Origin of the sequence: Amphritea atlantica (assembly GCF_018860855.1) — a bacterium.
Taxonomy (GTDB): domain Bacteria; phylum Pseudomonadota; class Gammaproteobacteria; order Pseudomonadales; family Balneatricaceae; genus Amphritea; species Amphritea atlantica_A.
Window position 1 is genome coordinate 57,672 of sequence record NZ_JAHKQE010000012.1, and the last position, 55,220, is coordinate 112,891.

Sequence of the window (55,220 nt, forward strand, 5' to 3'; positions counted from 1 at the left end):
ACCACCATCATAGACGGTATAACCCTCAGGCAGGGATAGTTCGTCACGCACGGTTTTAATCGCGATTAAGGCCTCGCCGAGCGTCATATTCGGCGCCAGGGAGGCGGATATCTCAACGATACGCATCTGGTTATCCCGCTGAATACTGGCCGGCGATTCAATCAGTTGAATGTTGGCAACATCGGAAAGGTGTACAGGGGGCGCTGCACCGTTGCCGGGGAACAGCAGTAAGGTCTCCATCGATTGAGGGGTATTGAAATGCTGCTCTGCTAGACGCAGACGGATATCGTAGGCGTGATCGTCGGTAATGTATTCGCTGATGACTTTGCCCTGCAGTGCGATCTGGGTGGCCTCTATAAGATCGGCCAGATCGATGCCGAGCTGATTCGCACGTACTCGGTCTAGACTGATCGAGAGTTCGTTCAGACGGTCTTCTGCCGAGTGACTCAGGTTACGCAGTTGGGGCAGTGACTTGAGTTCGGCGGTTAACTCATCCGCCAGACTAATCAGCGTTTTATTATCCGGTCCCTGTAAGCGCAGACTGATATCTTCGCTACCGCTGTTGGTACGGATGCCGCGGATGCCGCGTTGGGTCATTCTCACGGTGAACCCAGCCAGTTGTAGGGCCGCTATTTGCCGCTGTAGCTTCTCTATCCACTGATGGCTCGATAGCTGGCGTTCAGCTACCGACTTGAGTTGTACCACCACGGTTGAGCGGTTGGATTGCTCCCGTTGTGAGCGGCCAAACACCGAGCCACCGACTAGGGTAAACACCGTTTCAGTTTCGGGTTGCTGGGCAAAAAGCGCTTCCAGTTGACTGACCTTGGCGTCCATTTCGCTCAGGGATATACCGGTATCGGCGGTGATTCTGATGGTGATCCGGCCATCATCGAGCGGCGGTAGAAAGATCTGTTTACCACTGGTGAAAACCGGCATGGAGAGGAGCAGCGCCAGAATAAAAGCGAACAGGGTGAGCAGGCGGTGCTGTAAAAAACGTTTGAGGATGGCGCTATAAACTCGTTGTAGGCCTTTCACCGCTCGGTCGGTCAACTGACGAATGCCGCCACTTCGAGAAGGCTTGGTCGCGGCGGCGAGTGCTGGCACGAGGGTCAGGGCGATCACCATCGAGGCAAAAATAGCCGCTGAGATGGTGATAATCAGTTCTTGAAATAGCAGTCCAGTTAATCCGCCAATAAACAAAAATGGCAAAATGGCACAGAGGTTGGTTGAGGTTGAGGCGATAATCGCACTATTAACCTCGGTGGCGGCATTGTTGGCCGCCGCGAGTGGGTGTTCATGATTCTGCTGATGGCGGCTGATATTTTCTAGCATCACAATGGTGTTATCCACCAACATCCCGATACCTAATGCTAAGCCACCGAGGGTCATAATATTGAGGGTGAGTCCGCCGAGCCCCATCAATACACAGGTAAACATAATGGCAATCGGGATCGCACTACCGATTATCAGCGTATGGCGCAGATTTCCCAGAAACAGATAGACCACCGCCATCGCCAGTAATGCCCCACTGATAGCCGCAGTGGTGGCGTTATTGAGGGATTGTTTGACATAGATTGATTGATCGGACACCTGGGTGACGCTGATATCGGCGGGAATGATCTGTTGTTGCGCTAGCCAGACCAGCCGTTCTTTGACCTGATCGGCGACATAGGTGGTGTTGGCGGCGGGCTGTTTTTGAATCGACAGCTTGATGCCCTGTACACCGTCGGCGCGGATCAGAATACGCTCGTCTTCGGTGCTGAACTCGACACTGGCGAGGTCTGCTAGGGTTAGGCTGGTATCGCCTCGGCGAGCAACGGGGAGTTGGCGTAGTTGTTCGAGTGAGATAAGCCGGCCACTGATGCGGCTATTGAGTTCATTGCCGGGCATCGTGATGCGCCCGGCCGCTTGATCGCCGTTACCCTCTGTCACCGCATCGGTCAGGGTGCTATAGCTGATATCGTAGGCGGCCATCCGTTGTTGATCCGGAATAATATGCACTTCGCGCACCACCCCGCCGCCCACTTCGGCAGCTGCCACACCAGGCAAATTGATCAACCATTTGGCGATCACATCATCGGCCCATTGGCGCAGTGCTGCACTATCGAGAATCTGAGAACTGATAACAAATTCCATCACCGGAATTTGTGAGGGGTCGAGCTTATAGATTACCGGTGAATCGATCGAGTCTGGTAGGTTGCGCCGCGCGCGATCGAGTCGGGTACTGGCATCCCGCAAGGCGACATCGATATCTTTGCCATATTCAAAGGCTAGATCGACCGTGGTGGTGCCCTGTGTGGTGGTCGATTGTACATGGATGGCATCTTCGGTAATCGCCAGTTGCTCTTCTAGTTTTCGGGTCACCCGATCTTCCATCACCGTGGGTGGAACGCCGCTGTCCAACACTCTGACACGAATCTCAGGGTAGATAATATTGGGTAATAGATCGACCGATAGACGGTTGAGAGCAAAGGAGCCGATCACGATCACTGACAAGGCCAGCATGATCACTCCAACGGGGTGGCGGATAGACCAGTTAGCCAGTCCTCTTGAGTGTCTCATGAGCGTCGGCCTCAGTCGCTGGTCCGGTTGACAACAGTGACCTGCATCCCCGGTTTAAGGTTGGTGAAGCCGCGGGTAATGACCCGTTCTCCTGGCTGAAGTCCGGCGAGAATTTCGATCTGTTCGCCGGTTTTGAGGCCTGTTTCGAGTGGTCGTATCTGAACCTTGTTATCACTGTCGGTGACGAAGACATAACTGCCGTTAGCGGATTGTCGCAGGCTACCAAAGGGTAACAACAGCACCTGTTGTCGGGCGATACTGAATTTTACTCGCGCAAACTGACCTGGGCGTGCGCCTTCCGGTGCAGGACTCAGGCTGATTTCAAGGGTGCCACTGCGAGTGGTAGGATCGATAGTCGGGTAGATGCGGCTGACAGTGCCAGACACGGCAAAGGGTTTGAGTTGATGACTGCTCTGTAGAGCATCGATCTGAATATCGACCGGCATTCCGATGGCGAGTTGATTGAGCAATAGTTCAGATACGTCAACTTTAAGTCTTAGGCTGCTGACATCGGCCACGGTTAGTAGGTGCGAAGACTGTTCTGCCAGATTACCCGGTTCGGTATGTCGGCCAGTGATGACGCCGTCTATGGGTGAGCGTATACGGGTGTAGCCTAGCCGAGTGGCGATGACTTTTTCATCGGCTTGGGCGACCGCTAGGTCGGTTTCGCGGCTGGTGAGTTCGGAGCGGGCGGTAAGATTACGCTTAATAAGCCCTTTGATGCGGGCTAATTCGGTTTCCGCCTGCTGGCGAACGGCTCGGGCCCGCTGTAACTGTGCGCTGAGTAGTTGATCATCCAATCTTACCAGTAGTTGATCGCGTTTTACCCGATCGCCTTCCCGAGGGAGAATTTCGTTAACGATACCCTCTTCTTGGGTATAGATGTTGATGGTCTGAAAGGCTTCAAGGCTACCGGTGCGGATGCGTTCTAGTTCAATATCCGCAGGGGCGGCCTGCATGACCTCAACCAAGTGCGGCTTAGCTTGACGTGCTTTCGCGCTAGGCTGTTGTTCGCACCCAGAGAGTAAGATGAGGGCTGTGCATAACAGGGTAACTATTTTGCCGGACATATAACGCCGCTGTCTGTGTGAATGATGAATAATATCTATACCACAGATAGATGAAATGTCGACAGCGGTTTCAGTTAAAACTGATATATAGGTTTTGCTACAGGTTTAGCGCTTTTTTGAATGTGTCGAGGAGCAAATCAAAAACCCCCGGCTTTACTTTTTTATGGTATTCCAGCCGTAATTGGTCCACTTCTTTTAATTGGCTCTGTAATTCAGCCAGATTGGTATCGGTGGCTGTTGGTAGGCTGCTAACCAAGCTTTGAACCTTATTGAGGCCTTCCAGTGATAGCTCTTTGCGTTCGGGTGAAAATTTATAGCTGCGTGCGGTTTCCAGCTGAGTTAAGAATTCGGCAATCTTGTCATTAAAAACGACGGGATCGCGGGCATCCATCGCCTGCTTATAATGGAGACGCATCTCTTTCATGGTGGGCTTGAGTGCCCCAGCGGTTGCGGAATTGATTAATAGAAGACTGAGTAACAGGGTTAAGATAGGTGCTTTACCGAACATTTTTAACAGCATATTAGCTTCCACAATCTTGATGACAACCCGCACACGTCGTACAGGGTTGTGGTTTAGATTTTTGTCGAGGGGTATGACTAATCATATCCGCGGTGTTGAGTAATTGGGTGACGGCTGCATTCAGCGGTATCGCGCCACTATTGAAACCGCCGATATCGCATAGATCGGCCCAACTGGAAATTTTAAGTGTCTTTGGGTGACGCACCTCAAAAATATCGCCAGTAGTTTCGCAGCGGTAGTCATAAGTCGGCATAATCTCTGTCCTTGTATTCTGCAGCCTTGTCAGAGCAGAACCTTACCATGGAATCCATACGCCGAGTTAATCAATCTATCTACTGTTGGTGTATCCGTGTTTATACTAAAGCCAAGGTGTTAATTATTGGAGTAGCTCATGAGTGAGCCCATTTGTTTGCAGCAGCGTCATTGTCTTCCCTATAAGGGAATGACTGTGTTGAATCGAGTAGAAGCGCAGCAGCGGTTAGTCCAGCTGGCATCTGGCTGGTCCGTCGATGATGAGGCGAACGTTATCCACAAACTGTTTCAGTTTAAAGATTTTCATCACACGATGGCCTTTGTAAATGCACTGGCGTGGATCGCCCATCGGGAAAATCATCATCCCGATCTCGAGGTGAGTTATGCCAGCTGCCGAGTACGTTTCACCACCCATGCTCTGGGCGGTTTATCTGAAAATGACTTTATTTGCGCGGCAATGATCGATGCGCTGGATGCTGAATAACCCGATGTTTACGCTATGTTCGGTTGGTATTCAGCCACGATTGAGCACAATGCCTGCTTAATCAAGAAGAGGGAGCGATGAACATGATAAGGCGATCATTCGTGGTCTTTCTGAGTGTGGGGTTAGCAAGCTGTGCCACGCTCGACAAAGAGGACTGTTTATCGGCGGATTGGCAACTGATTGGCTTTAATGATGGTGCGGCGGGTTATGAAACCAAGCGTTTAGAGCAACATCGAGATGCCTGTGCCGAATATGGAGTGGTGCCACAAATCGATGATTACCTGCAGGGCTATGACCGCGGAGTTATACGCTATTGCACCGCGGTTAATGGTTATGCCACCGCACGCGCTGGGCAGGTGTTCAATACCGTTTGTAGTGGTGATCTTCGTCCAGCGTTTGCGTATGGTTTTGAACTCGGTGTCGAGGCTCATCGGCAAGTAGAGCGGTTGGCCGATGCTGAAGAGCGATTAAAGGAGTTGAAAGCGGCGCAGCATGCCGATAAACACGCATTGAATCAAGCCCGAGACGCATTGCTGACGGATGAACACTCGTCCGGTAGGCGTGCGCGGTTACTCGATGATGTGCGAAGTTTGGATCGGGCCATCCATTTCCGAGCCTTACATATCATGCAGCAACAGCATGAAGTGGATAGGGAAGCGCGGTATCTAACCACGCTGGAAGTCGATCTGCGTTCACAGTTATGAGTTAAACTGTTTTGTTTAAAACAAAAAAAGCCCTGCGCAAGGGCAGGGCAAGAAGCCGTTTTAAAGGCGATGGTGAATAGCAATAAATCAATTTAACGGGGTTAACATAGGCCGGCTGGAGCCTGATTCAGCCGACCCGATTAACAAGATTAATCGATATTAGTCATCGTGACGGGGTTTTTTATCACCGTGACGTGGTTTGTCTGGACGCATTTCCAAGAACTTCTCTTGTTGTTCAGGTGTAAGAATCGCGAATAGCTCTTTTTTCTGCTGGGCGCGTGCCTCTATCATTTCAGCTGTATTTTCCTGGGCTTGGATGACTAGGCCCGCAACACGCTCATCATAATCAGGCGCGTTGACATCAAGATCTCTGAGCGCAGCATGCACCTCTTTTATCTGCTCACGCTGCTCTCTCATTTGATCGTGGCGATCTTTGAAGAGGGTTTTCATCTGCGCTTCTTGCTCTTCGCTAAGCCCCAGTTCTTTGGCCATATGGTGCAGGCGTTTGTCGGCATGCTTACCGTCTTCCATCTGTTCCTGTTTGCCGTGATGGCCTTCTTCACGATCACCGCAACGGTCTTTATCGTGAGCTGAAGCGATACCTGCGGTGAGTGCACCAGCACCAATAATAGCAGCGGTAATTCCTATAATGATTTGTTTGCGCATGATGTTTCTCCGAAAGCGTTGTTTGTTTTGATGGATACAGTATGTGCTACCCCCCTGCTAAGTTGGGTAAAGGCGGTGTAAAGTTTGGTAAAGGGTGTTTTAGACAGGTGTAATTACCCTGTGGCTTGATTACTCTGACACTATCGAGAAAGAGATCTATTTATGAGTGATAACGTGAAACTACTATTAGTCGATGATGATCAGGAACTTTGTGACCTGATGGGGCAGTATCTTCAGTCAGAAGGGTTCGAGGTCAGTTTTGCTCACAGTGCTGAGCAGGCATTACCTTTATTACAGCAAGATGGCGCTTATGATCTGCTGATTTTTGACATTATGATGCCGGGACAAACGGGCTTAGAGTTGTTACAACAGGTGCGGCCTCGGGTTAAAACGCCGGTGATCATGCTGACCGGGCGGGGTGATGATATCGATCGGATTATCGGTTTAGAAATGGGCGCCGATGATTATTTGGGTAAACCCTGTAACCCTCGTGAGTTGGTGGCCCGCATTAGGGCGGTGTTACGCCGCAGTGGTCAGACAGTCGGACCGGAAGAAACAGCTACCGTGTTGAGTCTACATAATATCGAGCTTGATCCGGGTAAACGGCGGGTGCAAGTGGCGGGTAATGAGATCGAGCTGACCAGTGCAGAGTTTAATGTACTGGCTGAATTGATGCAGTCGGTCGGCTCTATCGTGAGTAAGGATGAACTGACAGAGAAGGTGCTGCACCGTAAACTGACGGCTTATGATCGAGCGATTGATGTACATGTGAGTCGAGTGCGGCAAAAGCTGGCGGCGGTGATGCCGGGCAGTGAACTGATTAAAACCGTTCGTGGTGCCGGCTATATGCTGGTGAATGAGTAATGCATGATATCGCGTAAAGCGAAGCAAGGTAGGTAGATGGCGATTCGCTGGTATAAACGACTGTTTCTGAAAATATTTGTCACTGTTTGGGTCACCAGTTTTCTGGTTATCGCGTTGACGGCTTTTGTGATTGGGCATCTGTCCGAGAAAGAGCGAGACCGTGATGTACAGAGTGCTCGGGCGTTAGGTCAGGCTGAGCTGCTGATTGATCGCTATGAACGTAATGGCCGGCTGCCTTCTATGAAAGATTGGCGACGCTCTCACGACGATGAGGACCATAAGGATAAACGCTTTGCTCCAGCCCGAATTCAGATAAAGGATCTGCAAACGGGAAAGGTGATTTTTGGTCGTGATGATAACAAAAAAATGCGTAATCCTTTGGTGATGGATCTGATATCAGATAATAGCCGTAAATATCGGGTCGTAGTGGAAACACATATGCCGCCGCCTCTGGGGGATAAGCTGTTTGGTTTCTTCCTCTCGGTGCAGGTGGCGCTGTTAATGGTGGTGGCAGGCATCGCGGCATTACTGATCAGCTTAATGGTCGTGCGGCCTGTTAACCGCTTGCGTCAGTATACCCGCGACCTTTACAACGGCGATCTTAGCGCGCGAATCGATGATGGTTTAAGTCGTCGAGGGGATGAGATCGGTGAGTTAAGTCGTGAATTTAATCAGATGGCTGAATATGTCGAGCAAACACTGCAGTCCAATACCCATCTATTACAGGATGTATCCCATGAGTTACGGGCACCATTAGCAAGACTGCAGATGGCGGCAGGACTGGCAGGGCAGAAAATGTCAGATGCCGATCAGCAATATATTGATCGGATCAATCAAGAATGTGACCGTATCAACCGTTTGATCGATGAGATTCTTCGCTTATCCCGTTTAGAGCAGATGGAGGTTTCAGATCAACCTTTCGAGCTTGCGAGTGTGATTGATACGCTGGTGGAGGACTATCGCTTCAGTGCGCCGCATCATCCGATTCAATGGCGTCCTGTTAATTATCGGATAAAAGGTAACCCTGCGCTGCTTGAGAGGGCGCTGAGTAATATTTTGGGTAATGCGGTGAAACATACACCAGCAGGCACGGGAATTACCATTGCCGCGGAACTCACTGCGAACAAGGTATTAATCCGAGTGACAGATAAAGGCCAAGGATTGAATGCCGAGCAGTTAGCGCGCATGTTTAAGCCATTTGTCCGTTTTACAGGGCAGCAGAACGGTTATGGTCTTGGTTTGAGTATTGCCCAGCGGGCGGTGCAGCTACTAGGAGGCTCTTTATCAGCGAGTAGTCAGCCGGGCGAAGGGCTGACGTTATTACTGAGTTTCCCCAAGGTGTAAGCTCGGTCTGAGAGGGTTGATCTCGCTGGTGATGAGCTTTTACGAAGTTGTTAGCGGAATATCTTGAAGGATGGTGTCGATCGGCACTGGGCGGCTGATCGCATAGCCTTGTGCATAATCAACACCCATTGTCTTGAGACGAGCCATCATTGCGTCTGTTTCAACAAACTCGGCAATGGTTTCCATCCCCATAATATGACCGACTTCATTGATAGAGCGAACCATCGCTTCATCAATGGGGTCGATCAGAATATTACGTACAAACATACCGTCGATCTTCAGCAGATCGACCGGCAAATTTTTCAGATAAGCAAATGAGGATAAGCCACTACCGAAGTCATCGAGGGCAAAGCGACAACCGAGGTTTTTGAGTGAGCAGATAAACTTCTGGGCATTTTTGAGGTTGGCAATCGCCGCCGTTTCGGTGATTTCAAACTTAATCATCGCGGCGGGCACTTTGCTTTGTTGGATGCTGCAGATAATAAAGCTCAGCAGAGCGTCATCGCCTAGGGATTGCCCTGAGAGGTTGATTGCTAAGCTGGAAATGTGCTCAAGATTATCAATGTTTTTAGCCATCCATTGTAGGCTGTTACGGATGACCCATCGATCGATCTGCGGCGCGATATTATAGCGTTCGGCGGCTGGCAAAAAGGCATCAGGCCCGATGATTTCACCGGTGTCAGATAACAACCGCAGTAATATCTCGTAGCCTATTTTTTGCTCTTTTTGTAATGGCACAATCGGTTGGGCGTACAGTCTAAACGCGTTTTCATCGAGAGCACGATGGATCTCACTGGCCCACTGGATATAGCCTTTACGAATGAGTTGTTGTTCATCTTGATCATTGTAAATATGAATGCGATTACGACCGGCTTCTTTGGCTGTATAACAAGCGGTATCAACGTCTTGTAGAGCGCCTACGGCACTGCCGGTATGATGATCAATAGTGGCAAGGCCCGCACTGATTTCAACGGTAAAGTTATGATCTTCCCACTGGAATCGGAACTGTTTAAGGTCATTCATAATCACTTGGACGATATGTTCAGCCCGCGCTAGACTGGCGTTTTTTAACAACAGTAAAAACTCATCTCCCCCAGGACGGGCAAGTATGTCATGGCTGCGAAGCTTGTCCCTGATCAGGTTGCTGAGTTGACGCAACATATCATCCCCAGCCATATGGCCGCAGGTATCATTAATGATTTTAAATTGATCAATATCGATAAAACAGAGCACATGGTGGGAGTTATGTGTATGTGCATGTTCGATAGTCTGCGCTAACTCATTTTCGAATTGTTGGCGGTTTAGCAGGCCGGTTAGCGGGTCATGGGTTGTTTGAAAATCGATCTCGTCAGAGATTCGGCGAGCTTCGGTTACATCTTCCTGTAAGGCAACAAAGTGGGTGATTTCGCCAAAATTATTGGTGATCGGTGAGATAGTCTCTTCGGCCCAATACAGTTCTCCGCTTTTCTTTTTATTATGGAATACACCTTGCCACTCCTGTCCAGAGAGTAGTGTTTTCCACAGATCATGGTAAATCGCTTTGGAGGTTTCACCTGAATTGAGTAAGCGGGAACTTTTACCCATGACTTCATCGGCGGTATAGCCTGTTATATCGGTGAAACGGGGATTAACATATTCAATCTTGCCTTTAAGATCGGTTATCACGACAACATTGGGGCTTTGTTCGACTGCTCTGGATAGTTTTTTCAGCGTGTCGGTCGTCGCTTGCTGCTCGGATACATCATTGAATACTCCGATACCGCCATTAATAACGCCCATTTTATCCCGTAGAGGGACAAACTCTGCGATGAGGTACATCGAGCGATGACCCATAATCGAGATATAGGGGCCTTCGAAATAGCCGACATTGCCACGTAGGGATTCATTCAGTGCGGCGATAACGTCTTCATTGGTGAGCTTCTCAAGTAGGTTGATGCCAACGATGCTGGCGCTTGATGCTCCAATAATATCGGTAAAGCGCTGGTTGATCATTGAGATTACACCATGCTGGTCGTAATGGAAAAAACCAACCGGTGAATGTTCGATGATCGATGAGAGGAATGCTTTACTGCTGTGTAGCTCTTCAGTACGCTCGCGTACACTGATTTCAAGGTCTTTGGCCCAGCGTCGCTGCGCAGAGGAGAAGGTCCATAGAATCGGCAGCAGAAATAACAAAAAGATAACCGCAATGCCTATCTGTTGTATCAACCTTTGATTTAATTGTGTCTGAATCTGACTGATTTCAATGTCTGCTGCCGTTAGGTACTGCACGCCATCAGGCGAAGTCCGAGGAATAAAGACGCTGCGGAAGTGGCCCCAACTGTCCGTTATCTCAAGAAACTTCTGTTTTTGATCGACAAATACCTGATTTATCCTAGGATCAGCATCATCATAAGGCAGGAAATAATTGTATAGGTTTTTACCCGCCTGAAGTTCAGTGACGGTACTGCTAGAGCTAGTAAAAAAGATAGTGTCATCTTCTTTTATTAAGGTATAGACGTAGATGATGTCGCTGCTGCGGACAAAGCGAGAGAGCTTTAAGGTATTGTCGAGATCTGCTTCTGGCGTCACGTCGCCTGGCTGCATTTCCTGATGATGAAAGTGTTTTGGTAATATTAGCGGTGTTGCTACGGCGCTGCTGATCAACTCGTTATCAATTTGTTGATAGATGCGGTCATGTTCGCGCGAATAATCCCAGACAACATAGAGTACAACCCAGACAATATATATCAGGACGGCTAGGTATACTTTATTGCTGGTTTTAAAGGTCATGAGTGGAGTATAGATACTATTGCAACAAAAGTTTTAACCCAGCTGCCTGAAACGGGTATATTTTCAATAATGTGGCTGTTTTGCTGATTCCACCTAGGGTGGTTCTAGAGAGTATCGATAGGGCGGGGGTTATCGATGCTTTTGAGGCATGGTTGAGCTGGCGGTGCTGTTGTATGTTGCGATTGTTATCCACAAACCCCTAGGCATAACTGATACTGGCTTGAAATAATCATTCGGCCGTAGAAATAGAAAAGGCACTCAATGAGTGCCTTTTTTAACATTTTATGCTGCGATCTATAGCGCGTCAGTACCCGTCTCGCCGGTACGAATACGGATAGCTTGCTCTAGCGGCGTTACAAAAATTTTACCATCGCCAATCTTGCCGGTATTAGCGGTTGAGGCGATCGCTTCGATAACCTGGTCAACCAAGTCATCTGAAATAGCCGCTTCGATTTTAACTTTAGGTAGAAAATCTACAACGTACTCTGCGCCACGGTATAACTCGGTATGGCCTTTCTGACGTCCAAAGCCTTTTACTTCTGTGACGGTGACACCCTGAATGCCAATTTCTGACAGAGCTTCACGTACATCATCCAGTTTGAACGGTTTTATTACCGCACTTACCAGTTTCATCATTATTATCCTCGCTTGGATCTGTTGTGCTGACAGGGTATTCCTGCTGGCCTCAGACGGTTGGAGATCAATCTTGAGCCTAGTATACCCAGAATCAATAAGTTAATAAAACGTCAGAAGGGGAGCCGAAGCTCCCCTTATACCGTATTGTTTTTATTTTTGACCGTCGGTTTTACTTAGCAGAAGTAAATTCAGGGTAAGCTTCCATACCGCATTCAGCGATATCAACACCTTCGTATTCTTCTTCTTCAGTAACTCGCAGGCCGATAATCGCTTTGATGATGCCCCATACGATCAGGCTGGTACCGAATACCCAGACAAAGATAGTCGCGGCACCGATCAACTGACCACTGAAGCTTGAATCACCATTGGTGATAGGTACTAGCAGCAGACCCAATAGACCACAAACACCGTGAACAGAGATGGCACCTACAGGATCATCGATACGTAGTTTATCCAGAGTAATGATAGCGAAGACCACCAGTACACCACCGATTGCGCCGAACAGAGTTGCCTGCAGTGCAGTCGGGGTAGAAGGCTCAGCAGTAATGGCAACCAGACCGGCCAATGCGCCGTTCAGTAGCATGGTCAAATCTGCTTTACCGAACAGTAGGCGAGCGGTAATCAGTGCGGCAACAGCACCACCGGCAGCGGCGGTATTGGTGTTCAGGAATACCATGGCAACAGAGTGTGCACTTGAGATATCACCGAGTTTCAGAACTGAACCACCGTTGAATCCGAACCAGCCCATCCATAGGATGAACGTACCCAGTGTCGCCAATGGCAGGTTTGCACCAGGGATGGCAGAAACACCGTTAGCTGTATATTTGCCTTTACGGGCACCTAGCAGAAGAACACCCGCAAGCGCTGCAGCAGCACCGGCCATGTGAACGATACCAGAACCGGCAAAGTCAGAGAAACCAAGGTCGCCTAGGTTGTACATACCGAAAACGTCATCGCCGTTCCAAGTCCATGCACCTTCCATTGGGTAGATAATGCCGGTCATAACGACGGCAAAAGCAAGGAAAGCCCACAGTTTCATGCGCTCAGCAACTGCACCGGAGACAATAGACATCGCGGTAGCAACGAACACAACTTGGAAGAAGAAGTCAGACGCGCCGGAATAAACAGAACCACCGTCGAAGCCTTCTTCAGCAGAATCAAGCAATACTTGAGCAACATCAACTTCGCCGATGCCGCTTAGGAAGATACCGCCGCCGTACATTACTTCATAACCACATATCAGATACATGATCGATGCGATTGCAAACAAGGCAACGTTTTTAGTCAGGATCTCAGTGGTGTTTTTCGCACGCACCAGACCGGCTTCTAGCATGGCGAAACCTGCCGCCATCCACATAACTAATGCGCCGCACACCAAGAAATAAAAGGTGTCCATTGCATATTGTAATTCAAAAATTTGGTTTTCCATCACTTCCCCCTGAAGCCTATGCTTAGAGTTGTTTTCGGTTGTAAAAAGGTTGCTTACAGAGCGCTGTCGCCAGTTTCACCGGTACGAATCCGGATAACTTCTTCGACTGGCAATACGAAAATCTTGCCGTCTCCGATTTTGCCGGTTTGAGCCGTTTTGCTAATCGCTTCTACTACCTGATCAACGATGCCGTCCTCCACAGCAGCGTCGACCTTTACTTTAGGCAGAAAATCGACAACATATTCTGCTCCGCGGTAGAGTTCTGTATGGCCTTTCTGACGGCCGAAGCCTTTCACTTCGGTGACAGTGATACCCTGTACGCCGATGTCGGAAAGTGCTTCACGCACGTCATCCAGTTTGAATGGTTTAATAATTGCTGAGATGAGTTTCATGGGATCTGATCTCCACTAGTAAAACTGTTTTAAAGAGCTGCGCTGCTTATCAACGCAGGAATAAACGGTATGGCTCATACATAGCATTGGACGTGCCATTAAATTAAATTATCTTTAAAAACATATATTTATCGTTTTTCGGTGTGAAATTTTGCTTTTTGTAGAGAGGATCTGGCCCTCCGTTGATAAATAACTGGTGCACAATTGTTGTGCAGGCACCGCTTTGGTGCATAAACGTGAGTGTTGGAGATCAATAAAGGATGTGAATCGGCTAATTTTCCGTTTATTGTTATAGTGTTATGTAAATAGTCAGCCAATATAATTGGAAAGATGAGATATGATTAATCATAAAATACTTGAGGGTATCAGTGGCCAGATCGGGCAGTTATTTGAACAAACCCGTCAGCGTTCTGTTGAAACTGAGCTGCAACAACAGATTTATGTCCTATTACAGGGCGCTTTTAGTCGGATGGATCTGGTAACCCGAGAAGAGTTTGATGCTCAGAGTGCGGTATTAGGCCGAAGTCGAGCTAAACTGGAGCAGTTACAATTGGAGATTGAGCGGTTGGAACAGTTGGTTAATAAAGCCGATAGCTAAGCGAATCAATACACTGAGATCATCCGTTCAATCAAATCATTATCTTGCCGTTCAAGGAGTCCTTATGCATCTGCCTATGTATGCCTGCATCCTGCCAGATCTGAGTTATCAGTTCGCGACTCAGGAATACACGGGTATGTTGGGTTGGCAGGGGGAGTTAAGCGGCGTGCCACTGTCGCAAGTGCATGCTGAAGAGAGCTTGTTTGAGCTGCAACATGGCATGATGTTAGCTCGGTCTCAGGGGACGGCAACGTTATCATGGCAGCCCTTTGTTGAAGATAGCACCCTGTGGCTACAGTTGGAGATTTGCTGGAATCCAGTAGCGGGCCTGTTTATCGTCAATGCTATGCGTACAGCACAGGCTGCGGGACGGCAGTTGGCGCAACATCCAGAGCAAGGCTTGTTCGATTACACTCCTCAGGCGGTTATGTTGCTGGATGAGGATAACCGGATCTATCGAGTGAATGCGGGTTTTTCTGAGGTCAGTGGTTATGCCTTTGAAGATGTGGCCGGACAAGGGCCGGGTATCGTCACTAATCGTAATATTGCCGCAGAAATGTTCGATCATCTATGGCAGCAGTTGATGTTAAGAGGTTACTGGGAGGGAGAGCTGTGGAACCGTCACAAGGATGGTCATAGTTATCCTGCTTGGTATAGCCTGATGGCCCAACGGGATGAAAATGGCGAGATTGAAGGCTTTGTCGCACAGTTTTCAGATATTAGTAGCGCTTATGGTGATCCAAGCCGCTTTAATCATGCCAGCTATGATGTACTGACAGGTTTGCCGGACGAGCATATGTTGTTGGAGCAGCTAAATCAGCAGTTGCTACGTGATAGTTTGGGGCATCGAGGGCGAGGTCTTATCTTGCTGCAGTTACAGGCTGATGACGCTGATCGGGAGCAATTGACGGCAGCGATCGGTGCGCGACTGAGTGCTCAGGTGCGGGAGACCGATCTGTTGGCGGTGGATCAAGAGCAGAATTTCGTGTTTGTCTTGGACGACTGTCCAGATGAGATGGTGCTCGAGCAGTTTGCTGAGCGTATCTCTGACGTGTTGCTAGAGCGAGTCGATACAGCGGAGCAACCCTTGCTGGGTGACTATGCGATGGGAGGCGTGTTGGTCGAAGGCGGTAGTATTAGTGCGGAACTAATGCTTGATCGCGCGCGGTTGGTTTTGCGTACTCCGGATAGCCATAACGGTTTTCGTGTCTATGATATAGGGCTGGGAAGTGGTGCCGTTTTCAGCCGAGAAACCTTGGATCAGGGGGTATCCGAGGGATGGTTGCAGCTGAGGTTTAATCCGGTTTATTCATTGCAAGGGCATCACTTGGCGGCGGCAGAGGTATCGCTGGCGATGAATCATCCGACACAAGGGATTTTAACGCCGGCACAGTTTGTTCCTCAGTTATCCCGTTATGGCCTGTTGGATGACTACCATCAGCAACTTGAGCAGCAGTTGTTACCGTTAATTGCAGAGTGGAATCGTTTTGAGCAGTTTCAGAATCTGAGCCTTCGATTACAGGATGAAGAGCTATTTTCTGCAGAGGTTATTGCTCAGTTGATACGGCAGATGGTTAAAGCGGGAATTCCGCCCCAGCGATTGATGATCAATTTACATTATGATCAGTTACAGCTATTTCCCGACGAGATTGAAGAGTTTAAAGCGCTAGGTGTGCTGGTTTTACTGGACCCGCAGGGGCACAATCTTGAACGGCTTCCCCCTCAGTTGCTGCCTGATATGTTGCTCGTGAATGCGGGGTTGGTGGAGCAGCAGATGCGAGATAGTCGTTATATCCGTGAAGTTGAGAAGCTTATCTCAATCGCCCAAGGTAGTGAATTAGGGGTGATGGCTGAAGGGGTGCGCACCACGGGTCAGATGACGCGGCTCACTCAGCAGGGCTGTTTGCGGATGAGTGGTAAGTATGTCGGGTCGGAGTTAACCATGAAGCAATTGATTGAGCGATTAGAGTTGGAGCAATAGTGCCTCAATTTAGCGCGGTCAATACAGGCGAATAGACTATGCTTAACAGACGGGAATCAGACATTATTTAACAGATCCAAGGATGGATTATGGCATTAGCAATTGTACACACTCGGGCGCAACTGGGTATTCAATCGCCACTGGTGGCGGTGGAAGTTCATCTATCGGGCGGTCTGCCTAGTTTTTCCATCGTCGGAATGCCGGAAACCGGCGTAAAAGAGAGTCGGGAACGGGTACGTAGTTCACTGCTTAATTGTGGCTTTGAATTTCCCGCACGCCGCATTACCGTCAATCTAGCCCCCGCAGATCTCCCTAAAGAAGGAGGCCGCTACGATCTAGCGATTGCGGTGGGTATTCTTATCGCCAGTGGTCAGCTACCGCAGAACTGTGCTGATGATTATGAGTTTTTGGCTGAACTGGCGCTATCGGGGAGTTTGCGTGCCGTTGCGGGTGTTTTGCCGGTTGCACTGAATTGTCGCAATGCAGGGCGAAGCCTTTTTTTGGCAACAGACAACGTTCAGGAAGCAGGATTGGTGACGGGGCTGCGTTTGTTTGCCGCGGGGTCTCTGCTCGAGGTTAGTAATCACCTTGCGGGGGCTAATCTGTTATCGCCAGCAATGGTGTCTGATTGGCCGAGCAATGATGCTGTTGATGCGGATATGGCGGATGTTCGGGGGCAGTATCAAGCTAAGCGCGCGTTAGAAATTGCCGCCGGCGGAGGACATAATTTATTACTGTGTGGGCCGCCCGGCAGTGGTAAAAGTATGTTGGCGAGCCGCTTGCCCGGTATTCTACCGCCTCTGGTTGCCGATGAATTATTAGATGTTGCGGCTATCTATTCGATCGCTGGAGTGAAAGATAGCCGTCTGTATGCGGGTATTCGGCCTTTTAGAACGCCACATCATACCGCCTCGGCAGTTGCGCTGGTGGGTGGTGGCAGTAATCCACGCCCCGGTGAGATCTCATTAGCTCATCAAGGCGTGTTGTTTCTTGATGAGTTACCCGAATACAGCCGCCAAGTGTTAGAGGTGATGCGAGAACCACTCGAATCGGGTGTGATTAATATCTCCCGTGCCGCCTTGCAAGCCCGCTTTCCCGCTCGATTCCAGTTAGTTGCCGCTATGAATCCCTGTCCCTGTGGTTATCGGGGTGATCAGAGTGGACGATGTCGCTGTACGCCGGATCAGGTGCAGCGTTATCAAGCGCGTATATCGGGGCCACTGTTGGATCGGATTGACTTGCAGAGTTGGGTTCCGGGATTGACCCCCGAACAGTTGATGGGACCGGCTGAAAGTAGTGAATCTAGCGTTGATATCCGTGCGCGGGTGGTGCGTGCTCGAGATATTCAGCAGCAACGACAAGGCTGTATTAATGATCAACTGGATGTTAATGGGTTGGAGCAACATTGCCTGTTGGGTTCTGAGCAGGAACAGTTGCTAATGCAGGCGATGAGTCGCATGGGCTTATCTGCTCGGGCCACACATCGAGTGTTAAAGGTATCAAGAACCATTGCCGATCTGCAGGGCGAGGCTAATATTAGCAGTGCTGCGCTTCTTGAGGCTATAGGGTTGCGGCGCTCTCCTCTTTGAGTTGATAGCCATGTTCCAGTAGATATACAAACTCTTCGTAGGGGATAGGTTTGCTGTATAGGTACCCTTGAGCTTGATGGCAACCATAGCGGGTCAGGAAGTTAAGCTGCTGCTGGGTTTCAACCCCTTCGGCGATGATCTCTTTATTGAGGCTGTGGGCCAATCGAATCAGAGCTTTGACAATTTCGCGATCATCGGTGTTTTCCATCACGCCGGACACAAAGGATCGATCTATTTTTAGGCTACTGATTGGCAGCTTCTGCAGTAATGAGAATGAAGAGTAGCCGGTGCCAAAGTCATCCAGTGAGAAGTTGATGCCGAGGGTGTGTAACTCTTCGATGCCCTCTTGCACATGAACTTCATTGTTGAACAGTGCAGATTCGGTCAGTTCAAACTCGAGAATGGACGTATCGATCGTGTATTTATTGATCAGGCGTTGGATTGTCCGACAGAGATAACTGTCCTGAAACTGGCGGAAGGAAAGGTTAACGCTCAGTCTTTCGATAGTTAGACCGCTTGCTAGAATTCGCTGAAGGTCTTGTCCTGCTTGTTGAATCACCCAATAACCGATAGGCACGATTAGACCCGTACGTTCGGCGGTTGGTATAAAGGCATCGGGGTAGATTAGCCCTTTTTTGGGATGTCGCCAGCGAATTAAGCCCTCCGCGCCGATAATGTTACCGGTCATAATGTCCACGCGTGGCTGATAGAAGAGTTCAAATTCATTACGGCGGATGGCGTTAATCAGCTCCGGCTCGATGGCTATATGAGCTTGCTCAGTAGAGTGATCTTGCTGGTCGAAAATGATGTAGCTACAACAGCTTTTCTCTTTCGCCTTGATTCTAGCCAGTGTTGCCTGATTGATCAGGGTGTCGATTTCGCAGTGTTGCTTTGGGGCTAGGGCGACCCCTATGCTGCAGGGGAGAATGACTTCTAAATCTTGATAGGTATAAGGCTGTCTTAGGCTATGAATGATCTGTTTACAGAGTTCGGTGGTCTGTTGGGTAAGGCTTTTATGGCTAGATGCGCCTTGTAGCAGAATGAATTCATCGTTTCCCTGTCGGCAGATCAGACCGGGCGACAGCGTTGTTAGCCGCTGACTCATCTCTTTAACAACGATGTCACCGGCGGTATAGCCGTTAAGATTATTGAAGCGCCTGAAGCCATCCAGATCGACATTGATCAGTGCGAAATGTTTTACGGCTGAGGACTTTTTTGGTGATATAAGTTGCTCCCCTAGCTCTTTATAAAATTGCTGCCGGTTCATCATCCCCGTCAATGGGTCGAGCTGGTTAAGCCGTTCGATCTTGGTACGATATTGATAAACTTTGAGGTTATAGCGGAGCACTCTTTGCAGTATTTCATCGGTGCATTCGGCGGTAGATATAAAGTCGTTGGCTCGCCAAAGCATCGATTCATCAATACGATCGGTATCGATTTTATCGTCAAACAGAATGATCGGAATCATCGGGTATAATTGACGTAGATAGTGCAGCTCAGAGAGGGCGTTAGTATCGGTATAGCAGGTATGTAAGAAAATCAGCCGAAAATCAGCTTGTGCTAGCGCTTTAGACGCTTGATCAAAAGAGCATTGCCTGGGTTTACACTGATGTCGCTGCAACAGATCTACCATTCTAGAGGTATCAATTCCGCAACTGTCAATGATTAAACATTCTGGGTTGTTTGAAGCTACAGACAACATATCAAATACACTAGAGAGCAAACTACCATGTTCATTCCCTCCTATTTTCTACTGAAAAGACAATTCATTCCATGCGATAATTGTCCCCCTGTAAGCGACTAAAGAGTAACACGCAAATTTCCAGAGTTAAACGTTTGTTTGGATGTTTATTGCTTTAAAAACAATCAATTATCGTGTTTTTGGTGTTTTGTTTTAAAAGTTTAACGTAACGCTATCGGCCGCCTATAGGCAAAACTTTAGCCTTCAGAGTTAGTATTTATAATGTCGAGACTTAATCCGAAGCAGCGGGAAGCCGTAGATTACATCAGCGGGCCTCTTTTGGTGCTGGCTGGTGCAGGCTCAGGTAAGACCAGTGTGATCACCCGTAAGATTGCCTATCTGATAGAGACCTGTGGCATCAAAGCGCATAACATTGCCGCGGTTACCTTTACGAATAAAGCCTCCCGTGAAATGAAAGAGCGGGTTAATTCGTTAGTTAAGGGTAAAGCCACCCGAGGGTTAACAGTTTCAACGTTTCATAACCTAGGGCTCACCATTATTCGCAAAGAGCTTAAAACGCTGGGTTTTAAATCGGGCTTTTCACTGTTTGATGATCAAGATAGTAAAGCGTTGTTGAAAAGCTTGCTACTGCATCATGACGAAGAAACCGATCAGGTTGATTCCATTCAGCATACGATCTCAAATTGGAAGAACGATATGCTAGGGCCGGATCAGGCGTTGGCAAGCGCTGAAGGCCCTGCAGAAGTTCTCGCCGCCCGAGCCTATGAGGCTTATCAGAAGAGTCTTAAAGCTTATAATGCGGTGGATTTTGATGATCTGATTCTGTTGCCGGTGCAGCTGTTTATTCAGCATGCGGAGATTTTAGAGCGTTGGCAAAATAAGATTCGCTATCTGCTCGTTGATGAGTATCAAGATACCAACGTCACTCAATATTTACTGGTTAAAATGCTGGTGGGTACGCGAGGAATGCTCACCGTTGTGGGTGATGATGATCAGTCGATCTATTCATGGCGGGGTGCACGGCCCGAGAATCTGGTGCAGTTGCAGGAAGATTTTCCTTCGTTAAAAGTCGTCAAGTTGGAACAGAATTATCGTTCTACCGGCCGTATTCTAAAGGCGGCGAATACGGTTATTGCGAATAACCCCCACGTGTTTGATAAAACACTGTGGAGCGATATGGGGTTTGGTGATCCACTGCGGGTGGTGTTTACCCGCAATGAAGATGGCGAGTGTGAACGTATTGCCACTGAGATATTGGATCTGCACCTGCGTAAGCGATATCAATTTAAGGATTTCGCGATTCTGTACCGGGGTAACCACCAGGCCCGCTTGCTCGAACTGAAGCTGCAAAGCTATCAGGTGCCGTATAAGCTTAACGGCGGAACCTCTTTCTTTGGTCGCGCCGAGATTAAGGACATCATGTCCTATATGAAGGTGTTGGTGAATCCTGATGATGATAATGCGTTTCTGCGGATCATTAACCTACCGCGACGGGAAATTGGGCATACAACGCTGCAGGGCTTGGGTGAATATGCTACCGAGCGGCAGACCAGTTTGTTTAATGCGTGCAGTGAGTTAGGACTAGAGCAAATATTGAAGCCTGCTCAGGTTGAACGATTGCGCCGCTTTAAAAACTGGTTGGAAGGCATTTATCAGCAGTGCGAGCAGGGCGACCCTATCGATGCTGTGCGCAAGATGATAGAGGATATTGATTTTGCTGGCTGGATTGCACAGAACAGCTCCAGTGACACCGTGGCTGAACGGCGGATGCAGAATGTCTGGATATTGGTTGATTCTCTGCGCAATACACTGGAACGTTTGCAGGAGGATGACCCCGATGCCGGTATTCGCGAGGCGATCGCTCGGCTGATTCTGATGGACATTATGGAACGGCAAGAGGAGGAAGACGATTCTGACCGAGTCCAGTTGATGACGCTGCATGCCTCTAAAGGGTTGGAGTTTGATCATGTTTATCTGATGGGGATGGAAGAGGAGATTCTGCCTCATCGAAATAGTATCGAAAACGGTGATATTGAAGAGGAGCGGCGGCTCGCCTATGTGGGCATCACTCGGGCGAAAAAAACGCTGACGATGACGCTTGCTCGTAAACGTAAGCAGTTTGGTGAACTCATCGACTGTCAGCCGAGCCGCTTTCTAGATGAGTTACCCGAAGACGACCTAGAGTATGAGGGGCGGGGTGAAGTCTGCGAGGCAACCAATAAAGCTCGTGGAAACGCTACGTTGAGTGGTTTGCGTGGCTTATTAGATGATCTCTAGCGGTTAAATTCAAGCCATAAAAAAGGCCGCTTCAGCGGCCTTTTTTGATAGCGCTCAAATATTATTTTGCACTGTCGAGCATATATTGAACAGCGGCTTGGATTTCATCATCAGAACAGGCGGCGCAAGTACCGCGAGGAGGCATTGCATTAAAACCGTTCAGTGCGCTTTGCATCAGTGTTTCCATGCCTTTGGCGCCGCGATCAGTCCACTCGCTAGTACCAAACTTAGGTGCGCCCAATACGCCAGTAGAGTGACAAGCAGTACAGCTAGCGTTGTAAACGTCTGATCCGGAACGTGCACCAGCTGATGCTGAAGGCGCGGGAGCACTGGCACACTCATCGCCTTCGACGCAGACAGATCCAACTTTTTGGATACGCTCGATAATGGCGTCATTATCAGTGTTGGCCATTGTTGAAGTGGCCAGAAATCCCAGTACTACAGCAAACAGGGTAGAAATAGCTTTGGCAGCAAATTTACTCACAGTCACGACCTCATCATCGCTAATTTTAAAAACGGGTAGCTGCAGGGACGTCTCTAACGGACTGGTTACAGCGTTTATAAATACATTTCGGCCGGCATTATAGCGGTAATTACCCACAACGAAAATGGGTGTTGCTCTTATCAGGACTAAATAATTAGTAATAGGGCGCGAAAAAGGCCGAGAGATCGAATTAAATGGCCTTTTAGCTGGCGAGAATAGGGTTTTTAGTGTTTTATATAGATATGGACTTTTTTGCCTTTAACACTTGCTCCGCAGGACTGTAGAACAGTCAGTTGTCGCGTAACTTACAGACCGTAAAAAGGATTTATATGGTGACGGGTTTCGTCTTTTTGCAAGAGCGCTGTTTATCTACCGTTGTTTTATGCCGAAACGGTAGACTAGTTGGGATATTCTGATGTCTCAGCAATCCTCTGTTTCCGTCACCCGCCGGCTGCATCGCCTATTTGTCACTTCCGTGGCGGTTGTTTTGTTGATCACCGGCTTGGTTGTACTTAGTTTTGAGTTGTTCAACAATCGCAATTTCATGATTGACCGAGCCCATGTTTTCTCTGAGCTCGCCACCCCTCACTTGGCTAATGTTTTGATGGTCGACGCATCTCCGGTGTCGACTACATCATTATTGGATAGCTATTTTTCTGAGCCAAATTTATTAGGCGTTTACGTTTATCGAACGGATGGTTCGGAGTTTATTCGGGCGGTTAAAGACGGGCTTGAGGAACCTCTACCCAGCCCCTCCTTTCTGCTCCGAACGGGGTTAAAGGAAGGGCATCAGATTAGTTTTAATCTATTTGAGTACAGTGTGCCGATTAGATACAACGGCGAGTTGGTTGGTCAGCTTTATTTGCAATATGGATTGGCGGCTATCGAGCAGCAGATGCTGTTTTACCTATTGTTTGGTGTGGTTCTCTATTGTCTATCGTTACTAGGGGTGTCGCTACTGTCCAAACGGATACAGCGGAATATTTCGGAGCCAGTAGACGAGATACTGCGGGCTATGGAGCAGGTAACGGTTCAGAAAAACTACGCGCTAACCATTCCGGAAAAAGGTAAGCAGGGAGAGCTGTATGAGCTGATCCGCGGCTTTAATCGTATGTTGGAGCAGATCAACAAAAGTGCCTCGGAACTTCAATCGCATCAAGAAACGATTGAGCAACATGTCTATTTTGACCCGCTGACCGGGTTGGCGAATCGTCGTATGCTGATACAGCGCATGGAGCAAGAGGTATTGCGGGCGAAACGGTCGGGGCAGATAGGAGCGTTGGTCTATCTAGATTTGGATCATTTCAAAACGATTAATGATTCGCTGGGACATAATGTGGGTGATGCGGTGTTAAATAGCGTTGCCGCCCGGATACGTGCATCAGTCCGAAAGGGCGATACTCCCGCCCGATTGGGGGGTGATGAGTTTGTGGTGTTACTGCCTGATTTAGGTAAGGCAGAGTCATCTGCGACCCATAATGCCCTCAGTATTGCAGAAAAAATTCGTCAAGGCATCTCCTCTGCACACCAAATTGATGGACGGGATTTACATGTGACCCCAAGTATCGGGATCGCCCTGTTTGATGGGAAAAAGAATGAACTTGAAAATCTACTGATGCAAGCGGATTTGGCAATGTACCGGGCCAAAGAAGAGGGGCGTAATCAGGTGCGCTTTTTTCTTGAGCAGATGCAGGAACATGCTGATCAGCGTCAGCAGGTTGAAGAGAACCTGAGACAAGCGATCAAGGATGATAAGTTGTTTGTTTGTTATCAGCCGCTAGTGAAGAGTAATGGGCGTATTGTCGGTGCCGAAGCGTTGGTACGTTGGGCGGATGAGAAGCAGGGTTTAATCAATCCTTCAGCCTTTATACCGATTGCAGAGATGACCGATCTGATCTGCAGTGTGGGTCAATGGGTCTTGACCGATGTCTGCAAGCAGATGGCGGAATGGGAAAGGCAGGGTAAAAAATTGGTGGTCTCTATCAATATCAGCCCTCGCGAGTTTCAGCAGAACGACTTTGTTGAGCAGGTGCAGGATATTGTTCTAGGTACTGGCGTTAGGGCCGAGTATTTGGTGTTTGAGCTAACAGAAGGGATTTTATTAAATCATATCGAGGCGGTGAAGACGAAGATGAAGCGTCTTTCTCAGTTAGGCATCCGTTTCTCGTTGGATGATTTTGGCACCGGCTATTCTTCGCTACAATATTTGAAGCAGCTGCCTTTGGATACATTAAAGATCGATCAGTCTTTTGTTCAGGACATCACGACCGACAGTAGTGACGCCACGATCGTTTCCACCATTATTGCGATGGCTCGAACGTTAGGTATTAATGTCGTTGCCGAAGGTGTAGAGAAACGCGAAGAACTGGAATATCTTGAACGTTGGGGTTGTCAGTTATTCCAGGGATTCTATTTCAGCCGTCCGGTACGGGCAAAGCGGATGGGGACACTGATTCCTGAAGCCGGTGAAAATCAATTACGGGAAGTGCCGATCATCTCGTATAAGAAACATCAATTTACCAATTAAGCGCGATAGCAATTCCGTGGCGATGAAACCTCAATCATTGTCGTATTTATATGATGGAAAATTTCGCTTTAGCGATAGACAGTACTTCGCTAGATCGGTAATATACACGCCCTCATCTTTACGATGACTTGTGCGCCTGTAGCTCAGCTGGATAGAGTAGCAGGTTCCGATCCTGTTGGTCGGGGGTTCGAATCCCTCCAGGCGCACCAAAAAATCATTAAGAGCTATAGGTTATTCGTTTGCCAATAGAGCTTAATAAAGTGTTGTCCGCCTGGCGGGTGAGAAGCTCCGATGGGGTTTGAGCCGAGCGAAGCGAGACAATATGCCGAAGGCATAGCCCGAAGGGAACGGCGTAGCCGTATAATCCCTCTAGTTACGCCGTAATTTATTAAGAACTACAGGTTGTTCGTCTACCGATAGTCTTTAATAAAGTGCTCAAAGGGTATTACTCTTTAGGCAGATCCAGTGCCGCTATAGCTCAGCTGGTAGAGCAACTGACTTGTAATCAGTAGGTCCCGAGTTCGACTCTTGGTGGCGGCACCATTTTTATCAGGTTTCTTATAGAAACCGACCACTGCGGAGTGGTAGTTTGGTTAGTATGTCTGTCACTCTTGTAGGAGTAACGGTCGCGGGTTCGAGTCCCGTATAGTAAGCCACTGCGGAGTGGTGGTTTGGTTAGTATGTCTGTCACTCTTGTAGGAGTAACGGTCGCGGGTTTGAGTTCCGTATAGTAAGCCACTGCGGAGTGGTAGTTCAGTTGGTTAGAATACCTGCCTGTCACGCAGGGGGTCGCGGGTTCGAGTCCCGTCCATTCCGCCACTATTTAGAGAGACTGTTAGCATGCTGATGGTTATCTCGCCCAGTTAACGATTGTTAGCTGTCTGTTAAGCCGCTATAGCTCAGCTGGTAGAGCAACTGACTTGTAATCAGTAGGTCCCGAGTTCGACTCTTGGTGGCGGCACCATTTTTCTTAAATCTCTTGTTTAAATGATAGTGCTTGTGATGCGTTGTTACAGGGAAAATTGATCACTGTGCTGACGCGTTTTATTACCTTTATGGTTATCGCAGTCAGATTCTTTTCCATCGTTTAGGCTGGCCGATGTGCTTTCCTCTTTATCGCTAGAAAGGAAAAATGAGCTGCCGATAACCTTATAACGCTAGGCGCTCTTGGTGAGATTTTGGTTGTTTTACATTACCTATTGCGTTTGAATAAAGTCGATTGTCGTTGTTGTGCTAGTCGATAGCGGGCCCGGCGAGTGAGATTGATTCTTTAATCCTGGGAAACAGCGTACACTGTTTTACTGACTATTCATGGATGTTTGCAAAAGCCATCATACTCATAGGTAATAGATGAAGGTCATAACGGAAAAAAGCTCAAGCATCATCAATTCCTTTTTTTCTGCATTTGTATTAGTTGGCTTGGCCGCGGCTCTTCGGGTGTGGCCGCTCAATGTGTTGGACTCAGAACTTATTTGGCTAACCTTTTATCCGGCGGTGTTTGCTTCGGCGCTCTATCTGGGGGGGCTAGCTGGTTTGCTGGCCATTTTCCTGTCCTGTTTGGCGGTCACTCTCCTATGGCCATTATTGGCGGGCCAACCTGTTATTAGCAATGGGCTAGATGTTGCTGAAATGGCTGTGTTTGCTGCTATTGGTGGTTTTGTCTCCTATCTTGTCGATCGCCTGCGATGTACGCGAAAGGCACTCAAACAGTCTGAACTGAAATCGCAAGCCAGCATCGAGCAGGAAACTTTTACACGGTCAATCCTTAACTCTATGCCGAGTATGATTGGTTATTGGGATCGTGACTTATATTGTCGCGATGCTAATGATGCTTATGTTGAGTGGTTTGGCCGGCCGCCCGAGAAGATTATTGGTTTGACGTTTGAGGAGTTGGTGGGTGAGCAATTATTTGCTTTAAATGAGCCTTATATCCGGCGAGTTTTAGCGGGCGAGCCGCAACGCTTCGAGCGCACATTAAGTAAAGCCGATGGTAGTGAAGGGCATATTATTGGCCACTATATTCCGGATTTTGACGTCGATGGTACAGTCAGGGGGTTCTCCATTCTGGCTAGTGAAGTCACCGTCCTTAAGGAGACGGCGGAGACACTTAAACTCGCTGCCTGTGTGTTTGATAATACCCTTGATGGCGTACTAATTACCGATACCAATGGCATTATTCTCTCGGTTAATCCTGCGTTTACGGAAATAACCGGTTACACCGTTGAAGAAGCCGTTGGTCAGACCCCGCGAATGCTGCAATCAAATCAGCATGACGATGCCTTCTATGTGGCGATGTGGCAGGATATAGCCAGTAAGAGTCGTTGGAGTGGTGAGATATGGAATCGTCGAAAAGACGGGGATCTATACCTCGAACGGATGACCATCAGTATGGTGCGCGATGTGGATGGCGAACCGGTTCGTTATGTCTCGGTTTTTAACGATATTACGGCGCTGAGACGTAAAGATGAGCACATTCGACACTTGGCGTTTCATGATGGTTTGACGGATTTGCCCAACCGTACTTTGTTGATGGATCGCATTAGCCAAAAACTGGTAAATATCCAGCGTGAAGAGTGTAATTTGGCGCTCATGTTTCTCGATCTTGATGGTTTTAAACCGGTTAATGATCGCTTTGGTCATAATGTCGGTGATTACCTGCTGAAAGAGGTCGCGAAACGGCTGCTTGCACTGGTGCGGGAATCTGACACGGTGGCGCGAGTGGGTGGTGATGAGTTCATGTTTATTCTTAATAACCCGCAAGGTAGAGACGAAATTAACGATATTGCTCACCGTGTTATCAGCTCAATTAATGAGCCTATCGACATCTGTGGGGAGGTGCTTCATATCGGAGCATCGATTGGTATATCTCAGTATCCGACTGACGGGCATACGTCGACAGAGTTAATCAAAAATGCTGATATGGCTATGTATACGGCTAAGCGCTTAGGTAAAAATAATATTCGGTTTTTCTCGTCTGATGATAACGATTTATCGGCTGTAGATTCATGATTATCCGTTAAAAAAGAGGCTAGCAGAACGGCCCTGTTCATCGGTCCTCTTAAACTGTTAATCTTTGGAATCCACTTCTGGTTTAGGTCGTTTTTAGGTTTTTTTAGACAAGTATTGTGACCGTCAAAATTCACGTATTTTTCATTAATCCCTTGATTGTCTAATCGAGGGGTAATCCATTCCTTGAATCAGAAAAACTTAACTAATGTTTCCTATGCTGGCGTAGAACCATATTACCGCAAAACCAACGGCTAGCATCGTAGGGCTGTAGTACCGATTAAATTTCATTAACGTGAGGGCTGGTAAGCCATAACGTGACTGCAAACTAAGTTGAACACCGGAGAACGGTGATACGCCAACGCCGATAGACCAGCTGAGTAACAGGGTAATACCTAATAGGTTAGGGTCGCTGACGCTCGGCATTAAAATACTGCCAGCGAGTACGGCGGTGGTCACAGGATGCATGCCGATCAGTGCTAACCCCACTAATGCGAGAAGTGTTAGACAGGCCTCGGGAGCGGTGAAATGTTCCGGTGCTAAACGTATCTGCAATGATTCTAATAGGGCGGCGACGCCTGCGGCCATAACTGCTGCGGCAAGAAACAGCGTAACTTCGCTACTCAGTTTAGGTAAACCTTCATGTACATGGTGCTTTAGTAGGCGGAAACTGTTCATGCCCTGCTTAAAGGGCAGGTATATTATGACAAACAGAATGGCGATTAAGGTGACTAATGTCATCACCGGTAAAGTGGGCCAGCGCCAATGTGCGATTATCACCAGTATCGCTAGCATCAGCGGCATCCATAGCGCTTTAAAGTGCATGGGGTAGCCCTGAGTGTCCAAGATGTCAGGGTGGCGTGAGATCTGCCAGCTGCTCAGTAATAAGCCGATCAGCGCTGTTGGTAGGCCAAACAGCATCAATGTGCCAAGCTGCGCGCCCGGTGCGCTGATGAGTATGACCCCCATGGAAGCGAAGAAGGGCGACCAGATAGCGCAGATGCTGAATGCTCGCAATAGCGTGAGCCCTTGCAATGGCGTCAGAGACTGACGGGCGCTGAGTCGGTCGCCGACAATCATTACCGATGACATATTGATGACGGCGGCAATTAGATGACTACCGAAGAGTGTATTGAGTATCGCCTTGCGACCCGTTGGTAATTGTTCATTACAACGGATGTTGTTGGCTGCAATGATGCGCAGAAAGCTGACCCCGATGAGCATTGCGACCACCAACTGGTTGGCTTCAATGGCTTTAAATAGATAGCTATTATCCGCTCCGTTGAGCAGACCAAAGGTAAGGCCGATCACGCCGATGGATAACAGTATGACGCTCTGAATGAGTTGATTACGCTTCTGTTGTCGAATCAATAAAGCCACGGCAGCCCAAGCAGGAATGCCTGCAATATAGCCGGGAATGATGTGGGTGAGCGCCGAGATGAGCGCCAGTAACAGCATGAGCAAAAGTATCCAGCCGGTCATGGCTGAGGGTGATTGAGGCTGTTGATTCATGGGTCATCCATACTGATAGCGCAGAGTGGGCGATCATACAGCTTCATGACGGAGCTGTCCGCTGGACAACAAAAGTTATTATTGATGGTCGATGATGTCTAGGGGCTGTGGATAAATGAGCGGCTTAAAGGTAACGACTGTGTCGACATTGTGTGGCTGGTTATTCAGGCTTGCGCGTTTTATTGTTAACGACGTATATAAATAACTGTCTCTGGCCTGTTTATTGCTCTACCTTAAAGGCAGGCTAAAGGATGGCTTGTTATGCGCTGATGCTGTGCGCGGTGACTAAGACGGGTCGTTTTTTTAGCGGCGATGTGAATTATTCGCTCCTTGATGGTGCGTAGCTTGTAGGATTCAACTATTTTTACAAGCAGGAACGTGAAACGCTACTTTTGATTACTTGCTTATGTAGTGTCAATGGCAGCACTATGATGTAAACCATTATCGTTTGTCATACTCAACGGTGATGATAGATTTTTGAACTGCCCCCTATTTATGGGTAGTGGCTGAGCTCAGCTTTATGTATATTTTTTTGAATTAGGTTTTATATCGATCTACGGGGTACCGAATGGCTATACGAACCGCAATCCACCACATCACTGAATACCGCTTCGATAAAGCGGTTGAAATGTCCCCGCATACGATCAGGTTGCGACCTGCGGCACACAGTCGTACGCCAATTAAAGCCTATTCGTTGAAAGTGAGTCCGGAAAATCACTTTATTAATTGGCAACAAGATCCATTTGGTAACTTTCTAGCGCGGATTGTCTTTCCTGAGAAGAGCGATCATCTGCGGGTTGAGGTCGAAGTCATCGCCGATATGACGGTGATTAACCCATTTGATTTCTTTCTTGAAGAGTATGCGGAAAAGTTTCCCTTTAAGTACGAAAAAGAGCTGCATTCAGAGCTTAAACCTTATCTTGAAATCGTCGATCATGGACCTTTGATTCGAGAATGGGTTCGTTCTGTTCCCCGTGATCCGATGCCGATGAATGACTTTTTGGTCTATCTGAATCAGCGTCTAGAGCAAGATATTGATTACAACATTCGTATGGAACCTGGGGTTCAGAGTGGTGAAGAAACCCTGCAACTGAAGCGCGGCTCTTGTCGTGACACGGCATGGTTGTTGGTGCAGATTCTACGTCATCTAGGTTTGGCTGCTCGCTTTGCCTCAGGTTATCTCGTGCAGTTGGTCGCCGATGTGAAGGCCTTAGACGGCCCTTCAGGAACCGAGACTGATTTTACCGACTTGCATGCGTGGTGTGAGGTCTTTATTCCGGGCGCAGGCTGGATTGGACTCGATCCAACTTCAGGCTTGTTTGCTGGTGAGGGCCATATTCCACTGGCTTGTACACCATCGCCACGTTCTGCTGCTCCTATCGCGGGGGGAATTGATCCTTGCGAAGTTGAGTTCTCATACAGCAATGAAGTGGTCCGTATTCATGAGGATCCGCGAGTTACCAAGCCTTACACAGAAGAGCAGTGGGCTTATATTGAAGCCCTTGGTGAGGCGGTCGATCAAAAACTGGTTGAACAAGATGTGCGCCTGACCATGGGTGGTGAACCGACCTTTGTATCGATTGATGATATGGATGGTGCGCAGTGGAACACTGAAGCCTTAGGTGAAGCGAAGCTGAGTTTAGCGAAAGATCTTCTCTTCCGCTTGCGTGATAAATTCGCCCCCGGCGGTCTGTTACATTATGGTCAAGGTAAGTGGTACCCCGGTGAAGAAGTACCTCGTTGGGCTTTGGGTTGTTTCTGGCGTACCGATGGGCAGCCGTTGTGGCGTGAGCCTAAGCTGTTGGCGCGGGTCGATAAAGATTATGGCGTCACACGTAAGGTAGCGAAAAAGTTTGCTAAGAGTTTGGCAAAGAAAGCGGGTTTAGCGACGTCTCGGGTCATACCTGCTTACGAAGATACGCTTTATTATCTGTGGAAAGAGCAAAGCTTGCCGGATAATGTTGATCCACTGAAGGCCGACCTTAAAGATGATCTGGAGCGCAAGAAACTGGCGCAACTGTTATCGCAGGGGTTAGAAAAACCGGTGGGCTTCTGTCTGCCGTTAGGTTGGGACTATGGTACTCAGCATTGGCGTTCGAGTCCTTGGCCTCTGCGCCGGGATACATTGACGTTGATTCCGGGTGATTCACCGATTGGTCTGCGTTTGCCGCTTAATTCATTACCGGTCGTCACCGATGAAGCGTTGCACCGAGATCAAGGGCGCGACCCCTTTGCTGCTGCTGAAGAGCTTCCAGAGGCAGGACAAAGTTCAGCGATGGCTTATGCCGACGAGTCTGACGTTAAGCCTGCGGATAAAGTAACTCAGCCGGTTGAAGTGGTGCGCACCACGCTGTGTATTGAGCCTCGTAATGGATGTTTGTTCCTCTTCTTACCGCCGTTGGAGCATTTAGAGCATTATATTGCGCTGATCGAACTGATTGAAGATACCGCTGCGGAGATGGATCTGCCCGTCGTCATTGAAGGCTATGAAGCGCCGAAAGATGATCGCTTGCGTTGCTTTAAGGTAACCCCCGATCCGGGTGTAATCGAGGTGAATATTCACCCGTCTGATAACTGGCGTGATCTTTCCGATAATACCCAGATGTTGTATGAAGAGGCGCGTCTATCTCGGCTTGGCGCTGAGAAATTCATGCTCGATGGCCGCCATACCGGTACCGGTGGTGGTAACCATATCACCTTGGGTGCAGCGACTGCGGCGGATAGTCCGTTCCTGCGTCGCCCAGACCTGTTGCGTAGTTTTGTTACCTTTTGGCAGCACCATCCGGGGCTTTCATATCTATTCTCCGGCATGTTCATCGGCCCAACTAGCCAGGCGCCTCGGGTGGATGAAGGCCGTGAAGAGATGCTGTATGAACTGGAAACCGCGTTTGATCTGATGCCTGATGGCATTGTTGATCAGCCTTGGTTGATTGACCGGTTGATGCGGAATCTGCTGGTTGATATTACCGGTAACACTCACCGCTCAGAATTCTGTATTGATAAACTCTATTCGCCGGGATTATCATCCGGACGGCAGGGCCTACTGGAGTTTCGTGGTTTCGAAATGCCGCCACATCCACAGATGGCTTTGGTGCAGGCGTTGCTCATTCGTTGTTTGATGGCGCGTTTCTGGGAAGAACCCTATAAAAAGCCGTTGGTACGCTGGGGCACCGATCTGCATGATCGCTTTATGATGCCGCACTATGTGTGGGCGGATATCCGGGAAGTGGTTAAAGATTTACAACAGCACGGGATTCCTTTTCAGCAGGAATGGTTAGCGCCATTTGAAGAGTTCCGTTTCCCACATTACGGTAGCGTGAATATTGATGATGTGCGGATCGAGTTGCGCTGGGCGATCGAGCCTTGGCATGTCTTGGGTGAAGAGGTGGGTAGTTTTGGTACCGCGCGATTTGTTGACTCATCGGTTGAACGTCTACAAGTTAAAGTCGAAGGGTTGACGCCGGATCGTTATGTACTGGCCTGTAATGGCCGTCGTTTACCGCTCCGGTCAACTGGACAGAAGGGTGAGTTTGTAGCGGCGGTGCGTTATAAAGCGTGGGCACCGCAGTCTGCATTGCATCCGACCATCGGCGTGCATTCGCCCTTGATTTTCGATCTAATTGATACTTGGAACGGACAAACGATAGGGGGTTGTAGCTATCATGTGGTGCATCCGGGTGGACGAAGCTATGAAACCTTCCCTGTGAATGCGTTTGAGGCTGAATCTCGCCGAATTAATCGTTTTGGCAATACTGAGCATACGCCGACCTTAGATACTAAGCTGCATATGCCTGAATTCAATGGGTTACGTGAGTTCTTTGCCAACCATACGCCACCACGGCCGATGGCGCCACCACAGGAAATGCCTACAAATGAGTACCCACATACCCTTGATCTACGTAGACAGATGGAAACCTAGCTCAGTCATGGCATACTATGCAGCCGAAATAATGTTGGTATAGATACTTAATGGAAACTCGAGCCGCAGAAAGCCCTGACGAGCTGAACTATAAAGCCGCCGGCTCTGGATACGATGAGGTCTATGGCAACGAGTCTGAGATTCAGCCGCATTGGCAGTATTTGTTAGATGGCTTGAAAACCTTGGGTGCTCCAGGGATTCATGAGCGTCAGCAAAAGGCTGAGCGTATCTTGCGTGATGATGGTGCCACCTATAATAGTGGGTTCCCATCGAGTGCGACTTGGCAGCTTGATCCTGTTCCTGCGTTGATTGCGAGCGAAGAGTGGGCCAGCATTGAGTCTGGTCTACAAGAACGCGCTGAGCTGTTGGATCTGGTCTTAAAGGATCTCTATGGTAGCCGTGACCTGATTCGCCACGGGGTATTACCGCCGGAACTGCTCTTCAGCCACGGCGGTTTTCTGCGTGCCTGTGATGGCTTGTCGTTACCCGGTGAGCATCAGTTGGTGATGCATGCGACCGATATGGTGCGAGATCATGAGGGCAATATGCTGGTGCTGGGTGATCGTACTCAAGCGCCTAGCGGTGCCGGTTATGCGTTGGAAAATCGCACGGTGATGTCGCGAGTACTGCCTTCGTTATTTCGTGATAGCCATGTACACCGCTTATCGTTGTTTTTTCAGTCGTTACGGCTAAAGCTCAACAACTTAGCGAGTCAGATTACGCAAGAACAGCCGCGTATCGTGATTTTGACGCCAGGCTCTTACAACGAAACCTATTTCGAACATACCTATCTGGCTAACTACTTAGGTTTTCCTCTGGTTCAGGGGAGCGACCTGCGGGTGAGTAAAGGCTACTTGTGGATGAAATCCCTCGGTGGTCTGGAGCGGGTCGATGTGGTGCTGCGTCGGGTGGATGATTTTTACTGTGATCCGGTCGAGCTTAAAAGCGATTCCCGTCTTGGCGTGCCTGGGTTACTCGAAGTGGTGCGCTCGGGACGGGTCATTGTGGCTAATCCGATGGGTTCCGGCTTCTTGGAAAACCCCGCATTACTGCGCTATCTACCGCAAATCGCTAATCACTTTCTTGGACGCGAAGCACAGCTCTCATCTGTTAAAACCTATTGGTGTGGCGATCCTCAGGATCTGACTTATGTGATTGAGCACATTGATCAGTTAGTGATTAAGAAGTGCTTCCGTCGGCCTTCGGAGCACAGTATTTTTGGTTCCGAACTCGATGAACCTAAACGTTTAGCGCTGATTGAAAAAATACGTCAAGAACCGCTGTATTTTACGGCGCAGGAATATATCCGCCCATCGACGACACCGTCATGGAAAGACAGTCAGTTGTTGCCGCGCCCATCGATATTACGGGGCTTTTCTGTCGCGATGGATTCCTCTTATCATGTGATGCCTGGCGGATTGACGCGGGTGGGCAGTCAGTCGGATAGCCTAAACCTGAGTAATCTTCGGGGCGCGACCAGTAAAGATACTTGGATCTTGGCTTCTGAGCCGGAAAGACAGATCTCGTTACTCGAGTCACAACCGTTGCCGATACCGACGCCTGCGCAACCGCGGATCGCCTTCCCTTGCCGGGTTGTCGAGAATCTCTACTGGTTGGGTCGTTATGCGGTGCGGGCTGAAGCGGCGCTACGGTTGTTGCGGACGGTTTTTGTACAGATCAACAGCACCTACCATATGCCGAAAGAGACCGAGCAGGTGTTGTTACAGACCGTGACACAGCTAACCACTACCTATCCCGGCTTTACCTTATCGGGATCGCCTATACCGGCACAGCCGGAAGCTGAGTTGTTATCGGTGGTACTCGATGGCAAGCGTGCCGGTAGTGTCACGGCAAACTTGAATGCCCTGTTGGAGTGTTCCGATCAGGTGCGCGAGATGTTGTCGGCGGATACCCAACGGGTTATCAATGACTTGCGTGATGAACTCGGAGGTTTGGCTGATTCGCTGAAACAGGGGCTGACGGCCGCACCTGAAGAAGCGCTGGATCCTTTGGTAACCACACTATTAGCACTGTCGGGCTTGTGGCAGGAGAGTATGGTACGTGGCTTAGGCTGGCGCTTCATTGATATGGGATTGCGGGTTGAGAAAGCGCTACAGGCGGTCTCTTTGATTCGTGCCTCGTTGGTGCCTGTGTTGCCTAAATATCAGCAACAGCAGGTCTTAGAGTCTGTGTTGTTGAGTTCTGAGGTGTTGATCACCTTCCGTCGCCGAGACCGTTCTGGCAGCGATATGGCGCAAGGGTTGCAGTTGTTGTTATCGGATAGTAGCAATCCCCGTTCCGTGTTCTATCAGGTGGATCAATTACGCAAACATTTAGCCGAGCTACCATCGGCAGCAAATGGTTCAGGTTTGGCGGATGAAGATCGGTATATGTTGGAGGCCTCTTCTGCGATTCAGTTGTGTCAATTGGAAGAGCTCGTGGTCGAAGATGAGGATGCAGGCACACGTGTGGGGCTTGATCAACTGCTGTCCCGTTTACAGCATCTGCTGCATGAGACCTCGAATCAAATTAGTACTAAATACTTTGATCAGATCAAGGTGCATCAACAGTTGGTACGGACCGATTGGGATGAGGAACTATGAACTACCGTATTCGTCATATCACCCATTATGAATATGAGAAGCCGGTAACGCTGTGTTACAACCGCGCCTATCTGCTCCCGCGAAATACTGATTACCAAAGCTGCACGGCGAGCCGGATTGAGATCTATCCTGCGCATACATTGGGTCAGCAGCGGGTGGATTATTTTGGCAATAAAGCGTACTTCTTTTCGTTGGAACAGCCCCATAAAGAGCTGAAAATCGATGTTGTCAGCGATATTAAGGTGCATGATAGTAAATATATCCATGAATGCGAGTTAGGTCTCGATCTGGGCAATACCTGTGGTCAGGCGCTGGTTGCGTTACAAAAAAGTCGTGAATTGCCAGTATTAGAGGCGCGGGAATTTGTCCTGAATTCGCCGATGATTAAAGCAGCCGCCTCGCTGCGCGAGTATGCACGGCCCTCTTTTGCGAGTAACCGGCCGTTACTGTCGGCGGTGCGAGAACTGACACACCGGATCTATACCGATTTTACCTATGATCCTGAGTCTACCAGTATTGCGACACCTCTCGATGAGGTGTTACGAAATAAACGCGGTGTGTGTCAGGATTTTGCGCATCTAGCGATAGGCTGTCTGCGGTCATTGGGGTTTCCCGCTCGCTATATCAGCGGTTATCTGGAAACTTTACCGCCACCGGGGCAGGAAAAATTGGTGGGTAGTGATGCATCCCATGCTTGGTTCGCGGTTTTCTCACCGGATGAAGGCTGGTTTGAGTTTGATCCGACCAATGACAATATGCCTGCTGAGCATCATATCACTACAGCTTGGGGCCGGGATTACGGTGATGTATCGCCGTTGAAAGGGGTCTTTTTCGATGGTGGTAAGGGTCAAAAATTAAGTGTATCCGTTGACGTTAGTCGGCTACCCACTCAGGAATAATGGCGGGTTCTCTCACCTTGAAACGAGTGTTTCAGGCGCGGATGAATCTGCGAAGGCTTCACTAATACAATCGCAAGGATGGGCTTATGTGGCTACAAACGAGTTGTGATCTTGTCTTTGATATTTCTGTCCCAACACCTTTCGTGTTGATGTTGCGTCCCCGCAGTGGTGCGCTGCAGTGGATTGCCCGTGAAGAATATAAAATTGATCCGAGTGTGCCGGTGTTTGAGTTTACGGACAACTACGGCAACCTGTGTCAGCGACTGGTCGCTCCAGAAGGGCACTTTTCTATTCATACCTCGTCACGGGTGATGATCGCCGACATCCTCGATCGTGCTCCACAAGCGCCTTTTGTTGAGGTGCAGATGTTACCGGACGAAGTTCTCGGTTTTCTTTTACCCAGTCGCTACTGTGAATCAGACCGATTTGGTCAGATGGCGAACCAAATAACTGAAAACTGTTTACCCGGTTATGATCAAGTGGCTGCAATAGAGGCTTGGTTACGGAATACGTTTCGTTATGAACCGGGTGTGAGTGATTTATTATTGTCGGCCCAGGAGATCAACCAGCAGCCTGCAGGGGTATGTCGTGATCTAGCGCATCTGGGCATCGCTCTTTGCCGTAGTCTATGTATTCCCGCACGGATGGTTGTCGGCTATCTGCATGATCTCCAACCCATGGATCTGCATGCTTGGTTTGAAGCTTATGTCGGCGGTCGTTGGTATACCTTCGATGCGACCCAACACGAGCTATATGACACTTACCGTAAAGGTGGCTACGTTACTATTGGTTATGGTCGTGATGCGGCGGATGTGGCTATTTTTAATCAGTATGGCCCCGCTGTCGTCCCGATCGAGCAACGGGTCAGCGTTGAGTGTTTCAATGCCGAAGCGAATTGATAGTTTGGCTTGATAGTTTGGCTTGATAGGTTTGATGTCGGCTGACAAAATTTATTTATCAGTAATGCCCTAGTTTTTTGTTGAGCTAAAACAACAGATTGATCTGTATTACGGCTTAGGTTCGATGTCGATGATATTGAACCTCGTTGACTCTGTGGTTAAGGTCTATTCTTTATGTGGATACGCTTTATCAGCGAGCACATAATGAAAGAACTAGAGAAATTACATCTAAAAGAATTACTCGAGCAGCTGCCGGATCCTGCCTTTGTGATGACTCGTAGCGGTGTTTACGCAGCGATTTTTGGTGGACGTGATACCCGTTATTATCATGATGGTCGGGATCTTGTTGGTAAGCGCCTCAGCGATGTGTTGGTGCCTGCAAAAGCGGATTGGTTTTTTAAAGAGATCGCGGCGGTACTGAGCCGCCGAAAGATGCATGTGGTTGAATATGAACTGTCCAATCGAGATATTAAAGGGTTGGAGAGCATCGATGGGCCAGTTGAAACCATTTGGTTTGAAGGCCGAGTGAGTGCGCTGAGTTTTCAGGTCAATGATGAAGATGCTGTGCTTTGGGTTGCGACTAATCGTACAGCTAACCATCGACTACAGGAGAGATTACGCGCGTTAAGTATGACCGATCCGCTGACGGAGTTGCCGAATCGCCGTCAGTTGAATCAACTGTTAACAGAGTATCTCGATCGCGTTAAACGCTATTCTGAGGTAGTGACAGTGTTGATCTGGGACGTCGATCATTTCAAACGGGTTAATGATACGTTTGGTCACGAAAAAGGTGACGCAGTGTTGGTTGCGATGACCCAGTTATGTCGGCGCTACTTACGGCGTACCGATTGGCTTATTCGTATCGGCGGTGATGAGTTTGTTGTGTTAATGCCTTATACGGGAGAGAAACAGGCGGTACTGTTTTATGAGCGGTTTCGTGCAGAGGTGCAGGCATTGGTCATAAGCCTGCAAGTCGAAGGGTTGGACGTGGGTGTTACCGCAGGTATTAGTCTTATCCACAAAGACGATGCGACTATCCATGAGGTGTTGAAGCGGGCAGATCAGGCGCTATATCAGGCGAAGCGGCTTGGTCGTAATCAACTGCTCGCCAATTGAGTTTTATATAGCCTCGCGCCTGATCAAGCCTCTATTCTCTTAACTTGGTTTATTATCGAGCGGGTGTTTAAAGCCAAACAGCACGGCTAGACCCCAAGTGACGAAATAAACCGCCCAGAAGGCAAAGAGTACATCACTGAGGAAATGTCCTCCCTGCACGATACGTGTAAAACCTAGCGCAAGCCCCACCAAACAGCCTCCCCAGAATGCTCGTCGTGATGTGAATAGCCAGCCGAGAATCATAAAGTAAAACCCCATGGCTGCATGGCCGCTGACAAATGAGCAGTTTTTACTGCACGCACCGGAATAGACAAACGCTGGAGTGAACGTCTGATGGCCGCCAAAATTTTCCACCTGTACTGGGCGGGCACGGCCGATAGAGTTATTTTTTATCACTGTATTTACCAATAAGCCAGGCCCTAAAATAAGGGCGAGCAGTAAAAAGGTGATAGTCCACTTCTTGTAGTGTTTGAAATTTACTTTCTTAAACTTGATCAGTAACCCCGTCACGATAAGCCCTAACAGCACGGGGATCTGAATGTAAGCAAATAGCCTATAAAGGAACTGAACCAGTGGTTGGTTCTTATAGATAAAGCTGTCGCTTTGGGCATCGTAAAACAGTCCTGCGACAAATAGGTCGATCTGTGGAAAGCCGACAAACACTACGACACAGACTAGAAAGAGAATGAGTGCGCGGAAACCTTTTAACCGTGTTAATAAAGGAGCATTACTCATGGGCTTGTTGTCCGTTTTTTGGGATGCCTTTGAAACCACTGACTTTATACAGCCGTGCGGTACGGGAGAAGTTACTATAAAGCGGGAAAACCTGTTCAGTCAGTAGTGTTACATCGCTGAAATAGCGATTCAGTTTTGCTTCAATATCATGTTCACTAACAAACAAAAACTGCTTGGCCGTGCTTTTTGATAACGGATACTGAAGCTCATAATTATCTTCGATGTGATCATTATCACTCAGCGCGACCCCTTTAAAATCCTGTGGGCTGATGTAGTAGCCAAAATAGGCCAGCATTTTACGAGAATCACTCGCCAGTTTGTAATCTGGATATTGATCAAACCATGGCTGAAACTGATGAACAAACTGCGGCCAGCCGAGTAATCGTTTATAAGGGTCTGTTCCCTGTTTTCGTTCGATGCCAAGAGCATCAGTGACGACTGTGTAATGGTAGAAAGCCATTGAAAATAGCAAATTAACAAGCAAACCTATCAGTAGTAAGCGATAGCCTTTTACTTGGCTCAGATAATAACCTGTCAGTAGCGTCGCACCGATATAGGCAGGTCCTGCCCAGTTGACGTTAGCTTTGGCCATAAGCGCTTGTACCGAGAGCACCAAAAAAGTGGGCCAAAAAAGGCTCCAGAGTAGTTTTTCAGTTTCACTACGAGGCTGACGGCTTAGGCCTCTGACGATCATATAGATGAGGAATACAGGGCCAAAGACAAGTAATTGCCCTATCCAAAATTCAGTTAAGCGGCTGAAACTTAGCGAGCTGCGGCTCTGGCGAGAGATCTCAGCGGTATGCTGAAAGCTGATGAAATCGTGCTGATAATTCCAGTATAGGTTGGGTAACAGGAAACTGAGTGCTAACAGGCAGGTCAGCCAAAACCGAGGGTTGAGTAACAACTGTCGTCCGACGGGACTCAGAGCGGCATATAGCAGGAAAGTGCAGGGCAAGATGATAAAGGTATATTTAGAGAGTAAGCCTAGCCCGCCTGCAATGCCGGCTAACAGCCACCAAAGGCCGTTGTTGGTGTCTTTTGCTTGGATAAAAGCGTAAAAACAGAGGCACCAGAAAAAGATAAGGGGTGCATCGGTGGTGATAAATAGACTATTAAAACCGATTAGGGGCATCAACAGAAAGATAGCGCCACTGATCAGGGCTGCCCGACTTCCTGCAAGGTATTCTGCGGTGCGATAGATAATGATCGCTGCGCCACTGTAAAGCACCGGTGCCGCGAGTTTTACCGCCCATTCGGCATTACCAAACAGGGACGTGGTGAGCGCGATTAGCCAGCCTACCATCGGTGGTTTGGAGTAGTAACCCCAATCCAGTGTTTGGGCCCAGCTGAGGTAATAGGCCTCATCATAAAAGAGTGTTATCGGTGTACTGATAACGATCCATTCGCGATAGAAAAACAACAGGGCTAGCAGAGCTAGAAACCATCGGAATGGGTGTGCAGTAAATAGCGATGATGAATCGGAAGACGCAGGAGACATTCTTTATTCCGGACTGATGGATTTTATGTCCGGCAACCGGCCGGTGTTAGATTGGGGCTAAGTTTAACAGAGCCCCATAGGCAAAGAAATGTTCAGATTTTGTTTTGCAATAGTGGGTCGATCACTGGTGGCTTGAAGTCATTCGAGAGCCGTCAATATATCGATATAAAAGGGTTTTAGATGCCACAGGGCTCACGTTAGCCCGAGTCATCCATTGCTGAAGAGTTTAAGCCGATTGTATGCTCGTTTCTTCGAGGTCCAGCTTGTCGACAATATTCCATTGATGGGGGACATGAGTTAAGCGGAGTACACTCTGGCAGTTGTTACATTCAAAGAGTGTGTCGTTATAAATATGATTTTTTTCTGTTAGATGTTTATGTGCGGATGTGCGTCCGGTTTGCAGTAGGACAAAACAGTCACTGCAGAGTGCTTGGTCTTCCATTGACGAATAACCTCCCTTTATTCAAACAATATGTCGGGATATTGTATCTGACGGGGCTGTAAAATTAAATCATCTGGCCGAGAATTCATGGCGATGGTTAGAGTCGTTGGTCTTTACCTTATTGAGGATCAAGCTGTTTATCGCGTTATAAATTTGATATCAGACTATTGTTGGTTGGTGTTGGGGTTCGCACCTTTGTGGCTAAATTGGGATATGAATAATGTACAGTTTAACTTTTTACATGCTATAAACAGAAGATAGTTTTCTCTCCGGTATCTCTTATCGAGGGCAAGGTTGGGTTATACTGGACTAAGATTTGAGCAGGGGAATAAGTTGTGAGTATTGCGTTAGATGAAGATGTATTGGCTGACGGTTCTGTTCTGTTAGCGCGTCAGCCTATTTTCAATAAAAGCCAGGATGTACAGGCCTATAGTTTGCTGTATCGCTCCGATAAGGGAACGATGCCATTAGATTTTTCGGATGAGCAGGCTACCGCTTCCGTGATTCTTAATAACTATGCAGTCGCTTCGAGCGGTGGTAAAACCAAACGACTGCCTCTGTTCGTTAAACTGACACAGAGTATGTTGTTGTCTGATATGCTGCCGAATCTCCCCCATGACAGTGTCGTATTTGAACTGTTGCGTGAAGACGGTATATCTAAAGAGCTGTTAAACGTCTTACGGGCCCGTAAAGAGCAGGGATATAAGTTTGCTCTGACGCACTATACCGGTGATAAAGCGCAGACCGCCCTGCTAGATCTGATGTACGTGGTAAAGATCGATATTCAACGCCATGATGATGCAGAGTTAAAACAATTAGTCTCTTTTTGTAAGCCTTACCGAGTACATCTTTTGGCCGATAAAGTTGAGAGCCAGGATGACTTTAGACGAGCGATTGGGCTGGGCTTCCATCTGTATCAGGGGTATTTTCTCTGCCGTCCGGTTTCCATTAAGGGCAAAAATTTTGGTAGTTCAAAAATTCTTATTCTGGAACTGCTATCAGAGCTGAATAACCCCGCGGCGACTGCTGAATCGGTCGAACAGATTGTTATTAACGATCCCGCACTGACTTATAAAATACTCCGGCTTGTAAACTCGGCTGCGTTTAGTACGCCGAAGGAGATTGAGTCGATCTCGCATGCGATATCATTGATTGGTATGGATCAGGTGAAGAAGTGGGCGACCCTATTCTTACTCAGTGGGCAGTCGGATAAACCGGAAGAGCTCACACGGGTGATGCTGATTCGTGGCCGGATGTGTGAGTTACTGGCTGAGATGCTAAGTTATCCACAGACGATCAACTTCTTTATGGTTGGCTTGCTGTCGCAGCTCGATGCCATGATGGATACGGATATGCAGGTGTTGCTGAACCAGATTCCGTTAAATGATTCAATTAAGGATGCGATATTGTCCCATATTAATCAGAAGGGGGAGATCCTCACGGAAGTGCAGCACTACGAGCGTGGCGAATGGAGCGATATGCGTAACCTTCTTGATAAGCCGTTTTATGAAGTGGCTTACCGTCATAGTTTGCAGTGGGCTGATCAGGTATTGGCATCGTTGCAAGAGCCTTGATAGATATTCAATAAGACCCGTTGTTAATGAATGCGAAACGCACGGTGATACCGTGCGTTTTAGGTTTTAAATCGGTATTGATGCTTTACTGCCTTGGGCGTTGTTTCCATCCGCTTTATTTATATGTTTAAGGAGTCTTCGTGAACTGGTTGCCCGATGCTATTGGCGTTGATACGGCGCTTTTGCTCATTATCACTAGCACACTAACATCGATGGTGACTGCTGCCATGGGGATTGGTGGGGGGGTGTTATTGCTGGCGGTGATGGCGACGGTCGTGCCTGCAGCAGCCCTGATTCCGGTACATGGTTTGGTTCAGGTGGGATCAAATGGCAATCGGGCCTTCCTTACTCGTGAGCATATCGATTGGCCGTTACTTCGATTGTTTTTGTTCGGGGCCGTGGTCGGTGCGGTGATTGCGTACTTTGTAGTTGTTCAATTGCCGGTTGAGGTAATTCAGCTCTGTGTAGCAGGGTTTATTCTGTTTTTGGTTTGGGGGCCTAAGCTGGGTAAACAGGAGATGCCGCCTGCAGGGTTGGTGTTGGCTGGTACAGGAACGACGTTATTAACGATGTTTGTTGGTGCGACGGGGCCTTTAGTGGCTGCCTTTGTGCATCGCTTAGGGTATGAAAAGTATCGTGTGGTGGCGACGTTCGCGGCTTGTATGACCGCACAGCATCTATTGAAGATGTTTGTCTTTGGCTTGATAGGGTTTTCGTTTACCGATTGGCTACCACTCATTGTATTGATGGTTGCTGGTGGTTTTGCGGGGACTTGGATTGGCTTACATATCCTGAAAAAAGTGCCTGCCGAACGATTTCAGATGATTTTTCGTGTCTTGGTGACGGTGCTAGCCCTGCGGCTTATTTGGCAGGTTTACAGTGGCTAGAAGGGGCTGTCGTTAAAAGAGTGAAATGAAACGTATAAAAAAGCAGCCCTTTTTGGCTGCTTTTTTGTGACCAGATTTAATCTTTACTGATTAGTCTAGTTTACTCAGATCGCGCACTGCGCCTTTATCGGCAGAGGTTGCCAATAGAGCATAGGCTTTCAATGCTGCAGACACTTTACGCGGGCGAGCTTCGACCGGTTTCCAGCCTGAGGCATCCTGTTCTGCACGGCGTTGTGCCAGTTCTTCATCGGAGAGCAATACGTCGATTGTACGGTTAGGGATATCGATACGGATACGATCACCGTTACGTACTAAACCGATTGCGCCGCCAGCCGCTGCTTCAGGAGATACATGGCCAATGGATAGGCCGGAGGTACCGCCAGAGAAACGACCATCGGTTAGCAAGGCGCACTCTTTGCCCAAACCTTTAGACTTGATGTAAGAGGTTGGGTAGAGCATCTCTTGCATACCTGGTCCGCCTTTAGGGCCTTCGTAGCGCACGATAACCACATCACCGGCTTTCACTTTATCGTCAAGAATATTGGCGACGGCCTCGTCCTGAGATTCGGTGATATGGGCTGGACCTTCAAAGACCAGAATGGATTCATCGACACCGGCCGATTTGACCACACAGCCGTCAACGGCAATGTTGCCGTGTAATACGGCTAGACCACCTTCGAGGGAGTACGCATGCTCTATGGCTCGAATACAGCCGTTTTCACGGTCACCGTCCAGTGTTGGCCAGCGAGTTGCTTGACTAAATGCCACCTGAGTGGGGATGCCGGCAGGGCCCGCTTTATAGAATTCCATTACTTCAGGTGACGGGTTGCGCATAATATCCCACTTATCCAGCGCATCTTTCATTGTTGGTGCGTGGACGGTCGGGGTATCTGTGTGCAGTTTGCCTGCTCGGTCGAGTTCACCGAGAATGGCCATGATGCCGCCCGCACGGTGTACGTCTTCAACATGGTATTTAGGTGTATTCGGTGCCACTTTACACAATTGAGGAACAGAGCGAGACAGACGGTCAATATCCCTCATGGTGAAGTCGATCTCGGCTTCCTGAGCAATCGCTAACAGGTGCAAGATGGTATTGGTTGATCCACCCATGGCAATATCGAGGGTCATCGCATTTTCAAACGCTTTAAAGCCCATAGAACGGGGCAGTAGAGAGTCATCATCCTGCTCGTAATAACGCTTCGCCATCTTAACAATACTGCGACCGGCTTCTAGGAACAGTTGTTCTCTGTCAGCATGCGTTGCGACCACGGTGCCATTACCGGGCAGTGCTAAGCCTAATGCTTCGGCCAGACAGTTCATCGAGTTCGCGGTGAACATGCCGGAGCAGGAGCCACAAGTTGGGCAGGCTGAGCGCTCAACGGCATCAATCATTTCATCAGAGGTATTCGGGTCAACCGCGAGTACCATTGCATCAACCAGATCCAACTTATGCTCGGATAGTTTGGTTTTGCCTGCTTCCATCGGCCCGCCGGAAACAAAGATCACTGGGATATTGAGGCGCATAGCAGCCATCAGCATCCCCGGTGTGATTTTGTCACAGTTGGAGATACACACCAGTGCATCAGCACAGTGGGCATTGACCATATACTCGACGGAATCCGCAATAATATCTCTAGAAGGCAGAGAGTAGAGCATGCCATCATGACCCATGGCGATACCGTCATCGATAGCGATGGTATTAAATTCTTTAGCGACCCCACCCGCTTTTTCGATTTCACGGGCGACCAGTTGACCCATGTCTTTTAGGTGAACGTGGCCCGGTACAAATTGGGTAAATGAATTGGCGATAGCGATAATGGGCTTTTGAAAATCGTCATCCTTCATCCCCGTGGCGCGCCAAAGTGCGCGGGCACCGGCCATATTACGACCTGCGGTGGAGGTCTTGGAGCGATATTGTGGCATGCACAGATCCTCTGCGGTTGAAGTGGGTATATCTATAAGACCGCCGATTATAGCAAAACTCTCAGCGGGAATATCTAACAATCCACGAATAAGTGCATTCGGTGATAAGAATGATCAGCCGCCCTCTTTTCTGTTTGTTCAGCGGTAGGTGAAATCGTCCTTGGTCTGATGATTCGTCGATGATTTTGTGGTGTCATTTATTGGGCTATTGTTTCAGTGGATAACATCGTATTCTTAATGCATTCAGAACAGTGGAGAGAGTCATGGAAATAGATAAAAAACAGGTGCGTTCTGATCGTTGGCTTAAGCGGATGATGCGAACCGGTGTCCCCGTAGCGATTGTTAGTGTGCTGTGCCTTTGGTTGGGACAATTATTGTCTTCTCCCGCCCTCGGAAGTGTGTTTTTAGTGACGATGCCTATTGCGCTGGTAATCGGCTTTAGTTACAACATTCGCTATGTGATGTTGGCGGTGCGGGCACGGCGTCAGGCGGTGGAGAAATCTGCGGACCATGAATGATATCAGTCAACTCACACAGCAGTTTCCTCAACTGGGGGCGTTGGATGATGTCGGTCTTGCTATTCTCAGTCGTGCGAAGCGGGTAGAGTTGCCGGCAGATCAGGTCGTGTTCCATCAGGGTAATGTCTGTAGTCACTTTATTATTGTTATTTCGGGCGTGGTGAAAGTGCTTGGCCGAAACGCCAATGGTCGGGAGTTGATTTTGTACCGCATCGAAAACCAGGGGACCTGTGTGCTCACGACCTCCTGTTTATTAGGGGGTGAAGAGTATCCTGCCGAAGGGATTACCGAAACAGAAGTAACTGCGTTTTTACTGCCGTTGACAGAGTTTCAGCGGGCGATGACTGAATCAGCAGGATTAAGGCAATTTATCTTCGACTCTTACGGCGAGCGATTAGCTAAATTGATCACGCTGGTGCAGGAGATCGCTTTTGAACGAATTGAAACTCGGCTGGCTCGCTATTTGATAGAACATGTTGGGCCAGGTTCTGTACTACTACGTTCCCACCAAGAGATTGCTGATGAGCTAGGTACTGCGCGGGAAGTGGTAAGCCGTCAATTAAAGATGTTTGAGCAGAAAGAGTGGGTTTCACTGGGACGTAATCAGGTGCTGTTTCTTAATAAAGGCGCCATGAAAAATGCTGCCCTAGGTCATTAAAACGATACAATAAATCCTATGTGTGACTTTGTCACAGACTTTACCTGTAAGCCGGACCATACTTTATCTAACCCTGAAGAATCTGAGGATAGAAAGATGAAAAAGAATATCGGCTCTATTGATAAAGTTATTCGTATCGTTGTTGGTTTAATACTGATAGCACTCGTATTTGTTGGCCCTCAAACCCCATGGGGGTGGATAGGCGTACCTTTGATCGCTATTGCGCTGTTTGGCTGGTGCCCGTTGTATCGTATTCTAGGTATCAGTAGCTGTAAGAAATGTGATACTAAATAAACATTACATTCTGCGCTGAATCAGGCGCTAAGAGAAAACCGACGCTCGCCGTCGGTTTTTTTTCGTCTGCACTTTCTCATTGTTTTGCTTGAGTGAAAGAGGGGAGTTGTGAAGTTAGGTAAAGCTGAACTAGGAACTGTGCAATTCAGGATCGGTTCAGTCCAGTGATATCACAATAGACTCCAGACTCTAGTAATAGAGAAGGAGAGTAATTATGAAAAAGATAATCGTATGTAGTTTGATGGCCTTAGGACTCTTTTCTTCGGTAGTGGAAGCCGATTCCCGTTATAAAGAAGAACGGCATCACCGAGAGTATGCCCAGGTGATTCAGGTACAGCCTATTGTGGTGCAATCTGAACGCCGCACTCCTCGACGGGAGTGTTGGGAGGAAGAGGTGCGCTATGAAACCCCTCGTCATCAGCAAAAATCCTACACGGGTCCGATACTTGGCGGTATTATTGGCGGAGCCATCGGTAATGGCTTAGGGCATGGGCAAGACAATAAGAAGGTGGGTGCTGTGGTAGGTGCGGTGTTAGGGGCATCAATCGGTAACGATGTCACTCACAATCGACAACGTGATAATCATGTCGGTTACCGTACTGAAACACGGTGTAACGTGCAGCATGATGTGGAATATTATGAGCGAGTCGCCGGTTATAATGTGACTTACCGCTATAATGGTCGTACTTATAATACGCGGATGGATCATCATCCAGGCAAACGGATACCTGTAAGGGTTAATGTGAGTCCTGTTTCTTAAATAGTTGTAAATGAAAGGGTGATAATCATGCTCAGAGTGTTCTCATATACACTCCTTGGTTTACTGATGACGATCATGGGAACGGCTGCCGTAGCCGGTATAGCTCAGGTAACGCCTAGATATAGTGTTGGATCGGTGATGATTGCGGCAAATTCTGTATCGTTACAGCAGGCAGCCAAGATAGCTAAACAGAACTATGGCGGTAAAGTGGTTAAGGCGGATACACAAAAACGTGGTGGTCGTTTAGTACACCATATTCGCTTGATTAATAAAGGGCGTGTTAAAACGGTATTAATTGATGCGAGAAGCGGTCAGGTGATATCCCCATAAGGCTTTACCATCAATAGAAGGGAATGAATGTATGAAGATACTGGTTATTGAAGATGATACGGATCTACGGCGGCAACTGGTAACCACACTGCAAGACAGTGGTTATGCGGTTGAAGAAGCCGAAGACGGCGAAGAGGGCCTGTATCTTGGTAGTGAGTTTCCTTATGACCTTGCGGTTGTTGATATCGGTTTACCGAAGTTGTCTGGGGTCGAGGTTATTCGGGGTTGGCGTAAAAGTGACGTTAATTTCCCTGTGCTTATTTTAACCGCTCGGGGTGACTGGCAAGATAAAGTTGAGGGTCTAGAGGCCGGCGCGGATGACTACTTGGTCAAACCGTTCCATATTGAAGAGCTGATGGCGCGTTTGAATGCACTGCTGCGTCGAGCGGCTGGACATGCTAAACCGATGCTGGAGTTTGGCCCTTTGAAGCTCGATAGCAGTGGCCGGAATGTTTATCTCAATGAGGTTGCGGTTAAACTCACCAGTTATGAATACCGAACCCTCGAATATTTGATGCTGAATGCTGGAAAAGTGATCTCTAAGAGTGAATTAACAGAGCATCTGTATCATCAAGACTTTGACCGTGACAGTAACGTGTTAGAGGTCTTTATTCGCCGTTTACGGCAGAAACTCGATCCGGAGCAATCGTTACAGCCTATCTCGACCGTACGCGGGCTTGGCTATCGCTTTGATCTACCCGCTGGAGTTGCTAGTAACACATGATGCCCAAGGCCCTTCGCGCGCGTCTATTACTGGCGTCACTGCTGTTACTTCCGGTGTTTTTTGGGCTCACGGGCTTTGCGCTACAGCAGGCGTTTCATCATAGCTTGGAAGCTGCTGAAGAGGAGCGGTTGAAGCTGCAGGTCTATTTGATTCTGGGGGCTGCTGAGCTAAGGGGTGACCGGATTATGATTCCTGATGATTTACAGGAGCCTCGCTACAGTCAGGTAGAGTCAGGGTTGTATGGTTTTCTGAATGACGGCAATGATATGTTGGTGTGGTATTCAGAATCCGCCAAACTGCTGACTGATGCGTTGATTGATCAGCTCGATGCCGAAGGGCTCAAAACGGGCGAATCACGGTTTTATCGTATGCCTAATGAGGGGATGTTCGTTTATCAGTTTGCTCTGTTATGGGAGATTGCTGGACGGGAGCACAACTATGTCTTTACGGTATTGGAGTCGGACAGTGAGGTTAAAACCGAGCAACATGCCTTTAATACCCGTTTATGGGGATGGTTGAGTGGCGCTATTTTCCTCTTTTTATTGATAGAGACTGCGCTAATTCGCTGGGGTCTTAAACCGTTGACACAGTTGGCTAAAGATCTTAAACGGATTGAGTTGGGGCAGAGTGATAAGCTGACCGGTGATTATCCTACCGAAGTGCAAGCCGTGACCGATAATCTGAACCTGTTGATCAGTAATGAACGTCTGCAGCGAGAGCGTTATCGAAATACTTTGGGTGATCTGGCCCATAGTTTGAAAACACCGTTAGCCGTTATTCAGGGGGCGCGGCAGGAAAAGTTAACTTTTGATGAATACCAGAAATTGGTGACGGATCAGGCTGGTCGGATGGATCAGATTGTTCAATATCAACTTTCCCGAGCGGTTAAAAGTCAGGGGCGAACACTGGCGAAAAAAACGCCGGTTGCGCCCTTGATTGAACGCATGACTGCGGCATTGAATAAGGTCTATCGTGATAAGCAGATCGAGATAACACTTCAACTCGGGGGCGATTACCAACTACCGGCAGATGAGCGTGACCTGATGGAGTTGCTGGGTAATATTCTCGAGAACGCCTTTAAGTATGGGCATCATCAAGTGGCTGTTAGCTTCAGTAACGGTGGCGGGATGTTGCAGATCGATATTGCCGATGATGGTGAGGGCGTCTCGCCGGAACTGCGTCAAACGATTCTTAAACGAGGCGAGCGGGCGGACACCTCCGCGCCGGGCCAAGGGATTGGTTTATCGGTGGCGGTTGACATTCTCAGTAGCTACGACGGTGAGTTGGCCATCGGTGAATCAATATTGGGCGGCGCGCTGTTTTCGATCAGAATGCCATTAAATTAGCATCTTTCTGCCTGCACAGCCGCTTTTTAGTGGGGATTAAAGTGGCTTAGAGAACGCTTTAGAGTTGCGTTGAAAGTTATACATCTCTTGCTTGCGGTTGGGCAGGCTGCTGATCTCGGTTGGCTCAAAGCCGCGTTCGATAAACCAGTGAGCAGTGCGGGTTGTTAATACAAACAACCGGTTAAGCTGTTGCGCCCGTGCGGCCGCTTCGATCGCATGTAGTAGGGACTCTCCTCGTTCACCGCCCCGATATTCCGGCGATATAGCCACACAGGCGAGCTCGCCAATCTGTTCTTCAGGGAAGGGATAGAGGGCGGCGCAGCCGACAATCGCACCATCGAGGGCGACCACGGTAAATTGATTGATCTCTGCTTCCAGTAATTCGCGGGAGCGGCGAACCAGAATACCCGCTTCCTCCATGGGACGGATAAGCTCCAAAATACCACCCACATCTTCAATGGTGGCAGGCCTTACTTGTTCGTAAGACTGCTCGATCACCATGGTGCCGATCCCGTTACGGCTGAACAGTTCGGACACTAATGCGCCGTCTTCACGGTAGCTAATTAAGTGGCTACGGGCGACACCGTGGCGTGAGGCTTTAACCGCCGCCTGAAGGTGACGACAAAGTTCTGAAGGTACTTGATCCGGAGCGCTATGTTTAGTCATATACTGGCTTACCAGTCGCTCTGCCGTATCGGCCAGTAGTTCTGACCGCAGGACTTCGGTGCTGTCACGTACCCCACCGTTTTCGCCAAACAGAATTAGCTTATCGGCATCAAGGCTGATGGCGACCTGAGTCGCTACATCTTCAACGGCTAGATTGAAAATCTCCCCGGTGGGTGAATAGCCTAAATGTGACAGCAGCACGATATTATTCATGCTGAGTTGCTGGCGGATCGCTTCTTGATCAATCCGCCGTACTTCGCCGGTATGGCAAAGGTCGACACCGTTATAGACCCCAAATGGGCGCGCGGTGACGAAATTACCGCTACATACGCGGATTTTTGCGCCATGCATCGGCGAATTAGCCAGCCCCATAGAGAGCTTGGCTTCTATTTCAGTGCGAAGGCTGGCGGCGGATTCGATGACGCAGCGTAGCGTATCAGTATCGGTGACGCGTAAGTGATGGTGAACCCGCCCGACAATATTTTGTTCTTCTAGGCGTGCCCTGATCTGAGGTCGTGAACCGTGAATTAATACGAGTTTGACTCCAAGACTATTAAGCAGAGCAATATCGTGAATGATGTTGGCAAAATTTGGATCGGCGAGCGCCTCCCCTCCTAACATCAGAACGAAAGTTTTGCCCCGATGAGCATTGATATAGGGGGAGCTGTGACGAAACCAGTTAACGTATTGGCTGCTATCTTTATTCACGATTAAAAACAGTACCTTGCAATCAGTTGTTCTAGTACCGCTACTGTAGGCTTTATCTGGTCAAAAGCCAAATATTCATCAGGCTGGTGGGCTTGATCGATGGAGCCTGGGCCCATAACAATGGTATCCATGCCTAAATCTTGCATAAACGGCGCTTCGGTACCGAAAGCGACGGCTTCTGCCTGATAGCCGGTTAATTTTTCAGCGCTGCGCACTAGTTCTGAATGTTTATCGTTACTAAACGGGCGCACTTCGGGAAACAGCGGAGCCGTCGAAATCGATACGCCGAACTGGTTTTCCAGTGGTTGTAAGCGCTGACTAATGGCTTCGCGTAACAGGTCGGCCGACATACCGGGCAATGGGCGCAGATCAAATTCAAGGTCGCAGGCACCACAGATGCGGTTGGGGTTATCTCCGCCATGAATGCAGCCTAGATTGAGGGTCGGTACCGATACTTTGAAATCACTGTTTTGATAATCTCGTTGGAGTTCCTGCCGAAAGCTGATCAGTTGACCCAGCACCGAGTGCATCGCCTCGAGCGCACTGGCGCCCAGTGCCGGATCGGATGAGTGACCCGCGGTGCCTTTAATTTTAATCTGCTCCATCATAATGCCTTTATGCATATAGATCGGTCGTAAGCTGGTAGGCTCACCAATCACAGCATAACGGGCTTTAGGGCGGCCTGCTTCAGCCAGTGCTCGGGCACCATCCATCGAGCTTTCCTCATCGGCGGTCGCTAAGATGATGAGTGGGTGCTTCAGGGTTTGTTCGGTAAATTTGCGCGCCGCTTCGATTGCAATGGGAAAGAAACCTTTCATGTCACAGGTGCCGAGGCCGTAGAAACGGTTATTTTTCTCGGTCAGTTTAAAGGGATCGCTATTCCACAGTTCCGCGTTAAATGGCACGGTATCGGTATGTCCTGCTAGCACTAACCCTCCGGGACCACTGCCAAGAGTGGCGATCAGATTCGCTTTTTCCGGCTGTCCGGGGAGCGGCATAATCTCAGTGTGAAAGCCGAGAGCGGACAACCATTGCTCGAGCTTTTCAATCACGGCCAAGTTGCTCTGATCCCAATGTGCCGCAGTACAGCTCACTGAGGGTGTTGCGATCAGTTCAGTCAACATAGTGAGCAGTTCGGGCGTGGCAGGGCGCATGGCAATATCCGTTTGTTATTAGTGTTATTCGGTTATTGTGCAGCTTTTGAGGACAATATAAAAGGCGGCAATATCGCTGGGCATTTAAAAAAGAAAACCCCGCAAGTTGCGAGGTTTATGAGTTATCTATCCAGATGGATGCAACGTTGTTAGTTGCCCCCGTAACAAGGGATCAATTAGATCCGTGTTAGCCAGCCATGCTTATCTTCAGCTTTGCCCCACTGGATGTCATTTAGGGCTTGGCGCAATTTAACCGTTGTCGCTCCAATACCGCCGTCACCCACAGGATAGTCTTTACCGTTATGAATCAGTGTGCCAACGGGCGTCAGTACTGCGGCGGTGCCGGACAGTGCCGCTTCGCAACCGGGTTTAGCGGCCCGTTCGAGCAGTTCGTCGATGGTGAGTTGGCGTTCCTGTACATCCATGCCGAGATCTCGAGCAATAGTCAGGATTGAATCACGGGTTACGCCGTGCAAAAAGCTTTCGTCTAGTGCTTTAGTAATGATTTGGTTACCATCGATCAGCAGGAAGTTAGCTGCACCAGTTTCCTGTACATCGCCATTCGGGCAGAACAGCACTTGATCCGCATTGAACTCTTCTTTGGCTTTCATGATAGGACGTAAAGCGCTGGCATAGTTGCCGCCACTTTTAATCATACCCATGTGAGCAGCACAGCGAGCACCGTCTTCTTCCAGTAACAAACGTAGCGTGGTATCGCCTCCGGCAAAATAATCGCCGACTGGGGATAGCAGAATGTACTGGCATGAAGTCACTGAGGGTGATGCTGCTTTACCAATAGCTGGTTCGGTACCGAAGTGGGTTGGACGGATATACATCGAACCTGGAGGCTCTGGCACTTCGTCTTTATAGCGGCTGACGATATCAATGATCATCTGTTCCGTCGCCGCTTTATCAATTGGCGGTAACGCTAATAGCTCGCTGCTTTGCGTGAATCGCGCGATATTGCGATCCATACGGAAGATATTGATCGAGCCATCTTCATGGCGGAATGCTTTAAGGCCCTCAAAGCAGGTGCTGGAATAGTGCAGTACATGGGCTCCGGGATGCAGTTGTATGCTTTCACTGCTGACGATCTCCGCCGGGCTCCAGCTATTACCGTCAAACCAGGAGATTGCCATTTCCGGTATAAACACAGTTCCAAAAGCTGCCATTGGTTACCTCGAACATATAAAGAGTTGATTGATCTGAGTTGATTGGTCTGTTGCACGCAGCGTGATTCAGAGAATTTTCAGGCTAATGATTGTAATCAGCAATTGTTAAAAAGGGAATCGGCTATAGAGTAATAAAGTCAGTGAAATGGTAGAAAAGTGCCGATGTGTCGACAAAAATAACGGATGGGTCACTTTTTTAGAGGTAAAGCAAAAGTTCTGAAGGGTGACGTATTAATGATAAATGCTATACTGCGGCTTTCTATATCTCCTTATTTGACTGGCAGGAATCCCCTTGAAAGTTCTGATTGTGAAAACCTCATCCATGGGGGATGTTATCCACACGCTGCCAGCACTGACCGATGCGGTCAAGGCAATTCCTAACATCCGGTTTGATTGGGTGGTGGAAGAAGCCTTTGCTGAAATTCCAAGTTGGCATTCTGCCGTTGATAAGGTCATTCCGGTGGCTATTCGTCGCTGGCGTAAAAATCTTTGGCAAACCTTTACCGGTGGTGAATGGGGACGTTATCGTGCGGCACTGGCAGACACTAATTATGATTTAGTCATTGATGCGCAGGGATTATTAAAAAGCGCCGCACTGGTTACCCGCTATAGTCATGGCGTGCGCTGTGGTTATGATAAGAACTCTGCGAGGGAATCGTTGGCGGCCCATTTTTATCAGCGTCGCTTTAGTGTTGCTAAACAGCAGCATGCGGTGGAGCGCACTCGACAGCTATTTGCGCAAGCGCTGGGTTATGAGCTGGAAGGTCGCGGCGATTTTGCTATTCGTCAACACTTTATGACTGATCAGCATGACGGGGCGAACTATCTGGTATTTCTACATAGCACCACCCGTTTTGATAAGCACTGGCCAGAGGAGTATTGGCTGGAACTGATCGCTAAAGCGACGGCGGCTGGTTGGATTATTAAGTTACCCTGGGGTAATGCTAACGAGAAGGCGCGGGCAGAAAGGCTGGCGCAAGGGCAAAGTGGCGTTGAGGTGTTAGCCAAACTTAACCTTGCTGAG

43 protein-coding genes, 4 tRNA genes and 1 other RNA gene (1 of these 48 only partly in view) are annotated in these 55,220 nt (G+C 48.6%); 30 read left to right on the forward strand and 18 right to left on the reverse strand.

Features of this window, described 5'->3' with window-relative positions:
* The 4 genes from KO512_RS04660 to KO512_RS04675 form a co-directional block, all read right to left on the reverse strand.
* On the reverse strand, positions 1–2,562 hold the 5' portion of the coding sequence (locus KO512_RS04660) for an efflux RND transporter permease subunit (protein WP_215951178.1). 528 nt of this gene lie to the left of the window's left edge; 2,562 of the gene's 3,090 nt are visible here — the first part of the coding sequence; its start codon is at positions 2,560–2,562; its stop codon lies off the left edge, out of view.
* A gap of 11 nt (positions 2,563–2,573) precedes the next feature.
* The gene (locus tag KO512_RS04665) at positions 2,574–3,632 is read right to left on the reverse strand and encodes an efflux RND transporter periplasmic adaptor subunit (RefSeq protein WP_215951179.1); all 1,059 of its coding nucleotides are present in this window, start codon (positions 3,630–3,632) and stop codon (positions 2,574–2,576) included.
* A 97-nt stretch (positions 3,633–3,729) separates the two neighbouring features.
* Complete coding sequence (locus KO512_RS04670) at positions 3,730–4,152, reverse strand: cytochrome b562 (RefSeq protein WP_215951180.1); 423 nt, start codon at positions 4,150–4,152, stop codon at positions 3,730–3,732.
* Position 4,153: 1 nt separating this feature from the next.
* On the reverse strand, positions 4,154–4,405 hold the full coding sequence (locus KO512_RS04675) for a zinc ribbon domain-containing protein (protein ID WP_215951181.1): 252 nt from the start codon (positions 4,403–4,405) through the stop codon (positions 4,154–4,156).
* 138 nt (positions 4,406–4,543) lie between these two features.
* Between KO512_RS04675 and KO512_RS04680 the strand changes: the two genes are divergently transcribed.
* The gene (locus KO512_RS04680; RefSeq protein WP_215951182.1) at positions 4,544–4,888 is read left to right on the forward strand and encodes a 4a-hydroxytetrahydrobiopterin dehydratase; all 345 of its coding nucleotides are present in this window, start codon (positions 4,544–4,546) and stop codon (positions 4,886–4,888) included.
* 83 nt (positions 4,889–4,971) lie between these two features.
* Positions 4,972–5,592, forward strand: coding sequence for a DUF2799 domain-containing protein (locus KO512_RS04685; RefSeq protein ID WP_215951183.1), 621 nt, complete (start codon positions 4,972–4,974; stop codon positions 5,590–5,592).
* A 159-nt stretch (positions 5,593–5,751) separates the two neighbouring features.
* Here KO512_RS04685 and KO512_RS04690 read toward each other — a convergent pair whose 3' ends face one another.
* A complete protein-coding gene (locus tag KO512_RS04690) occupies positions 5,752–6,258 on the reverse strand; it encodes a Spy/CpxP family protein refolding chaperone (protein WP_215951184.1) in 507 nt (168 codons plus the stop codon).
* Between the two features lie 162 nt (positions 6,259–6,420).
* Here KO512_RS04690 and KO512_RS04695 point away from each other — a divergent pair, with 162 nt between their 5' ends.
* Positions 6,421–7,122, forward strand: a complete 702-nt coding sequence (locus tag KO512_RS04695) for a response regulator transcription factor (RefSeq protein ID WP_215951185.1) — start codon at positions 6,421–6,423, stop codon at positions 7,120–7,122.
* Positions 7,123–7,158: 36 nt separating this feature from the next.
* Positions 7,159–8,466 carry a HAMP domain-containing sensor histidine kinase gene (locus KO512_RS04700; RefSeq protein ID WP_215951186.1) on the forward strand — a complete coding sequence of 436 codons (1,308 nt, stop codon included), beginning with the start codon at positions 7,159–7,161 and terminating at the stop codon, positions 8,464–8,466.
* Positions 8,467–8,505: 39 nt separating this feature from the next.
* Here the strand turns inward: KO512_RS04700 and KO512_RS04705 are convergent, their stop codons facing one another.
* From KO512_RS04705 to glnK (KO512_RS04720), 4 genes are all read right to left on the reverse strand, one after another.
* Positions 8,506–11,238, reverse strand: a complete 2,733-nt coding sequence (locus tag KO512_RS04705; RefSeq protein ID WP_215951187.1) for a bifunctional diguanylate cyclase/phosphodiesterase — start codon at positions 11,236–11,238, stop codon at positions 8,506–8,508.
* A 294-nt stretch (positions 11,239–11,532) separates the two neighbouring features.
* A complete protein-coding gene (gene glnK / locus KO512_RS04710) occupies positions 11,533–11,871 on the reverse strand; it encodes a P-II family nitrogen regulator (RefSeq protein WP_091354713.1) in 339 nt (112 codons plus the stop codon).
* A 172-nt stretch (positions 11,872–12,043) separates the two neighbouring features.
* Complete coding sequence (locus KO512_RS04715; RefSeq protein WP_215951188.1) at positions 12,044–13,303, reverse strand: ammonium transporter; 1,260 nt, start codon at positions 13,301–13,303, stop codon at positions 12,044–12,046.
* 53 nt (positions 13,304–13,356) lie between these two features.
* Complete coding sequence (gene glnK / locus KO512_RS04720) at positions 13,357–13,695, reverse strand: P-II family nitrogen regulator (protein ID WP_215951189.1); 339 nt, start codon at positions 13,693–13,695, stop codon at positions 13,357–13,359.
* 337 nt (positions 13,696–14,032) lie between these two features.
* Between glnK (KO512_RS04720) and KO512_RS04725 the strand changes: the two genes are divergently transcribed.
* From KO512_RS04725 to KO512_RS04735, 3 genes are all read left to right on the forward strand, one after another.
* A complete protein-coding gene (locus KO512_RS04725) occupies positions 14,033–14,293 on the forward strand; it encodes an accessory factor UbiK family protein (RefSeq protein WP_215951190.1) in 261 nt (86 codons plus the stop codon).
* A gap of 64 nt (positions 14,294–14,357) precedes the next feature.
* Positions 14,358–16,274 (forward strand): EAL domain-containing protein, encoded by a 1,917-nt coding sequence (locus KO512_RS04730; protein ID WP_215951191.1) that lies wholly within the window; start codon positions 14,358–14,360, stop codon positions 16,272–16,274.
* An 89-nt stretch (positions 16,275–16,363) separates the two neighbouring features.
* The gene (locus KO512_RS04735; protein ID WP_215951192.1) at positions 16,364–17,863 is read left to right on the forward strand and encodes a YifB family Mg chelatase-like AAA ATPase; all 1,500 of its coding nucleotides are present in this window, start codon (positions 16,364–16,366) and stop codon (positions 17,861–17,863) included.
* On the opposite strand, the gene KO512_RS04740 is transcribed toward KO512_RS04735, so the two are convergent.
* Positions 17,835–19,496 (reverse strand): putative bifunctional diguanylate cyclase/phosphodiesterase, encoded by a 1,662-nt coding sequence (locus KO512_RS04740; RefSeq protein WP_215951193.1) that lies wholly within the window; start codon positions 19,494–19,496, stop codon positions 17,835–17,837. The two genes, KO512_RS04735 and KO512_RS04740, sit on opposite strands and share 29 nt — an antisense overlap.
* Before the next feature lie 330 nt (positions 19,497–19,826).
* On the opposite strand from KO512_RS04740, the gene rep reads away from it, so the two are divergent.
* Positions 19,827–21,842 carry a DNA helicase Rep gene (gene rep, locus KO512_RS04745; protein WP_215951194.1) on the forward strand — a complete coding sequence of 672 codons (2,016 nt, stop codon included), beginning with the start codon at positions 19,827–19,829 and terminating at the stop codon, positions 21,840–21,842.
* 61 nt (positions 21,843–21,903) lie between these two features.
* Here the strand turns inward: rep and KO512_RS04750 are convergent, their stop codons facing one another.
* Complete coding sequence (locus KO512_RS04750) at positions 21,904–22,326, reverse strand: c-type cytochrome (RefSeq protein WP_303491953.1); 423 nt, start codon at positions 22,324–22,326, stop codon at positions 21,904–21,906.
* Between the two features lie 415 nt (positions 22,327–22,741).
* Here KO512_RS04750 and KO512_RS04755 point away from each other — a divergent pair, with 415 nt between their 5' ends.
* The 7 genes from KO512_RS04755 to KO512_RS04785 all read left to right on the forward strand — a co-directional run bounded on the left by KO512_RS04755 (position 22,742) and on the right by KO512_RS04785 (position 27,862).
* On the forward strand, positions 22,742–24,853 hold the full coding sequence (locus tag KO512_RS04755) for a bifunctional diguanylate cyclase/phosphodiesterase (protein ID WP_215951195.1): 2,112 nt from the start codon (positions 22,742–22,744) through the stop codon (positions 24,851–24,853).
* 132 nt (positions 24,854–24,985) lie between these two features.
* A tRNA-Arg gene (locus KO512_RS04760) sits at positions 24,986–25,062 on the forward strand.
* 49 nt (positions 25,063–25,111) lie between these two features.
* Positions 25,112–25,234, forward strand: a non-coding RNA gene (locus tag KO512_RS04765) — RtT sRNA.
* Between the two features lie 86 nt (positions 25,235–25,320).
* Positions 25,321–25,396, forward strand: a tRNA-Thr gene (locus tag KO512_RS04770).
* Positions 25,397–25,595: 199 nt separating this feature from the next.
* A tRNA-Asp gene (locus tag KO512_RS04775) sits at positions 25,596–25,672 on the forward strand.
* Between the two features lie 69 nt (positions 25,673–25,741).
* A tRNA-Thr gene (locus KO512_RS04780) sits at positions 25,742–25,817 on the forward strand.
* Positions 25,818–26,203: 386 nt separating this feature from the next.
* Positions 26,204–27,862, forward strand: coding sequence for a diguanylate cyclase domain-containing protein (locus KO512_RS04785; RefSeq protein WP_215951196.1), 1,659 nt, complete (start codon positions 26,204–26,206; stop codon positions 27,860–27,862).
* Positions 27,863–28,060: 198 nt separating this feature from the next.
* Here the strand turns inward: KO512_RS04785 and KO512_RS04790 are convergent, their stop codons facing one another.
* The gene (locus KO512_RS04790; RefSeq protein ID WP_215951197.1) at positions 28,061–29,371 is read right to left on the reverse strand and encodes a hypothetical protein; all 1,311 of its coding nucleotides are present in this window, start codon (positions 29,369–29,371) and stop codon (positions 28,061–28,063) included.
* Positions 29,372–29,939: 568 nt separating this feature from the next.
* Between KO512_RS04790 and KO512_RS04795 the strand changes: the two genes are divergently transcribed.
* The 5 genes from KO512_RS04795 to KO512_RS04815 all read left to right on the forward strand — a co-directional run bounded on the left by KO512_RS04795 (position 29,940) and on the right by KO512_RS04815 (position 38,807).
* Entirely contained in the window at positions 29,940–33,290 is a 3,351-nt protein-coding gene (locus tag KO512_RS04795; RefSeq protein ID WP_215951198.1) for a DUF2126 domain-containing protein, read from the forward strand.
* Between the two features lie 50 nt (positions 33,291–33,340).
* Positions 33,341–35,893 (forward strand): circularly permuted type 2 ATP-grasp protein, encoded by a 2,553-nt coding sequence (locus tag KO512_RS04800; protein ID WP_215951199.1) that lies wholly within the window; start codon positions 33,341–33,343, stop codon positions 35,891–35,893.
* Positions 35,890–36,792 carry a transglutaminase family protein gene (locus tag KO512_RS04805; RefSeq protein ID WP_215951200.1) on the forward strand — a complete coding sequence of 301 codons (903 nt, stop codon included), beginning with the start codon at positions 35,890–35,892 and terminating at the stop codon, positions 36,790–36,792. Before KO512_RS04800 ends, KO512_RS04805 begins: the two co-directional genes overlap by 4 nt.
* An 86-nt stretch (positions 36,793–36,878) precedes the next feature.
* Positions 36,879–37,691, forward strand: a complete 813-nt coding sequence (locus KO512_RS04810; RefSeq protein WP_215951201.1) for a transglutaminase family protein — start codon at positions 36,879–36,881, stop codon at positions 37,689–37,691.
* 204 nt (positions 37,692–37,895) lie between these two features.
* Positions 37,896–38,807: a GGDEF domain-containing protein gene (locus KO512_RS04815; RefSeq protein WP_215951202.1), complete on the forward strand. Its 912-nt coding sequence runs from the start codon at positions 37,896–37,898 to the stop codon at positions 38,805–38,807.
* A gap of 39 nt (positions 38,808–38,846) precedes the next feature.
* Here the strand turns inward: KO512_RS04815 and KO512_RS04820 are convergent, their stop codons facing one another.
* Positions 38,847–39,542, reverse strand: coding sequence for a phosphatase PAP2 family protein (locus tag KO512_RS04820; protein WP_215951203.1), 696 nt, complete (start codon positions 39,540–39,542; stop codon positions 38,847–38,849).
* Complete coding sequence (locus KO512_RS04825; protein ID WP_215951204.1) at positions 39,535–41,040, reverse strand: glycosyltransferase family 39 protein; 1,506 nt, start codon at positions 41,038–41,040, stop codon at positions 39,535–39,537. The genes KO512_RS04820 and KO512_RS04825 overlap by 8 nt, the downstream gene beginning before the upstream one ends.
* Positions 41,041–41,817: 777 nt before the next feature.
* On the opposite strand from KO512_RS04825, the gene KO512_RS04830 reads away from it, so the two are divergent.
* Both KO512_RS04830 and KO512_RS04835 read left to right on the forward strand, forming a co-directional pair.
* The gene (locus KO512_RS04830) at positions 41,818–43,056 is read left to right on the forward strand and encodes an EAL and HDOD domain-containing protein (protein ID WP_215951205.1); all 1,239 of its coding nucleotides are present in this window, start codon (positions 41,818–41,820) and stop codon (positions 43,054–43,056) included.
* 140 nt (positions 43,057–43,196) lie between these two features.
* The gene (locus KO512_RS04835) at positions 43,197–43,943 is read left to right on the forward strand and encodes a sulfite exporter TauE/SafE family protein (RefSeq protein ID WP_215951206.1); all 747 of its coding nucleotides are present in this window, start codon (positions 43,197–43,199) and stop codon (positions 43,941–43,943) included.
* A 90-nt stretch (positions 43,944–44,033) separates the two neighbouring features.
* Here the strand turns inward: KO512_RS04835 and ilvD are convergent, their stop codons facing one another.
* Positions 44,034–45,866 (reverse strand): dihydroxy-acid dehydratase, encoded by a 1,833-nt coding sequence (gene ilvD, locus KO512_RS04840; RefSeq protein WP_215951207.1) that lies wholly within the window; start codon positions 45,864–45,866, stop codon positions 44,034–44,036.
* 263 nt (positions 45,867–46,129) lie between these two features.
* Here ilvD and KO512_RS04845 point away from each other — a divergent pair, with 263 nt between their 5' ends.
* From KO512_RS04845 to KO512_RS04875, 7 genes are all read left to right on the forward strand, one after another.
* Positions 46,130–46,384: a hypothetical protein gene (locus KO512_RS04845; protein ID WP_215951208.1), complete on the forward strand. Its 255-nt coding sequence runs from the start codon at positions 46,130–46,132 to the stop codon at positions 46,382–46,384.
* Positions 46,377–47,042, forward strand: coding sequence for a Crp/Fnr family transcriptional regulator (locus tag KO512_RS04850; protein WP_215951209.1), 666 nt, complete (start codon positions 46,377–46,379; stop codon positions 47,040–47,042). Before KO512_RS04845 ends, KO512_RS04850 begins: the two co-directional genes overlap by 8 nt.
* 96 nt (positions 47,043–47,138) lie before the next feature.
* Entirely contained in the window at positions 47,139–47,336 is a 198-nt protein-coding gene (locus tag KO512_RS04855; protein ID WP_215951210.1) for a YgaP family membrane protein, read from the forward strand.
* A 214-nt stretch (positions 47,337–47,550) separates the two neighbouring features.
* Positions 47,551–48,096: a glycine zipper 2TM domain-containing protein gene (locus KO512_RS04860; RefSeq protein ID WP_215951211.1), complete on the forward strand. Its 546-nt coding sequence runs from the start codon at positions 47,551–47,553 to the stop codon at positions 48,094–48,096.
* Positions 48,097–48,123: 27 nt separating this feature from the next.
* A complete protein-coding gene (locus KO512_RS04865) occupies positions 48,124–48,426 on the forward strand; it encodes a PepSY domain-containing protein (protein WP_215951212.1) in 303 nt (100 codons plus the stop codon).
* Positions 48,427–48,457: 31 nt separating this feature from the next.
* Entirely contained in the window at positions 48,458–49,150 is a 693-nt protein-coding gene (locus tag KO512_RS04870; RefSeq protein WP_215951213.1) for a response regulator transcription factor, read from the forward strand.
* Positions 49,147–50,496, forward strand: coding sequence for an ATP-binding protein (locus KO512_RS04875; protein ID WP_215951214.1), 1,350 nt, complete (start codon positions 49,147–49,149; stop codon positions 50,494–50,496). The genes KO512_RS04870 and KO512_RS04875 overlap by 4 nt, the downstream gene beginning before the upstream one ends.
* A gap of 36 nt (positions 50,497–50,532) precedes the next feature.
* On the opposite strand, the gene argA is transcribed toward KO512_RS04875, so the two are convergent.
* The 3 genes from argA to KO512_RS04890 form a co-directional block, all read right to left on the reverse strand.
* Complete coding sequence (gene argA / locus KO512_RS04880) at positions 50,533–51,870, reverse strand: amino-acid N-acetyltransferase (RefSeq protein ID WP_436792264.1); 1,338 nt, start codon at positions 51,868–51,870, stop codon at positions 50,533–50,535.
* Between the two features lie 2 nt (positions 51,871–51,872).
* Positions 51,873–53,024, reverse strand: a complete 1,152-nt coding sequence (gene argE / locus KO512_RS04885; protein ID WP_215951215.1) for an acetylornithine deacetylase — start codon at positions 53,022–53,024, stop codon at positions 51,873–51,875.
* 176 nt (positions 53,025–53,200) lie between these two features.
* Positions 53,201–54,196 (reverse strand): branched-chain amino acid aminotransferase, encoded by a 996-nt coding sequence (locus KO512_RS04890; RefSeq protein WP_215951216.1) that lies wholly within the window; start codon positions 54,194–54,196, stop codon positions 53,201–53,203.
* A 292-nt stretch (positions 54,197–54,488) separates the two neighbouring features.
* Here KO512_RS04890 and waaC point away from each other — a divergent pair.
* Positions 54,489–55,220: lipopolysaccharide heptosyltransferase I (gene waaC, locus KO512_RS04895; protein ID WP_215951217.1), on the forward strand; the 732-nt coding region annotated here is incomplete at its 3' end.

What these genes read in the sequence shown, in the direction of transcription:
- KO512_RS04670 (WP_215951180.1), bottom strand. Translation starts at nt 4,152, where the DNA reads ATGCTGTTAAAAATGTTCGGTAAAGCACCTATCTTAACCCTGTTACTC.
- KO512_RS04695 (WP_215951185.1), top strand. Translation starts at nt 6,421, where the DNA reads ATGAGTGATAACGTGAAACTACTATTAGTCGATGATGATCAGGAACTT.
- KO512_RS04730 (WP_215951191.1), top strand. Translation starts at nt 14,358, where the DNA reads ATGCATCTGCCTATGTATGCCTGCATCCTGCCAGATCTGAGTTATCAG.
- argE (WP_215951215.1), bottom strand. Translation starts at nt 53,024, where the DNA reads ATGCGCCCTGCCACGCCCGAACTGCTCACTATGTTGACTGAACTGATC.
- KO512_RS04890 (WP_215951216.1), bottom strand. Translation starts at nt 54,196, where the DNA reads ATGGCAGCTTTTGGAACTGTGTTTATACCGGAAATGGCAATCTCCTGG.
- KO512_RS04700 (WP_215951186.1), top strand. Translation starts at nt 7,159, where the DNA reads ATGGCGATTCGCTGGTATAAACGACTGTTTCTGAAAATATTTGTCACT.
- glnK (WP_091354713.1), bottom strand. Translation starts at nt 11,871, where the DNA reads ATGAAACTGGTAAGTGCGGTAATAAAACCGTTCAAACTGGATGATGTA.
- KO512_RS04680 (WP_215951182.1), top strand. Translation starts at nt 4,544, where the DNA reads ATGAGTGAGCCCATTTGTTTGCAGCAGCGTCATTGTCTTCCCTATAAG.
- KO512_RS04845 (WP_215951208.1), top strand. Translation starts at nt 46,130, where the DNA reads ATGGAAATAGATAAAAAACAGGTGCGTTCTGATCGTTGGCTTAAGCGG.
- KO512_RS04785 (WP_215951196.1), top strand. Translation starts at nt 26,204, where the DNA reads ATGAAGGTCATAACGGAAAAAAGCTCAAGCATCATCAATTCCTTTTTT.
- KO512_RS04820 (WP_215951203.1), bottom strand. Translation starts at nt 39,542, where the DNA reads ATGAGTAATGCTCCTTTATTAACACGGTTAAAAGGTTTCCGCGCACTC.
- KO512_RS04810 (WP_215951201.1), top strand. Translation starts at nt 36,879, where the DNA reads ATGTGGCTACAAACGAGTTGTGATCTTGTCTTTGATATTTCTGTCCCA.
- ilvD (WP_215951207.1), bottom strand. Translation starts at nt 45,866, where the DNA reads ATGCCACAATATCGCTCCAAGACCTCCACCGCAGGTCGTAATATGGCC.
- KO512_RS04870 (WP_215951213.1), top strand. Translation starts at nt 48,458, where the DNA reads ATGAAGATACTGGTTATTGAAGATGATACGGATCTACGGCGGCAACTG.
- KO512_RS04800 (WP_215951199.1), top strand. Translation starts at nt 33,341, where the DNA reads ATGGAAACTCGAGCCGCAGAAAGCCCTGACGAGCTGAACTATAAAGCC.
- KO512_RS04735 (WP_215951192.1), top strand. Translation starts at nt 16,364, where the DNA reads ATGGCATTAGCAATTGTACACACTCGGGCGCAACTGGGTATTCAATCG.
- KO512_RS04795 (WP_215951198.1), top strand. Translation starts at nt 29,940, where the DNA reads ATGGCTATACGAACCGCAATCCACCACATCACTGAATACCGCTTCGAT.
- KO512_RS04705 (WP_215951187.1), bottom strand. Translation starts at nt 11,238, where the DNA reads ATGACCTTTAAAACCAGCAATAAAGTATACCTAGCCGTCCTGATATAT.
- KO512_RS04825 (WP_215951204.1), bottom strand. Translation starts at nt 41,040, where the DNA reads ATGTCTCCTGCGTCTTCCGATTCATCATCGCTATTTACTGCACACCCA.
- glnK (WP_215951189.1), bottom strand. Translation starts at nt 13,695, where the DNA reads ATGAAACTCATCTCAGCAATTATTAAACCATTCAAACTGGATGACGTG.
- KO512_RS04875 (WP_215951214.1), top strand. Translation starts at nt 49,147, where the DNA reads ATGATGCCCAAGGCCCTTCGCGCGCGTCTATTACTGGCGTCACTGCTG.
- KO512_RS04690 (WP_215951184.1), bottom strand. Translation starts at nt 6,258, where the DNA reads ATGCGCAAACAAATCATTATAGGAATTACCGCTGCTATTATTGGTGCT.
- KO512_RS04850 (WP_215951209.1), top strand. Translation starts at nt 46,377, where the DNA reads ATGAATGATATCAGTCAACTCACACAGCAGTTTCCTCAACTGGGGGCG.
- KO512_RS04665 (WP_215951179.1), bottom strand. Translation starts at nt 3,632, where the DNA reads ATGTCCGGCAAAATAGTTACCCTGTTATGCACAGCCCTCATCTTACTC.
- KO512_RS04740 (WP_215951193.1), bottom strand. Translation starts at nt 19,496, where the DNA reads ATGGTAGATCTGTTGCAGCGACATCAGTGTAAACCCAGGCAATGCTCT.
- rep (WP_215951194.1), top strand. Translation starts at nt 19,827, where the DNA reads ATGTCGAGACTTAATCCGAAGCAGCGGGAAGCCGTAGATTACATCAGC.
- KO512_RS04725 (WP_215951190.1), top strand. Translation starts at nt 14,033, where the DNA reads ATGATTAATCATAAAATACTTGAGGGTATCAGTGGCCAGATCGGGCAG.
- KO512_RS04805 (WP_215951200.1), top strand. Translation starts at nt 35,890, where the DNA reads ATGAACTACCGTATTCGTCATATCACCCATTATGAATATGAGAAGCCG.
- KO512_RS04675 (WP_215951181.1), bottom strand. Translation starts at nt 4,405, where the DNA reads ATGCCGACTTATGACTACCGCTGCGAAACTACTGGCGATATTTTTGAG.
- KO512_RS04755 (WP_215951195.1), top strand. Translation starts at nt 22,742, where the DNA reads ATGTCTCAGCAATCCTCTGTTTCCGTCACCCGCCGGCTGCATCGCCTA.
- KO512_RS04865 (WP_215951212.1), top strand. Translation starts at nt 48,124, where the DNA reads ATGCTCAGAGTGTTCTCATATACACTCCTTGGTTTACTGATGACGATC.
- KO512_RS04715 (WP_215951188.1), bottom strand. Translation starts at nt 13,303, where the DNA reads ATGGAAAACCAAATTTTTGAATTACAATATGCAATGGACACCTTTTAT.
- KO512_RS04860 (WP_215951211.1), top strand. Translation starts at nt 47,551, where the DNA reads ATGAAAAAGATAATCGTATGTAGTTTGATGGCCTTAGGACTCTTTTCT.
- KO512_RS04815 (WP_215951202.1), top strand. Translation starts at nt 37,896, where the DNA reads ATGAAAGAACTAGAGAAATTACATCTAAAAGAATTACTCGAGCAGCTG.
- KO512_RS04790 (WP_215951197.1), bottom strand. Translation starts at nt 29,371, where the DNA reads ATGAATCAACAGCCTCAATCACCCTCAGCCATGACCGGCTGGATACTT.
- KO512_RS04855 (WP_215951210.1), top strand. Translation starts at nt 47,139, where the DNA reads ATGAAAAAGAATATCGGCTCTATTGATAAAGTTATTCGTATCGTTGTT.
- KO512_RS04685 (WP_215951183.1), top strand. Translation starts at nt 4,972, where the DNA reads ATGATAAGGCGATCATTCGTGGTCTTTCTGAGTGTGGGGTTAGCAAGC.